This is a genomic window from Kocuria himachalensis, from assembly GCF_054784195.1.
Map to the genome: position 1 here is coordinate 7081 of NZ_BAAGPL010000006.1, position 56297 is coordinate 63377.

General features: G+C 70.8%; 52 protein-coding genes (1 of these 52 running past the window's edge). 26 read left to right on the top strand and 26 right to left on the bottom strand.

The annotated features are described in order from the left end of the window. Positions 1-696: manganese catalase family protein (locus ACYVM4_RS04475; protein WP_460667755.1), on the top strand; the 696-nt coding region annotated here is incomplete at its 5' end. A 56-nt stretch (positions 697-752) separates the two neighbouring features. Then, a complete protein-coding gene (locus ACYVM4_RS04480; RefSeq protein ID WP_460667756.1) occupies positions 753-1217 on the top strand; it encodes a DUF4383 domain-containing protein in 465 nt (154 codons plus the stop codon). A gap of 294 nt (positions 1218-1511) precedes the next feature. On the opposite strand, the gene ACYVM4_RS04485 is transcribed toward ACYVM4_RS04480, so the two are convergent. Continuing rightward, positions 1512-2621, bottom strand: coding sequence for a glycosyltransferase family 2 protein (locus ACYVM4_RS04485; protein ID WP_460667757.1), 1110 nt, complete (start codon positions 2619-2621; stop codon positions 1512-1514). 274 nt (positions 2622-2895) lie between these two features. On the opposite strand from ACYVM4_RS04485, the gene ACYVM4_RS04490 reads away from it, so the two are divergent. Beyond that, positions 2896-3273 (top strand): hypothetical protein, encoded by a 378-nt coding sequence (locus ACYVM4_RS04490; RefSeq protein ID WP_460667758.1) that lies wholly within the window; start codon positions 2896-2898, stop codon positions 3271-3273. Positions 3274-3450: 177 nt separating this feature from the next. Here the strand turns inward: ACYVM4_RS04490 and ACYVM4_RS04495 are convergent, their stop codons facing one another. The 4 genes from ACYVM4_RS04495 to ACYVM4_RS04510 form a co-directional block, all read right to left on the bottom strand. Next, positions 3451-4116 (bottom strand): phosphatase PAP2 family protein, encoded by a 666-nt coding sequence (locus ACYVM4_RS04495; RefSeq protein WP_460667759.1) that lies wholly within the window; start codon positions 4114-4116, stop codon positions 3451-3453. An 86-nt stretch (positions 4117-4202) separates the two neighbouring features. Then, a complete protein-coding gene (locus ACYVM4_RS04500; protein ID WP_460667760.1) occupies positions 4203-4970 on the bottom strand; it encodes a hemerythrin domain-containing protein in 768 nt (255 codons plus the stop codon). 134 nt (positions 4971-5104) lie between these two features. Then, positions 5105-6826: an aa3-type cytochrome oxidase subunit I gene (gene ctaD, locus ACYVM4_RS04505; RefSeq protein ID WP_460667761.1), complete on the bottom strand. Its 1722-nt coding sequence runs from the start codon at positions 6824-6826 to the stop codon at positions 5105-5107. A 214-nt stretch (positions 6827-7040) separates the two neighbouring features. Beyond that, a complete protein-coding gene (locus tag ACYVM4_RS04510) occupies positions 7041-7757 on the bottom strand; it encodes a hemerythrin domain-containing protein (protein WP_460667762.1) in 717 nt (238 codons plus the stop codon). Between the two features lie 358 nt (positions 7758-8115). On the opposite strand from ACYVM4_RS04510, the gene ACYVM4_RS04515 reads away from it, so the two are divergent. Together ACYVM4_RS04515 and ACYVM4_RS04520 are read left to right on the top strand one after the other, a co-directional pair. Continuing rightward, a complete protein-coding gene (locus ACYVM4_RS04515; RefSeq protein ID WP_460667763.1) occupies positions 8116-9291 on the top strand; it encodes a glutamate--cysteine ligase in 1176 nt (391 codons plus the stop codon). A gap of 217 nt (positions 9292-9508) precedes the next feature. Beyond that, complete coding sequence (locus ACYVM4_RS04520; protein ID WP_460667764.1) at positions 9509-11041, top strand: amino acid permease; 1533 nt, start codon at positions 9509-9511, stop codon at positions 11039-11041. Between the two features lie 799 nt (positions 11042-11840). Here ACYVM4_RS04520 and ACYVM4_RS04525 read toward each other — a convergent pair. The 3 genes from ACYVM4_RS04525 to ACYVM4_RS04535 all read right to left on the bottom strand — a co-directional run bounded on the left by ACYVM4_RS04525 (position 11841) and on the right by ACYVM4_RS04535 (position 14495). Next, positions 11841-13223, bottom strand: coding sequence for a glutamine synthetase family protein (locus tag ACYVM4_RS04525; RefSeq protein WP_460667765.1), 1383 nt, complete (start codon positions 13221-13223; stop codon positions 11841-11843). A gap of 95 nt (positions 13224-13318) precedes the next feature. Beyond that, complete coding sequence (locus tag ACYVM4_RS04530; protein WP_460667766.1) at positions 13319-14254, bottom strand: ADP-ribosylglycohydrolase family protein; 936 nt, start codon at positions 14252-14254, stop codon at positions 13319-13321. Positions 14255-14306: 52 nt separating this feature from the next. Further along, positions 14307-14495: a hypothetical protein gene (locus ACYVM4_RS04535; RefSeq protein WP_460667767.1), complete on the bottom strand. Its 189-nt coding sequence runs from the start codon at positions 14493-14495 to the stop codon at positions 14307-14309. Positions 14496-14814: 319 nt separating this feature from the next. Here ACYVM4_RS04535 and ACYVM4_RS04540 point away from each other — a divergent pair, with 319 nt between their 5' ends. The 8 genes from ACYVM4_RS04540 to ACYVM4_RS04575 all read left to right on the top strand — a co-directional run bounded on the left by ACYVM4_RS04540 (position 14815) and on the right by ACYVM4_RS04575 (position 21911). Continuing rightward, positions 14815-15399 carry a CBS domain-containing protein gene (locus ACYVM4_RS04540; RefSeq protein ID WP_460667768.1) on the top strand — a complete coding sequence of 195 codons (585 nt, stop codon included), beginning with the start codon at positions 14815-14817 and terminating at the stop codon, positions 15397-15399. 53 nt (positions 15400-15452) lie between these two features. Then, positions 15453-15815, top strand: a complete 363-nt coding sequence (locus ACYVM4_RS04545) for a hypothetical protein (protein WP_460667769.1) — start codon at positions 15453-15455, stop codon at positions 15813-15815. Beyond that, the gene (locus tag ACYVM4_RS04550) at positions 15805-17211 is read left to right on the top strand and encodes a M20/M25/M40 family metallo-hydrolase (protein ID WP_460667770.1); all 1407 of its coding nucleotides are present in this window, start codon (positions 15805-15807) and stop codon (positions 17209-17211) included. Before ACYVM4_RS04545 ends, ACYVM4_RS04550 begins: the two co-directional genes overlap by 11 nt. A gap of 42 nt (positions 17212-17253) precedes the next feature. After that, positions 17254-17538: a hypothetical protein gene (locus tag ACYVM4_RS04555; protein ID WP_460667771.1), complete on the top strand. Its 285-nt coding sequence runs from the start codon at positions 17254-17256 to the stop codon at positions 17536-17538. 441 nt (positions 17539-17979) lie between these two features. Next, positions 17980-18618 carry a hypothetical protein gene (locus ACYVM4_RS04560; protein WP_460667772.1) on the top strand — a complete coding sequence of 213 codons (639 nt, stop codon included), beginning with the start codon at positions 17980-17982 and terminating at the stop codon, positions 18616-18618. A gap of 109 nt (positions 18619-18727) precedes the next feature. Next, positions 18728-20206 (top strand): carboxylesterase family protein, encoded by a 1479-nt coding sequence (locus tag ACYVM4_RS04565; RefSeq protein ID WP_460667773.1) that lies wholly within the window; start codon positions 18728-18730, stop codon positions 20204-20206. Positions 20207-20340: 134 nt separating this feature from the next. After that, the gene (locus tag ACYVM4_RS04570) at positions 20341-21315 is read left to right on the top strand and encodes a WD40 repeat domain-containing protein (RefSeq protein ID WP_460667774.1); all 975 of its coding nucleotides are present in this window, start codon (positions 20341-20343) and stop codon (positions 21313-21315) included. Between the two features lie 275 nt (positions 21316-21590). Continuing rightward, positions 21591-21911: a hypothetical protein gene (locus tag ACYVM4_RS04575; RefSeq protein WP_460667775.1), complete on the top strand. Its 321-nt coding sequence runs from the start codon at positions 21591-21593 to the stop codon at positions 21909-21911. Between the two features lie 360 nt (positions 21912-22271). Here the strand turns inward: ACYVM4_RS04575 and ACYVM4_RS04580 are convergent, their stop codons facing one another. Then, positions 22272-22952 carry a YqjF family protein gene (locus tag ACYVM4_RS04580; RefSeq protein ID WP_460667829.1) on the bottom strand — a complete coding sequence of 227 codons (681 nt, stop codon included), beginning with the start codon at positions 22950-22952 and terminating at the stop codon, positions 22272-22274. 679 nt (positions 22953-23631) lie between these two features. On the opposite strand from ACYVM4_RS04580, the gene ACYVM4_RS04585 reads away from it, so the two are divergent. After that, positions 23632-24105 carry a DUF4383 domain-containing protein gene (locus ACYVM4_RS04585; RefSeq protein ID WP_460667830.1) on the top strand — a complete coding sequence of 158 codons (474 nt, stop codon included), beginning with the start codon at positions 23632-23634 and terminating at the stop codon, positions 24103-24105. 242 nt (positions 24106-24347) lie between these two features. On the opposite strand, the gene ACYVM4_RS04590 is transcribed toward ACYVM4_RS04585, so the two are convergent. The 3 genes from ACYVM4_RS04590 to ACYVM4_RS04600 all read right to left on the bottom strand — a co-directional run bounded on the left by ACYVM4_RS04590 (position 24348) and on the right by ACYVM4_RS04600 (position 27905). Next, positions 24348-25046 carry an alpha/beta hydrolase gene (locus ACYVM4_RS04590; protein WP_460667776.1) on the bottom strand — a complete coding sequence of 233 codons (699 nt, stop codon included), beginning with the start codon at positions 25044-25046 and terminating at the stop codon, positions 24348-24350. Positions 25047-25137: 91 nt separating this feature from the next. Further along, complete coding sequence (locus ACYVM4_RS04595; protein ID WP_460667777.1) at positions 25138-26157, bottom strand: SDR family oxidoreductase; 1020 nt, start codon at positions 26155-26157, stop codon at positions 25138-25140. Positions 26158-26714: 557 nt separating this feature from the next. Further along, the gene (locus tag ACYVM4_RS04600) at positions 26715-27905 is read right to left on the bottom strand and encodes a glycosyltransferase family 4 protein (protein WP_460667778.1); all 1191 of its coding nucleotides are present in this window, start codon (positions 27903-27905) and stop codon (positions 26715-26717) included. 541 nt (positions 27906-28446) lie between these two features. On the opposite strand from ACYVM4_RS04600, the gene ACYVM4_RS04605 reads away from it, so the two are divergent. Genes ACYVM4_RS04605 through ACYVM4_RS04615 form a run of 3 tightly spaced genes read left to right on the top strand, consistent with a single transcriptional unit; the run spans position 28447 to position 30694 of the window. Then, on the top strand, positions 28447-28626 hold the full coding sequence (locus tag ACYVM4_RS04605) for a hypothetical protein (protein ID WP_460667779.1): 180 nt from the start codon (positions 28447-28449) through the stop codon (positions 28624-28626). Next, the gene (locus tag ACYVM4_RS04610; protein ID WP_460667780.1) at positions 28623-29600 is read left to right on the top strand and encodes a Gfo/Idh/MocA family protein; all 978 of its coding nucleotides are present in this window, start codon (positions 28623-28625) and stop codon (positions 29598-29600) included. The genes ACYVM4_RS04605 and ACYVM4_RS04610 overlap by 4 nt, the downstream gene beginning before the upstream one ends. Continuing rightward, positions 29597-30694 (top strand): zinc-dependent alcohol dehydrogenase, encoded by a 1098-nt coding sequence (locus ACYVM4_RS04615; protein WP_460667781.1) that lies wholly within the window; start codon positions 29597-29599, stop codon positions 30692-30694. The genes ACYVM4_RS04610 and ACYVM4_RS04615 overlap by 4 nt, the downstream gene beginning before the upstream one ends. Before the next feature lie 28 nt (positions 30695-30722). Here the strand turns inward: ACYVM4_RS04615 and ACYVM4_RS04620 are convergent, their stop codons facing one another. Beyond that, positions 30723-31313, bottom strand: a complete 591-nt coding sequence (locus ACYVM4_RS04620; RefSeq protein ID WP_460667831.1) for a recombinase family protein — start codon at positions 31311-31313, stop codon at positions 30723-30725. Between the two features lie 500 nt (positions 31314-31813). On the opposite strand from ACYVM4_RS04620, the gene ACYVM4_RS04625 reads away from it, so the two are divergent. From ACYVM4_RS04625 to ACYVM4_RS04635, 3 genes are all read left to right on the top strand, one after another. Next, entirely contained in the window at positions 31814-32278 is a 465-nt protein-coding gene (locus tag ACYVM4_RS04625) for an OsmC family protein (RefSeq protein WP_368822436.1), read from the top strand. Between the two features lie 195 nt (positions 32279-32473). Then, positions 32474-33409: a polyphosphate kinase 2 gene (gene ppk2, locus ACYVM4_RS04630; protein ID WP_460667782.1), complete on the top strand. Its 936-nt coding sequence runs from the start codon at positions 32474-32476 to the stop codon at positions 33407-33409. Positions 33410-33419: 10 nt separating this feature from the next. Continuing rightward, positions 33420-33863: an anthrone oxygenase family protein gene (locus tag ACYVM4_RS04635; protein ID WP_460667783.1), complete on the top strand. Its 444-nt coding sequence runs from the start codon at positions 33420-33422 to the stop codon at positions 33861-33863. Positions 33864-33981: 118 nt separating this feature from the next. On the opposite strand, the gene ACYVM4_RS04640 is transcribed toward ACYVM4_RS04635, so the two are convergent. Together ACYVM4_RS04640 and ppc are read right to left on the bottom strand one after the other, a co-directional pair. Beyond that, entirely contained in the window at positions 33982-34434 is a 453-nt protein-coding gene (locus ACYVM4_RS04640) for an SRPBCC family protein (protein WP_460667784.1), read from the bottom strand. A 61-nt stretch (positions 34435-34495) separates the two neighbouring features. Continuing rightward, on the bottom strand, positions 34496-37312 hold the full coding sequence (gene ppc, locus ACYVM4_RS04645) for a phosphoenolpyruvate carboxylase (protein ID WP_460667785.1): 2817 nt from the start codon (positions 37310-37312) through the stop codon (positions 34496-34498). Between the two features lie 228 nt (positions 37313-37540). On the opposite strand from ppc, the gene ACYVM4_RS04650 reads away from it, so the two are divergent. Further along, positions 37541-38089: a hypothetical protein gene (locus ACYVM4_RS04650; protein ID WP_460667786.1), complete on the top strand. Its 549-nt coding sequence runs from the start codon at positions 37541-37543 to the stop codon at positions 38087-38089. A 39-nt stretch (positions 38090-38128) separates the two neighbouring features. Here the strand turns inward: ACYVM4_RS04650 and ACYVM4_RS04655 are convergent, their stop codons facing one another. Continuing rightward, positions 38129-38632, bottom strand: coding sequence for a phosphoribosyltransferase (locus ACYVM4_RS04655; protein WP_368822428.1), 504 nt, complete (start codon positions 38630-38632; stop codon positions 38129-38131). 122 nt (positions 38633-38754) lie between these two features. On the opposite strand from ACYVM4_RS04655, the gene ACYVM4_RS04660 reads away from it, so the two are divergent. Together ACYVM4_RS04660 and ACYVM4_RS04665 are read left to right on the top strand one after the other, a co-directional pair. Continuing rightward, positions 38755-39330, top strand: a complete 576-nt coding sequence (locus tag ACYVM4_RS04660; RefSeq protein ID WP_368822427.1) for a cysteine hydrolase family protein — start codon at positions 38755-38757, stop codon at positions 39328-39330. A 161-nt stretch (positions 39331-39491) separates the two neighbouring features. Further along, positions 39492-41444, top strand: a complete 1953-nt coding sequence (locus tag ACYVM4_RS04665) for a hypothetical protein (RefSeq protein WP_460667787.1) — start codon at positions 39492-39494, stop codon at positions 41442-41444. A gap of 101 nt (positions 41445-41545) precedes the next feature. Here ACYVM4_RS04665 and ACYVM4_RS04670 read toward each other — a convergent pair whose 3' ends face one another. The 6 genes from ACYVM4_RS04670 to ACYVM4_RS04695 all read right to left on the bottom strand — a co-directional run bounded on the left by ACYVM4_RS04670 (position 41546) and on the right by ACYVM4_RS04695 (position 47349). Then, positions 41546-42256 carry a cation transporter gene (locus ACYVM4_RS04670; protein WP_368822425.1) on the bottom strand — a complete coding sequence of 237 codons (711 nt, stop codon included), beginning with the start codon at positions 42254-42256 and terminating at the stop codon, positions 41546-41548. Further along, positions 42253-42585 (bottom strand): ArsR/SmtB family transcription factor, encoded by a 333-nt coding sequence (locus ACYVM4_RS04675; RefSeq protein ID WP_368822424.1) that lies wholly within the window; start codon positions 42583-42585, stop codon positions 42253-42255. Before ACYVM4_RS04675 ends, ACYVM4_RS04670 begins: the two co-directional genes overlap by 4 nt. Before the next feature lie 41 nt (positions 42586-42626). After that, entirely contained in the window at positions 42627-44270 is a 1644-nt protein-coding gene (locus tag ACYVM4_RS04680; protein WP_460667788.1) for a peroxidase family protein, read from the bottom strand. 112 nt (positions 44271-44382) lie between these two features. After that, entirely contained in the window at positions 44383-44874 is a 492-nt protein-coding gene (gene lepB / locus ACYVM4_RS04685) for a signal peptidase I (protein WP_460667789.1), read from the bottom strand. Then, positions 44871-46661, bottom strand: a complete 1791-nt coding sequence (locus ACYVM4_RS04690) for a multicopper oxidase family protein (protein ID WP_460667790.1) — start codon at positions 46659-46661, stop codon at positions 44871-44873. Before ACYVM4_RS04690 ends, lepB begins: the two co-directional genes overlap by 4 nt. Before the next feature lie 133 nt (positions 46662-46794). Continuing rightward, positions 46795-47349 (bottom strand): hypothetical protein, encoded by a 555-nt coding sequence (locus ACYVM4_RS04695; RefSeq protein ID WP_460667791.1) that lies wholly within the window; start codon positions 47347-47349, stop codon positions 46795-46797. A gap of 264 nt (positions 47350-47613) precedes the next feature. Here ACYVM4_RS04695 and ACYVM4_RS04700 point away from each other — a divergent pair, with 264 nt between their 5' ends. The 3 genes from ACYVM4_RS04700 (at position 47614) to ACYVM4_RS04710 (ending at position 50725) form a co-directional block, all read left to right on the top strand. Then, entirely contained in the window at positions 47614-48525 is a 912-nt protein-coding gene (locus ACYVM4_RS04700; RefSeq protein WP_460667792.1) for an AfsR/SARP family transcriptional regulator, read from the top strand. A gap of 155 nt (positions 48526-48680) precedes the next feature. Continuing rightward, the gene (locus tag ACYVM4_RS04705) at positions 48681-49340 is read left to right on the top strand and encodes a response regulator (RefSeq protein WP_460667793.1); all 660 of its coding nucleotides are present in this window, start codon (positions 48681-48683) and stop codon (positions 49338-49340) included. After that, positions 49337-50725 (top strand): sensor histidine kinase, encoded by a 1389-nt coding sequence (locus tag ACYVM4_RS04710; protein ID WP_460667794.1) that lies wholly within the window; start codon positions 49337-49339, stop codon positions 50723-50725. Before ACYVM4_RS04705 ends, ACYVM4_RS04710 begins: the two co-directional genes overlap by 4 nt. A 60-nt stretch (positions 50726-50785) precedes the next feature. Here ACYVM4_RS04710 and ACYVM4_RS04715 read toward each other — a convergent pair whose 3' ends face one another. The 4 genes from ACYVM4_RS04715 to ACYVM4_RS04730 all read right to left on the bottom strand — a co-directional run. Next, positions 50786-51838 carry an LLM class flavin-dependent oxidoreductase gene (locus ACYVM4_RS04715; protein WP_460667795.1) on the bottom strand — a complete coding sequence of 351 codons (1053 nt, stop codon included), beginning with the start codon at positions 51836-51838 and terminating at the stop codon, positions 50786-50788. Positions 51839-51932: 94 nt separating this feature from the next. Continuing rightward, positions 51933-52619 (bottom strand): hypothetical protein, encoded by a 687-nt coding sequence (locus tag ACYVM4_RS04720; protein WP_460667796.1) that lies wholly within the window; start codon positions 52617-52619, stop codon positions 51933-51935. Between the two features lie 130 nt (positions 52620-52749). Continuing rightward, a complete protein-coding gene (gene ggt / locus ACYVM4_RS04725) occupies positions 52750-54600 on the bottom strand; it encodes a gamma-glutamyltransferase (RefSeq protein WP_368822412.1) in 1851 nt (616 codons plus the stop codon). A 45-nt stretch (positions 54601-54645) separates the two neighbouring features. Next, on the bottom strand, positions 54646-56297 hold the 3' portion of the coding sequence (locus ACYVM4_RS04730) for a proline dehydrogenase family protein (RefSeq protein WP_460667797.1). Its footprint extends 1909 nt past the window's final position; only the last 1652 of its 3561 coding nucleotides appear in the window; its start codon lies beyond the right edge, outside the window; its stop codon occupies positions 54646-54648.

Here is a 56297-nt window from a genome sequence, read left to right on the forward strand (position 1 = left end):
GCCGCCGAGGAGTTCGGCCACATCGAGATGCTCGCCACGATGGTCGCCCAGCTGCTGGAGAAGGCCCCGGTGGGCATCACCGAGGACGCGATCCAGTCCGATCCGGCGGTGGCGGCCGTGATCGGCGGAACGGACCTGCAGCACGCGATCGTGGCCGGGGCCGGGGCGCGACCGGTGGACTCGATGGGCAACCCCTGGTCGGGGTCCTACGTGACCGCCTCCGGGAACCTGCTGGCGGACATGAGCTCGAACGTCAACGCGGAGATGCAGGGCCGGGTACAGGTCGCGAGGCTCTACCACATGACCGACGACAAGGGCATCCGGGACATGCTGTCCTTCCTGCTGGCCCGCGACACCATGCACCAGAACCAGTGGATGGCCGCGGTGAAGGAGCTGCAGGCCGACGGGCTGGAGCAGATGCCGGTGCCCTCCAACTTCCCGCAGGCTAAGGAGGCCACCGAGTTCTCCTACGACTACTACAACTTCTCCGACGGCACTACCGCCGCCGAGGGCTCCTGGGCGTCCGGGCCGACCCCGGACGGCAAGGGCGAGTTCGGGTACAAGGACGAGCCCATGGCCGGGGTGCCGATGCCCCCGCCCACCCACCCCGATGCCCGGTTCTACGGCACCACGGAGCAGCCGAACCTCGTGGAGAAGGCCGCCGGCACCATCCAGGACAAGCTCAAGAAGGAGTAATCCCCACCGGGGCCAGTTGCCCGGCTCCTACAGTGCGACCGATGAGAGGAACGACCATGACTGCTTCCACCAACCGGAGCGCATCTCGCCGCTCCCCCGTCCAGACCGCCGCCCTGCTCTACGGGGTCGTCTTCCTGCTCGTGGGTGCGGCCGGCTTCATCCCCGGGATCACCAGCAACTACGACACCCTGCAGTTCGCCGGCCACCACTCCCAGGCCATGCTCATGGGCCTCTTCCAGGTCTCCATTCTGCACAACCTCGTCCACCTGCTCTACGGCGCCGCCGGCATCGCCCTGGCCCGGACCGTCTCGGGGGCGCGGAACTACCTGCGCTGGGGCGGTGCCGTCTACCTGCTGCTGTGGCTCTACGGGCTGCTCATCAACAAGGAGTCCACCGCCAACTTCGTGCCCCTGAACACCGCCGACGACTGGCTGCACCTGCTCCTGGGCCTGACCATGGTCGGGCTGTCCTTCCTGGACCGGAACACCCACGACCGGACCACCGGCAGGGCCCGCACCTGAGGTCCGCGGCCGGGCACCTTTCGTGTCCGTGCTCCACGGGAAGCGGCTCCCCGCCTGCGGGGAGCCGCTTCCCGTGGGTCCCCGGGGACGGACTCCGCTCCCGGTGCCACGAGGGTGCTGTCAGGAGAAGGTGGGGTCGACGGTCATGCCCTCAGTACACGCCCTGGGTCTCCCGTCCGCCCTTCCCCTGCTCGAGAAGTCCACCCCGAGGCACCCCGGCCGAACCCAGGAGCGGACCCGACTCGTCGCCCATCGCCGGTGAGGTCGGCTCGGCCGCGGCGCCCTTCCCCATGCTCACCACCGGCCCCTCGCCTGCCCCGTGCCGGCGTCGAGCAGTAGCGGCGATCCCTTGCTCCGGTGACGCAGGCGCCGGCGCAAGACGGCCCGGGAATGCCCGGCGGTCCGCAGCCGGGACCCCGCGTAGGACACCCCGCCGCGCGCCCGGACGGCCACGGCCGCCCACACGCACACCGACCGCTCCAGCACCCACAGCGGAGCCCACAGCACCGTGCCGGCGGGAAAGACCTGGACGCCCCCGGCCCGGCGTCGACCCATCTCGGCCACCCCGCACACGGCGAGGGTCCCCGCGGCCAGGCCAACCGGGTGCCGCACAGCCCAGCACATCAGTGGCAGCAGGGACAGCTCGGCGAGCAGACGATGAGGCTGGGCGAAGTCGTCGTAGGCCTGACGGACGCGCTGGCCGAGGAAGTGGGACACGGTGGGCGGCACCCGGCCCACCAGCACGTCCAGGGCCACCTTTTCCCGCCCACCGGCCGCGCACACGGTACGGACGAGCTCGAGGTTCTCGAACAGGACGTCACCGTCGTAGCCGCCGGCGGTGAGCAGGACCGATCGGCGCACCCCGAGGGTGCCGGGCCAGTCCCCGCCCAGGGCACGGTTGAGCAGGGCACGCCCGGAGTCCCACCGGGCCTGCCAGGGCAGTTCCACGTAGTAGTTCTGCGGACGGACCACCTCGGCATCCTCCAGCAGCCCCACGATCCGTTCCAGGGTCGCCCGGGTGTGGCGCACGTCGTCGTCGGCCACCACGATCCGCTCCTCGGCCGCACGGCGCACGCCGGTCATCACCCCCGCCACCTTGCCGTTGGCGCCCGGCCACAGCTCCGGGCGGACGTGCTCGACCGACTCCGGCAGCGCCCTGCGATGGGCGGTGAAGAGTTCCGCGGCGGAGCCGTCGACGACCGTGACGGGCAACCACGTCACGACCTCGGCCAGGTAGCGGGCGAGCCCTGCCAGATCGGCGTCGTCGGCCCACTTCAGCGGCAGGACGTAACGGGCATCGGCCAGAAGACCGGAAGCGGGGGGATCCGGAACGGGGCGCCCGGGAGCCCCCTCGGCCGGGGCTTCATCCCGGCGGTCGGCCTTCACGAAGACGGTGTGGTCCACGAGAGCATCCTTTGTCGACAGCGACGCACTGCGGGCCGGCTGCTCGACCACTCCTCACCCTAACCACACTCGGGTTCCTGAAGCCAAGCATCCCGAGAAAGAACTCTCCTCCGACCGGCCGGAGCGGTGCCCGGGTGCGGTGGATGATCAGCGCCCACGTCGAACACCGAACGGCCTCGATGGGCTGGCAGTCCCCCTTGTCATCGATGTGGTGAGACCGCTGGCAGTACCGTCAGGGCCCCACTCTCGTTGACACCAGGTTCAGCCTGTGGCCATGACGTACTCGCATGCGATGAAGGATGCGTTCATGGACCATCAGCTCGCGGTACTGGTTCAGACCGATGTGGGCGGGGCCTGTGTCCGCCTGCTGGTGACAGAGTATTTGACCGAAGCCAGTCAGCAGGCCCTGTATCCGCTGATCCGCCGAGCCCGGATACTGTTTCCGCCGGTGGCTGTCACCGTTGACCTCACCGCTGCTGCGCAGGTGGAGGCGGCGGGGGTGGAGTTGTTGCGCCGAGTGGTGGACCGCGACGGGACCATAGGCGGGGTCGGCCCGGTGGACATCTTCCTGCCCGCCGAGCTGCCCGACCACCCTTCCGGACCGTACCGGATGACGCGTCATCGGCAGGGCCTGGGGTGGTCACCGGCATAAACCCGAGCAGACCTGTGTCGCGGCCGCCGTGGCCGATGGGTCTTGCGCCCCGGTCAGTGGGGACTTCTCATCGCCGGGCTTCCCAGAGAGTGATGGTCGTTCTAAGCGGCGGAGGCCGTGGTGCGGTTGTTGGTGGGCTACCCGCCACGCACCCACCAGGTGTCGTGGGCGCCGGGGTCAGACCGGAGCCGGGGGTAGGGCCTGTTGCAGCAGCCGGGCCAGGATGGGCAACCAGACCAGCTGTGTTGCGGTGGTGAGCAGGATGGAGCCTAGCGCGTCCCCGGGATAGTGCACCCCCAGATACACCCGGCTCCAGCCCGCCGCCACGGCCAAGGCCAGGGCCCCGACCAATCCGGCGGCCCGTATTACCGTCCCGTGGTGCCAGCAGAACACCAGTACCAGCGCCCACCCCATCCCCGCGGCCAGGGAGACGTGGGCGCTGGGGAAGCTGTGCGGGCCCACCTCGCTCAGCTGCCCGAACAGGGCCACACCGCCGGGTCGGGCCCGCTCCACGACCGGCTTCACCACAGCCGTGGCCAGCCAGCCCGGCACGGCCAGGGAGATGAACACCAGCGCCCGGACCGGGGCCCCGTCGTCCACCACCCACAGCACCAGCCCAACCAGGACCAGCCAGCCGACGCCCGCCGGCACCGACAGCCCGTATTGAAGCGCCAGGGCCGCCACGTCCAGGGCCGGTGAACGCCGCTCCTGCACGGCCGCGATCACCTCTGCACCGGTCCCGGCCACACCGAACTCTTTCAGCCACACCCCCAGCACGATCGAGGCCGCTGCGAGCAGGACCCCGACCGGCACGGCCCCCCACGCAAGCCGCGGCAGTTCCATGACGCACCCTGGCCGGGACGGGCCCGGCCATGGACGGCGCAGCACATGCCGGATCCTCCGTAGCATTTTCCCGCACCGGGGTCTGTTCAGCCCGGTTGACCGCGGGTGGGTGGGGTGTTGCGGGTCAGCCACCGGTGCACCTGCCACCGACCGGGCCGGGTGCGGGCCCGCTCACCGGCCTGCACCAGTCTGGAGCGCTCGATCACCCCGGCCACTCGGGCCAGAGCCCAGCTCGCGGCCTCGGCCCCGGACCGCACCCGGCCGCTGCGCACTCGGGCGGCACGGTCCAAACGGTCGCGGGAGCGGTCGAGCACACTCAACGGCAGCGCCGCGATCACGTTGCCCGGTGGGCGGCGTGAGACCGCCACGTGCGGGCGCGTCGGGGCGGTGTGGCGCACCACGGTCCAGGCCGCCCCCAGCCGTCGCAATCGCCGGTCGTCGGCGCCCTGACGCAACCGTGGGAGGAGGACGTCTTCCTCCTCGCGGATGTCCAGACGCAGCTCCGCAGCCAGCTCGGTGATCAGTTCCTCACGGCCGGGCTCGCCCGGGCCGGTACGCTCCAGTTCGGCGGTGAGCTCGCTGAGCTTCTGGTGGCCCTGCTCGATGTGCAAGGTCAACGCCTCCCCGTCGGCGGAGACCGCCCGGAGGGCCGGCCACACCACGGTCTCCTCCGCATAGGCGTGGGTGAACACCAACCGCCACAACCGGGTCAGCACCTCGTCCTGGGCCTCCCCCGAGGTGGACTCCACCCGCTGGAGCAAAGCTTCCTGCTCTGCGTGCTCCCGACGCATCCGCACCAGCACACTGGAGGCACCACCCAGCTCCTCCACGGTTTGATCCGCGATCGATGTCATAGTCGGCTCCTCGTCCGCTCCTGTTCATCCCGCCGTAGGTGGCCTCCGCGGCGGGTGGACGTGCTGCTCAGGGTTTGCTCTCACCGGAGTTCCGGTCCTTGTCTACCTGTCCCGGGGGTCTAGGGAACGGTGGTTCACGACTGGTCCTGGCGGGTGGCGATGGCACCGTCGTCGACCGGGGACTGCTGCGGGGACTCCGCCGCGAGCTCGGGGTGGTGCAGGTCGATGGCGGGGCGTTCGGATCGGATCCGGGGCAGGGCGGTGAAGTTGTGCCGCGGCGGCGGGCACGACGTCGCCCACTCCAAGGAGTTCCCGAAACCCCACGGGTCGTCCACCTCCACCTTGGTGCCGTGGCGCCAGGTCGCGTACACATTCCAGAAGAACGGGATCATCGACAGACCCAGCAGCATGGAACCCGCGGTGGAGATCTGGTGCATCCAGGTGAACCCGTCCTCGGGCAGATAGTCCGCGTAGCGGCGCGGCATCCCGTCCACACCCAGCCAGTGCTGGATCAGGAAGGTCATGTGGAAGCCCACGAACAGCAACCAGAAGTGGATCTTGCCGACCCGCTCGTTGAGCATCTTGCCCGTCCACTTCGGCCACCAGAAGTAGAACCCCGAGAACATCGCGAAGACGATGGTGCCGAAGAGCACGTAGTGGAAGTGGGCCACCACGAAATAGGAGTCGTGCACGTGGAAGTCCAACGGCGGGGACGCCAGGATCACCCCGGTCAGGCCGCCGAAGAGGAACGTGAACAAGAAGCCCAACGCCCACAGCATCGGGGTCTCGAAGGTGATCGAGCCCCGCCACATGGTGCCGATCCAGTTGAAGAACTTCACCCCGGTGGGTACCGCGATCATCATGGTCATGAACGCGAAGAAGGACAGCATCACCGCCCCGGTGGCATACATGTGGTGGGCCCAGACCGTCACCGACAGCGAGGCGATGGCGATCGTGGCGAACACGATCCCCTTGTACCCGAACAGCGGCTTGCGGGAGAACACCGGGAAGACCTCCGAGACGATGCCGAAGAACGGCAGCGCCAGCACGTAGACCTCGGGGTGGCCGAAGAACCAGAACAGGTGCTGCCACAGCACCGCTCCCCCGTTGGCCGGGTCGAAGATGTGCCCGCCCAGGGTGCGGTCCATGCCCAGCGCGAACAGTGCCGCGGCCAGGGGCGGGAACACCATGATCACCAGCAGCGAGGTGATCAGCGCGTTCCAGGTGAAGATCGGCATCCGCCACACCGTCATGCCCGGAGCGCGCATACACAAGATGGTGGTGATGAAGTTGACCGCCCCCATGATGGTGCCGAAGCCGGACAGGGCCAGGCCAAACACCCACAGATCACCGCCCACCCCTGGGGTGAACGAGGCGTTGGACAACGGGGCGTAGGCCGTCCAGCCGAAGGCGGCAGCGCCCTGCGGGGTGAGGAAGCCGGCGGTCGCGATCAGCGAGCCGAACAGGAAGAACCAGAACGCCAAGGCGTTCAGTCGCGGGAACGCCACATCCGGGGCACCGATCTGCAACGGCACCATCACGTTGGCGAAGCCGGCGAACAGCGGGGTACCGAACATCAGCAGCATCAGCGTGCCGTGCATGGTGAACATCTGGTTGTACTGCTCTTTGGTCTCCAGGACCTGCATCCCCGGGGCCCACAGCTCCGCCCGGATCAGCAGCGCCATGACCCCGGCGATGCAGAAGAACCCGAACGCCGAAATCAGATAGTGGTAACCGATGAGCTTGTGATCGGTCGTCGTCAACATCTTGACGATCAACCGCCCCGTGGTCTGCGGCGCCAGCACGGGCGCGGCCTCGGGGCGGCGCTGCTCAGCGGTGTACTCGTAGATGGCCATCACGGCACCCTTCAAAAGGCACAAGTACCCCGCTGCTGGAGCTTGTCAGCCAGCTTATGCATGCCGACCCACCCTGGGAAGAGACCCCACCCGAGCACGTACTCAACGACCGGGCCGGGGGCATCGCTCTGACCAGCTCAGTCCCCGGGTGAAACAATCCACCACGGTTAAGGCCGCAAAGCATCCCGTTCCTCGGTTACGTGCCGACTGGGAATCAGGCGCTTTGAGACTTTGTGGAAGGGTCTTCTCCTCGGCGCATCACCGGCAGGTACTCGATCCGGTGGGCCAGGCCGTCGAGGCCGGTGCTGACCGAGCGCAGAACCGGCGCCCCACGCCCGGGCTCGCGCAGGGCCGCGGCGTCCACGAGGTCCCGGAGCCGGTCCAGCACCGACAGCGGCACGGCCGCGACCACGTTGCCGGGCGGGCGCCGGGCCACCACCGGGTGGGCGCGGGTGGGCGCGGTCCGCCGGACCACCTCCCAGGCCAGGCCCAGACCGCGCAGCTGGGTGCGGTCCAGCTTCTCCTGCAGGCGTGGGAGCAGCGCGTCTTCCTCGTCGCGCACGTCCTCCCGCAGGACTTCCACCAACCGGGCCAGCACCGGCTCCCGCGCCGGGTCACCCTCCGCCAGGGTCTCGAGGGCGGTGACGAGCTCGTTGACCTCCTGGTGCTCACGCTCCACCTCCAGGGTCAGCTCGTGGCCGTCCGGCAGGACCCGGCGCATCACCGGCCACAACACGGACTCCTCGGCGAAGGCGTGCGGGAACACCAACCGGTAGATCCGCAGCAGCACCTGCCCTTGGGCCGGTCCGGTCGTACCCTCGAGGTCCTCCAGCAGGTCTTCCAGCTTGACGTGGTCACGCCGCTGCCGGGTCAGCACACTCAACCGCCCGCCGAGCTCGTCGACCTTCTGATCAGCGATGGATCGCATCATGATGTCCTTTCCGAAAAAGCCCATTCCAAGGCCGGCCTGCTGGTATGGGCGGGCGCACGCAGACGGTCACGTCGCACCATGGTGGGGTTCCGGCTGGTGACCTTCCCTCCAAAACATAGTAAGGATACTTAGGCAGATGTCAGCGTCCAGCGGCCGGTGTCCTGTGGACGGTGTCCGGTGGTCGGTGGCCAAGCGCCCTCCCGGCCCTGTCCGCACGGGGAGAGTCCCTGTTACAGCGCCTGCGGCAGAAATCTCCCGTGTTTGCGTTCTGGTGGTTTTCTCCTTCCGGCCTGCGGCTTCCGCCTATTCGTTGTGGGGCCCACGATGGTGGAAAGGCGGTCGACAAGGAGCGGATCTGGTGCGGACTTTCGGTGTGGAAGAGGAGCTGTTGCTCGTCGATGCGGTGACCCTGAGGCCGTTGGCCGCCGGCGAGGCGGTGGTCGACCACCACGAACAACACGCGGGTTCGGGGGCGCACCGTCCGGGGGCCGTGTTCCCGGCCGCGGAGCCCACCGACGTGTCCCCCGGTCATGACCTGACGGTGGAGTTCCAGCAGGAACAGATCGAGGTCGTCGGCCCACCCCGGCTCACCTTGACCGAACAGATCGCCGCCATCCGAACCGGCCGGGTCCTGGCCGATGAGGCCGCCCGCGCGGTAGGTGGGCGGGCAGTGGCCCTGGCGACCTCGGTGTCTGCCGATCTGCCGCACCTGGTGCCGGAGGCGCGGCACCGCCGGATCCAGCAGCACGTGGGATTGCTGGCCGCCGAACAGCTGACCTGCGGGTTCCACGTGCACGTCGGCATCGACTCCCGCGAGGAAGGGGTGGCGGTGCTGGACCGGATCCGGGTGTGGTTGCCGGTGCTGCTGGCGCTGAGCGCGAACTCCCCGTTCTGGTACGGCGTGGACACCGGTTTCGCCTCCTACCGATACCAGGCGTGGACACGGTGGCCCACAGCCGGGGCCAGCGAGGTCTTCACCACGGTGTCCGAGTACGACCGGCAGATGCGCCTCCTGCTGGAGTCCGGGGTGCCGCTTGATGACGGGATGGTTTACTTCGACGCCCGGCTCTCGACCCGTTTCCCCACCGTGGAAGTGCGGGTGGCCGATGTCTGTCTGGACCCCGTCCACGCGGCGGTGATCGCCGCGCTGGTGCGCGCCCTGGTGGAGACCGCCGCCCGCGCCTGGCGCGCCGGGGAGGGCCCAGCCCCGGTGGGAGTCGCCCAGTTGCGGGCCTGGTCCTGGCGGGCCGCCCGCTCAGGGGTCGAGGGACAGCTGGTGAGCCCGACCACGGGTGTTCCGGTCGCGGCCGGGGAGGTGGTGGCCGAGCTGCTGGAGCTGCTGCACCCGGTGCTGGCCGAGGCCGGGGAGGACGAGCAGGTCCAGGCCGTGGTCGCGACCATGCTGCGCGAGGGGACGGGTGCCCGGGCCCAACGCGATGCCTACGCGACCCGGCACGACCTCCACGACGTGGTCGCCGCCGCCCTGCACATCGGCGGGCCCACCACAGCAGCACCGCAGTCCGAGCCGATGTGAGCGTGCACCACCGGCCACGCGATGGCCGGACCCCTGACCCTGCCCGCACCCGGTGCTCCGAGGCGGGCACCGATTATCCGCGCACCCTGGTCAGCGCGATGCCGGGTGCCTAGGCCCCAGCGCAGCAGCTACACCGCTGGCCTTTTCCACACCAATCCCTTGCAGTTCATCAACTGGCCATCGCATGCTTGAGAAGCGTCCCACAGTAAGGGTTCCTATGGATAAGCGCCCCGCACCCTCACACGCGGCCGACAGCGGCACCGCGGCTGTCGCGGAGTACGGCTACAAGCAGGAGCTGGAACGCGGCACCGGCCGGTTCGCCTCCTTCGCTGTGGCCTTCGCATTCGTCTCCATCGCCACTGGCATCTTCACCACCTACGGGTCGGTGCTCAACAGCTCCGGGGCTGCTGGCATCTGGACGTGGCCGATCGTGATCGTCGGTCAGCTCATGGTGGCGTTCGTCTTCGGTTCCCTGGCCGCTCGGATCCCGGTGACCGGCTACTCCTACCAGTGGATGTCGCGGCTGGCCAACCCGGTGCTCGGGTGGATCATGGGGTGGATCTCCTTCACCTTCTTGGCCATCGTCGTGGTGGCCGTGGACTACACCATCGCCTCGACCGTCCTGCCGGTGCTGTTGAACTATGAGGGCTCTTCAACCAACGCCTGGGTGATCACCTCGCTGGTCCTGGCCGTCCAGGCCCTGCTGGTGGGCTTCTCCACCCGCTGGACCGAAAAGGTCAACAACTTCGCAGTCACCGTCGAGCTGATCGGCATGGTCCTGCTCGTGATCCTCCTGCTGGTGGTCGGGGCCGTGGCGCGTGAGCTGAACGTGGGTAACCTCTTCGACACCGGAGCGGTGGGTGGAGAGGGTTACGTCGGCTTCGGCACCCTCTCCGAGACCGGCCCGTGGATGATGGGCACGCTGCTGGGGGCCTTCACGATCGTGGGCTTCGAATCCGCGGCCAACCTCGCTGAGGAGACCAAGGACCCCGCCCGTGTGGTGCCCCGCGCCATGTGGCAAGCGGTTCTGGCCTCGGGCGCCCTGGGCTTCATCTTCCTGATTGCCATCACCCTGCTGGCCGGTGACCCGGCGCAGCTGGCGGCCTCCCCCACCCCGGTTGCCGATGTGATCTCCCGGGTCCTGGGCCCCGTCGTGGGCACCGGGCTGCTGGTGCTGGTCGTCATCGCGATGTTCGCCTGCGGCATGGTCGTCCTCATGACCGGGGTGCGGCTGGTGTGGGCAATGTCGCGCGACGAGCGGTTCCCCGGCCACCAGGCCTGGTCAAGGATTTCCCCGCGGTTCGGCACCCCGCTGGCGGCCACCGGTTTCATGTTCGTGATCGCCCAGCTGATCCTGGCGATCTTCGCCTTGCGCCCCGATGCGCTCTTCGGTCTGTTCGCCGCGGCCACCTTGCTGCCGGCGATCATCTACGCCGCCACCGTGGCGCTCTACATCGTCCAGCGCAAGAAGCTGCCGGCCTCCCACGGCTTCACCCTGGGGAAGTTCGAGATCCCAGTGCTGGTGCTGGCCTCGGTGTGGCTGGTGTTTGAACTGTCCATCTTCCGCGATGCCTCCTTCTTCGCCTCCTGGACCTATGTGGCTCTGATGGTCGTCATCGGGGCGGTGTATTTGATCTGGCTGCTCGTGCGCCGCGGCGGTCCTGCCGGGCTGGCCATGCCGGACATGCACTCCGTCGACGCCGCTCTCGAGCACACCACCGCGCAGAACAGCATGGAACGCTACAAGTGACCGCCGTCCTGAGGTTCCCTCATCGGGCTCCGCGTTCGAGGGTGGTGAGAATCAGGGCGGCGGCTACGATGGCGCCGATCCGCGACAGTGAGACAGTCATGTGGCGCAGCGCTGGGTCAGCAGCGCGCTATAGCCGCGATGGTCGACTCCGAGATGGTCACTCTTGATGAGGGTGGGCACCGGCGACGCCGGCGCCCTGATAACCCTTGTCCGCCAGGGGGCAACCCGGCCGCGGCGGTCGGGTACAGGGCACCCAAGCAGAGGGTTCTAGCGGCGGTGATGCCGTGGGTCGAGCCAAAGTTTTACCGGGAAGACCCCGAGAAGAAAGCCGGTGGTCGACATGTCCCCGGGATGTTGCCTCCGAGTCTTTTGTGCTTGCCTAAGTACCAGACATGATTTCCTTTTTCGGTGCGTGCGGCCAGGCGACTGATGGGGATCAGCCTCCCGTCCAGACTCACCCGCCGGGCTGGGCAGATACTGCTGCGCCTACCAACCGGGCCGCAGCTGCTGGCCACCATGCTGCCCGCACTCCAGTAGCAACTCCGTCAACGACGGTCGAGAAGTGAGCAGTAGCGTCGCATCTGCCCAGTATTCGCCCGTCGTCGACACCGCCCCGGCTGAGCGAGTACTTGAGAACCTGTCCCACCGAGCAGCAAAGCCCCGAGGCGTGGTCGGAGCCTCCGCCCCACCACCCGAGAGCTGGCGCCCCCTTCTGCCCCCCCCCACGGGGGCTGGCCTTCCCCGACCAGGCCCGCTCCGCGAATCCGCCCCGCCACAAACCCCTGCTCGCGGATCTGGGTCAGAGACGTTCGAAGCCACGGCGTAGCTCCCAGTCGGTCACGGCGGCCTCGAAGGCCTCCAGCTCCACGTCGGCGTAGTTCACGTAATGCTCAACGACGTCCACCCCGAATATCTCCCGGGCCAGTTCGGAACCGGCCAGCAGATCCCGGGCCTCGCGCATGGTCGAGGGCACCACCGGGGCGTCGGACTCGTAGGCGTTGCCCTGCGTCACAGGCTCCAGCTCCAATCGGTGCTCGATGCCGTGCAGACCCGAGCCGAGCATCGCCGACAGCGCCAGGTAGGGATTGACGTCACCGCCGGGGAGCCGATTCTCCATGCGCGCGCTGGCCCCGCTGCCAACCACGCGCACGGCGCAGGTGCGGTTGTCGATGCCCCAGGCGACCGCGGTGGGGGCGAAGCTGCCCTTTGCGAAACGCTTGTAGGAGTTGATGTTCGGCGCGTAGAAGAGAGTGAGCTCGCGCATGCCCTGGAGCACCCCGGCGATGAAGTGGTCGTAGACGGGGCTGCGGGTTCCCCGTTCCCGGTCCCAGAAGACCAGTTCGCCGTCGGGCCCGCGCAAAGACATGTGGATGTGGCAAGAGTTGCCTTCACGCTGGTTGGGCTTGGCCATGAAGGTGATGGACTTGCCCTGACGGTGGGCGATCTGCTTGGAGGACAGTTTGTAGACGGCATGGTTGTCCGCGGTGACCATACCGTCGTCGTAGCGGAAGGCGATCTCGTGCTGGCCGAGGTTGGACTCGCCCTTGGTGGACTCCACAGTCATCCCGGCCGCGTACATCGCGTTGCGGATCTCCCGCAGCAGCGGCTCGACCCGCTGGGAGCCCAGCACGGAATAGTCCACGTTGTACTGGTTGGCTGGGACCAGGTGCTGGTAATTGGCCGCCCAGGCGTCCTCGTAGCTGGTGTTGTAGACGCAGAACTCCAGTTCGGTTCCGGTGAGCATTCGGTAGCCCCTGTCCTGGGCCCGGTCGAGCTGGCGGCGGAGCATGGAGCGCGGAGACATCGGGATCAGCTGGCCGTCGTGAGTGGTGAGGTCGCACTGGATCATGGCCTGGCCGGGGTTGTGCGGCATGAGACGGACGGTGTCGAGGTCCAGGGCAAACGCCATGTCCCCGTAACCGGACTCCCAGCTGGTGATGGCGTAGCCCCCCACGGTGTTCATCTCGGTGTCCACGGCCAGCAGATAGTTGCACCCTTCGGCACCCTCCTCCAGCACGGAATCCAGGAAGAACCGGCCGTGGACGAGCTTGCCCTGCAACCGTCCCTGCATGTCGGTAAAGGCCAGCACGACCGTGTCGATCTGCCCGTCGGTGATTTTCTGCCGCAGTTGCTCGACGGTCAGCATCCGGTCGTTGCGAGGATGCTTCGGTGATGTCGTCATGGGTCGGTTCCTTATGCCGTGGGACAGTGCGCGGGCGGAGGAGTTAGCGGGGAGAGTATCGCCCAGATGAGTGATTCCAAAGGGTAGGGGCCACTTCAGGTGCCGGCCGGAGCGGACACCAGGCGGGTGGCCACCTGTTCGATCTGCTCGGCGGCTTCCAGGCGAGTGGTCCAGGAGGTGGGCAGCCTGCTGTAGCCGTGCCGGGCCCCGATCAGCGCCCCGGTCATCGCCGCGATCGTGTCGGTGTCCCCGCCGCCGCCGATCGCGAAACGGAAGGCCGCCTCCGGCGCCTCGGCGCGGACCAGGAAGGCGTACACGGCCAGGGGGACTGATCCCAGGGCGCTGATGTCATTGCCCAGTGCCGCGGCCGCCTCCACGGCCGGGGCCTGCCGGGCCAGCAGGGCGCGGATCTCCAGCAGTTTCTCCTGCCAGACCACGGACTGGACCACGGGGCACAACTGGTCCAGGAAGGCCGCGGTGTCCAGCGGGACGGACGGGTCGCTGCGCAACGCCAGATGGGCGGCGGCGGCCTGCAGGGCCGCTCCGTGCAGGCCGTGCTCGTGGGCGTGGGTGATCTCCGCACTGATCCGCCCCAGCTGCGCCGCCTCCAGGGGGCTGGCGCTCACGGCCGCGACGGGGGCGACTCGCATGGCTGCTCCGTTACCCCAGGACCCACCGGGGAACACCGACACCGCGGCTTCGCGCCAGGAGACCCCGCCGAGCACGGCCGCCAGCACCCGGGCGGCGCCGACCCCGTAGCCGCGCAACGGATCATGCTGCCAGGCCACGGCGAAATCCGAGGCCAATACCGCCTGGTTGATACCCCTTTGGTGGCTGAGATGCTCGGCCAGCACCAAGGTCATCACGGTGTCATCGGTGTGACGGAGGGCCTGGGAGGAGAACGCCCACTGGGTCAGGGCCGTGGCCGGCACCACGGGTTGCCCCTCGAAGGGTGCACCGAGCCCGTCGCCGACCGCAGTCCCGGCCAGCAGACCCCCAACGCGGTCATGGAATGTTGGTGAGGACGTCATCACTGCCTCCTCGCGGCGAAGCACCAGATACGCGACGCCGACAAGTGGGCGCTCACGCCGCCTCGACCACCCGGGACTGCCGCTGCCGTAGCGTCTTGATGAGCCGGTCGGCCTGACGCAGGCCTTCGTCCAGCTTATCCCGCTGCTGGTCGGCCGGGGCGGTGTGCTCAAACCGTTTCTGGATCAGGGCACATCGGCGGGCCGGGGTCTGCGGGGCCTCGAGTGCGGTGAGGGTGGGCAACACCGCGGTTATCTGCTCCAGGGACCCACAGGGTCTTCATCCCCTGAATGCTCTGCAACAGCCGGTGGTCGTCCCCGGTGTAGAGACAGAATCCCCATCGGAGCGCCCCAAGTACGGCAGCACCCCGATGCAGTCGCAGTGACGTGGGCTCCGCAAAGACACTCCCGCCCGCTCGCCCAGCTTCAGCATGGTGCCGCAGGTTCTCTTACTCATGTGAACCCCTCCTCAAGCCGACCCCCCAAATCTACCCTCACGTTAGGGTAGATTTGGGGGTGGGTTACGCCGGCCGTCCTGGCCACCGGTGGGGACCCCCCGCACGGTGAAGGTCGGGGAGCTGGCCCAGGGCAACCCGGTGACCACCGGGGCCGACAACAGCGTGGACGAGGCGATCAGGACGATGACCGACCACCAGGTTCGCCACCTGCCCGCCATTGACGGCCACGACCTGGTCGGCATGATCAGCCAGGCCGACACCACCCGCTCCATGCCCGGAGGCCGTGTCGGAGAGAAGGCCCAGCTGGTGAATCCCGCTACCGGGACGCCGTGCTCGGCCGTGGATGTGGTCGCCCACCTGGTGCAGGTGGTGCGCCCGGTGCTGGCCGAGCAACAGGAGAAAGCGGCGGTGGAGGCGGTGGTCGCCGAGATCCTGTGCCACGACTCTGGGGCCCGGCACCAACCAGAGGCCTACGCGGCCCGTCACGATCCGGCCGATGTGGTGGCCGCCGCCCTGGTTGATACCCACCGCCCGGCCCCCGGCCCCGAGGGGTGGCAGGTGATCCCTGCTGTTCGACAGTGCCACCGGACCAGACCCCCGCCCGGATCGCCTCCGGCGATGACGGCGCTGGTCCCGCCGCGATCGGGTCGGTGGCCTCTGGTCAGGCCCGGGTGCGGGACCGTAGCCTGAGAAGGAGGTCCAGCAGCGGGCCGTGGCCCTCTCGTGGCGAAGGAGCCACCGTCATGGAACTGCAGCTGCACGTGCGCACCGAGAACGACCCGGCCGGCTCCCGGGCGCGCCTGGTCGTCACCGGGCAGCTCACCGAGTTCAACTATCAGATGCTGTACCAGGTGATCTGTCGGGCGCGCGCCCTGACCCCCGGCACACAGACTCTAGTGGACCTCACCGGTGCCGAACCGGTAGAGACGGCTGCGGTGGACCTGCTGGCGTGGGAGATCGACCACCACGACCCCGACGGGCCCCTCTCTCCGGTGGGGTTCGTGGTTCCGGGACCACCCGTATCCTCCTCCCGGACCGGTGCCGCCCTGGGGCCCCGCACCGTGTGGACCGGACAGGACATGGGAGGACCCGGCCATGTCCGCTGATGAGGCCATCAAGGACTACCTGGGGGCCCACGTCGATCAGCTGCTGGCCGGGTTGGTGGAGTGGGTGCGGATCCCCTCGGTGGCCGGGGTCCCGGAACGGGCCCACCACCTGGTGCGGTCGGCCCACTGGTTGGCCGGACAGCTGCGCGAGATCGGGTTCCCCACCACAGAGATCTGGGACGGGGTGCAGGGCCCGGCCGTCTACGGGTCCTGGTGCGCCTCCCCCGGGGCGCCGACCGTGCTGGTCTACAGCCACCACGACGTGCGCGCGGTCAAGGAGCAGAACTGGGACCAGACCTCCCCCTTCGACCCGGTGACCCGTGACGGGCGGCTCTACGGCCGCGGGACCTCGGACGCCAAGGGCCAGGTCACCGCCCACCTGTGGGGGGTGCGGGCGCATCTGGTGACCACCGGGCGCGAGGTCCCGGCGGTGAACCTCAAGGTCCTCATCGAAGGCGAGGAGGAGGCCGGCTCCCCCGGCCTGGCCCGGCCGATCCAGGACCACGCCCAGGAGCTGGCCGCGGACGTGGTGGTCTTCTCCGACACCCTGCTGTGGCGCGCCGACCACCCGGGACTGTGCACCGGGGTGCGCGGGATGCTCGGGGCGCACCTGGAGGTGCACGGCCCCTACACCGATATCCACAGCGGGGCCGTCTCCGGGGTCGCCCCCAACCCGGCCCTGGAGCTGGCCCGGTTGCTGGCCCAGCTCCATGACGCCCAGGGGAGGATCACCCTGCCCGGCTTCTACGACACCGTCGCCGAGATCACCGCCGCCCGCCGGGCGGAGCTGGCCGCGCTGCCCTTCGACGAGGCCGACTGGCTGGCCCGTTCCCACACCCGCAGCATCGGTGGGGAAGCCGGCTACACCGTGCTGGAGAGGCTGTGGGAACGCCCCGCTCTGGAAGTCATCGCACTGGTCGCCGGGGACCCGGTCGGGGTCTCGCGGGCGGCGATTCCCTCGATGGCGGCCATGGACCTGAGCATCCGCACCGTGGTCGGGCAGAAGGTGCACGAGGTGGCCGAGCAATTGCGCCGCTGGGTGGGCGAGCGGGTCGGGGACGGCTACGGGTACGAGTTGTCGATCTCGGTCGAGACCGCCCAGGAGGCCTACCGCACCCCCGACACCCCGGTCCTCGGGGCCCTGGAGCGGGCCATGGCCGCCGGCTTCGGCGTGGGTCAGGTCGGGCGGATGGGCAACGCCGGGGGCGGGCCGGCCGAGCTGCTGGCCACCACGTTGGAGGCGCCGGTGGTGTTCTTCGGCACCGGGCTGGTCGAGGACAACTGGCACGACAGCGACGAGAGCGTGCGCACCGACCTGCTGAGCGCCGGGGCCGCCACCCTGGCCCACCTGTGGGAGGACCTGGGACACCACGGCACCGGACACACCACCCGGTAAGACCCAGCACAGAAGCTCGAGCCGACATCGAGGGAGGAGCAGATGGACGACACCACCGCCGGGTCCACCCAGGCCTGGCTGCTGATCGAGGCCATGGATCGTGAGCGGTTCACCCTGGAAGCCCTGTGGTCGGGTTACCGCGGGCAGGGCGGGAGCGTGGAACAGTTCGAGATCGAGGCCTACCTGCATCAGTGCCTGCACCTACCGGCCTTCCAACGCGACATCCTCATCCACGCCGCCAACCACCTGCTCGAGACCCACCACCAGCCCCTGCTGCCCTACACCCGGGACCTGCTCCACGGCGCCGACACCGGCCCCGAAGAATAACCTCCCGGGAAGGCCCAGGACCAAGGCGCCACCTGAACCGGCTACTTCCCACCGCGACATTGGCATCCACCTGGGGACGGCGAGGGGTCGCGCAGCACCATCAACGGCGCCGTGGGGAAATGGTGCGGACCCCTGCCGACCCGAGACCGGATTCGTTCCCCCGCTTCCGGCGCCAGCGGTGCAAACCATGCAAATCCCTGGTCAGGACTCCTCTACGCCTCTAATCTGGGGTGAGGTCCAGCAGCCGGCCACGTCGATCCTCGTGGTAAGGAGCTGCCCCATGCACCGTGTACCTTCCGTGCCGGCCGGGCCCAACCTGGATGCCGGTGCAGCCTCGGCGCGGCCCGTCGCATGAGCCGGCTCACAAAGACGCCCATCGGCACATCAGCCCGCCCGCGGTCGGCTCCGTTGCCGCCGGCCCGGAAGATTTCGAGCACGTATTTGGCCCCGGCCGACCCGTTTCCCTCCGCCCTGGCGGAGCTGGAGCTGGTCGAGCTGCTCGTGCTGCATTCCAGGATCACGCGTCAGCTCGACCGCGAGTACCGCACCGACCCCGCCGGGGCCCATCCCATGACCTTGGACCGGGCCCAGGAGCTGGCCGCCGAGCTCGACACTTGCCAGGCGCTCCTGGCCCCCACCGGTCCCGCGCCCCGGGTCGAGCCTCGGCCCAACGCATCATGTGCGTACCGGGGAGCTGCCACGGCCGGCTGGCCAGCGACGACGCCGCTGATGCCGGAGCCAGGTGATCGCGCCGACACCGCCCGGACCGGACAATCCGCGGCAACCACACCCCGCCAGGCCGGGAAACCCAGTGACGGCCCGTCCCGCGCCAGGAAGAACGCCCTGAACGGCCACGCCCTCCGTGAGGCCGAGACCCCCATCCAGGACCTGGACCGGTTGCGACCCGGGGAGCAGATCGAGGTCTGGCACCACGGGCAGAGGCAGTGCGTGGGCACCGTGGACGAAACGGCCCCCTCCCTGGGTGTGGTGTGGATCCGTGAAGCCCTGGACGGCTATCGCCGCATGGTCCCCACCCAGGACACCGAGCTGCGATATCACCTGCCCGGCCCTCCTCAATGACGCCCGAGGGCGAGTACTCTGCTCGCCAGTGGTGTCCCCGGGTGCGACGGCCAGGCTCCGCCTTCTGCAGCCTTTACTTCCCCTACCCCGCCCATTAAGAACAGGAACCATGACAACCACGCTCATATTTGCTCCGCCCTGCGGCCCGGTGCACGGCTGGGCCGACGGTGAGGTGATCCGGGCGACCGGGATCCCCTATGCCACGGCCGGCCGATTCACCGCCCCCGCCCCAGCAACCGACTGGACGGAGCCTCTCGACGCCACGGCCCCGGCCCCGGCCTGCCCGCAGGTCCGGTCCCCCTTCCTCGAGGAGGTCCTCGGCGGGGCCATGGGGGCCCTGCCGCGCGACGAGCACTGCCAGCGGCTGTCGGTGACCCTGCCCCACGATCTGGCCCCCGGGGAGAAGCTACCGGTGATGGTCTGGATCCACGGCGGCTCCTACACCACCGGCGCCGGAGACGCACCCATCATGGACCCGGCCCGGCTCGTCGCCGAACAACGCGTGGTAGTCGTGACCGTCACCTACCGACTCGGGCTGTTCGGCTACCTCGGCTCAGGCCACCACCGCCCGGCCAACCTCGGGCTGCTCGACCAGATCGAGGCCTTCCGCTGGGTGCAGCGCAACATCACCGCCTTCGGCGGCGACCCGAACAACGTCACCGCATTCGGCCAATCCGCCGGGGCCGATGCGGTAGCCCACCTCATGGCCACCCCCGAAGCCGCCTCGCTGTTCCGCCGCGCCATTCTCCAGAGCCCCCCACTGGGGATCACCCGCGGGCGGGCGAAGATGAACGAAGTCATGGTGGCCGCGGCCGAAGTCGTCACCGCCGAGACACCGGCCGAAGAGGTCGTGGCCCTCCAAGCCGAGGTCGCCGCCCACGCCGCGCCCTTCGGGCTGATGGGCGCGATGGCCTTCGGCACCCAGTACGGCCACCACCCCCTGCCGGAGGAGGAGGAGATCGAGGCGGCCTGGGACCGGGTGGCCCCGCACATCGACGTCCTCATCGGTCACACCACCGAAGAAGCACGACTGCACGTCCCGGCAGCTCCCCGCCTGCAACGGTGGGTCCGCCTGCCGGTGCTCGGGCCGCTGATCCGTCGTGCTGTGGTGTCGCACGTGACCGCAGCCGTGTACTCCACCGCGATCCGCCGCTTCGCCACCCGCCACACCCGCGCCGGAGGCACCGCCCACACCTACCAGATCTCCTGGGCCGCTGCGGGCAATCCGTACGGGGCGGCCCACGCCATCGACCTTCCGCTGCTGTTCGGTCATGAGCACACCTGGGCCGGCACCGGGCTCGTCGCCGGTGCTGCGTGGGAGGAGATCGAGGCCCACGGCCGCCAAATCCGCCTGTTGTGGGCCGACTTCGCCCGTGGCACCCCGCTGGGAGCCAAGGGCGGGGTGCCGGGGGCGCTACGCTACCGGCGCGCCCAGGACCTACCCTGGGTCCCGGTGACCAGGCGGACCAGCGCAGCCCGGGGCGGCGAGACTCCGGTGCCGCCCGCCCGTGAACTCGTGACAGCCGACTACCCCAGCCTCTCGCCCCACCCGGACCTCGTCCCTGATCCCCTAGGCGCCACCCCATGACCGCCCTGCCTCAGGCCCGCCCCTCCGGGGAGACCTTGCGCGGGGCCGATACGCCCGCCGCTCGTGTCCTGGCTCGTGCGGCTGAGCACAGGGTGGTGATGCAAGCCCCCAGGACTGTAGTTGCCTGGGGCCTGATGTGCGGAGCACGGACCCTACTGGCACCGGCCGACGGTGCCTGGCTGGCCACCACCGGGTACACCGACGGCACCGTGACGGTGAGGGACCCGGCCACTGGCACTCCGGCCTGTGTCCTTCCCGGTCACGCGGAGTGGGTGAGCGCGGTGGCGGCCCCGGTCGACGGTGCCTGGCTGGCCACCACCGGGTACATCGACGGCACCGTGACGGTCTGGGACCCTTCTACCGGCACCCCGACCCATGCTTTCTCCGCCCACACCCAGTGGGTCAGCGCCATGGTGACCCCGGCCGGCGGCGCCTGGCTGGCCACCACCGGCAACAGCGACCGCACCGTGACACTGTGGGACCCGGCCACCGGCGCCCCGACCCGCACCCTGTCCGTCCCGGCCCACCGGGTGACTGCCATGGTCACTCCGGCCACGGGCACGTGGCTGGCTGCCGGTCACATCAACGGCGCCCTCACGATCTGCCACCCGGCCACCAGCACCGTGATCCGCGCCGCTTCCACCAGCCGTCTGACCACCATGGTGGCTCCCGACAACGGTGCCTGGCTGGCCACCAGCCATGTCGACGGCACCCTCACCATCTGGGACCCTGTCACGGGCACCGTCACCCACACTGTCCCCACCGGGCAGGTGAGCGCGATGGTGGCCCCCAGTGACGGCGCCTGGCTGGTTACCAGCCACCTCGACGGCACCGTGAGAGTCTGGGACCCAGCCACCGGCACCGTCATCCACACCCTCCCCGGCGACCCGTACGAGGTGACCGCGATGGCCGTCTCCCCCGGCGGTACCTGGCTGGCCACCAGTCACCTCGACGGCACCGTGAGGATCTGGGATCCCGGCAGCATGAGCACCGTGGCTGCCCTGACATTGGGAACAGCGCTGTCGCACCTGTCCATCACCGAACACGCACTGACGGCGGTAGGAGAAGGACAGCTCTTCCTGGTGCCCCTCCCGCAGCAACCTTCCTGATGGTTGTCATCCCGGGGCCTGGACGAGATGCGCCAAGCACACCATGGTGCGCACCTCCAGGGGTGAAAAACAGTGTTCCAAATGCTCCACACCACGTGCTGACAGGACAGCCCATCGACCAGTGCTCCTATCCGTGGCTCCTCCATCATGGATGATGTCTGCCCCGCCCCTTCGGTAGATGAAGCGGCTGGGCGCCTGGTCAGCCGCAGGTCAGCCGTCTAGCCTAGGAGAAGGTCCAGCAGTCGGCCACGAACCTTCCGAGGCTCAGGAGCCCTGTGGTGAAGCTGGAGCTTTCCGTGCGCTTTGACGTCACCCCGGACGAACAACAGGTCCGCCTGGTGACCACCGGGCGTCTGACCGAGAGCAACCAACAGATGCTGTATCCCTCGATCCACCGGGCCTACACCCTCGCCACCGCGACTGAGGTTGTCATCGATCTGAGCGCGGTCGAGCATCTCGAGATCGCAGCGCTGGATCTGTTGTGCTGGGAGGTCGAGCACTACCAGCCGATCCATCTCACCCATCCGGTGCGTTTCGTTCTGCCCGAGCCCCCACCGGCCAGCGGTCCTCCCTCCGCCCCCGGAAGCAGGACGTGACTCCTACAGCAGCGGGGCAAGTCAGCAGTCAACCGCCGTCCCAGCGCCCCTGTCGCTGGCGCACCTGGGACAGCAGCACCGATAGGTGACGGAGGGCTGCAGGTTCCCTTGACGCCGGCTGCCGCAGGGCGAGATCCGGATCGATTCACCATCTCCGGTTCTGCTCTGTCTGCTCTGTTGAGCACCTCCGATGATGGTGCGATGAGCAGGTCTTCTCCTGTGCCGGCGGCCCGTCCCGGCGGCGTTCGTTCACACCTATCGCGAAGCCAGCCCTTCTGTCCGCCTACGGACAGGCAAAAAGGCCTAACGACGTTCCGGTGACCCTCCCCTTACCCGTCGCCTGATCCGGGCTAGGGCGGTTTAGGGTGCTGGCACGATCCGGGGTCTGCCGAACAGTGTCTGCACACCGGGTGAGAACAGCACCGACTCTGGGAGACCGGTCACATCCAGGCCGGCCGCGCCGAGCAGCCTGTCGTCGAGATGGGTCAGCTCGCCCGGGTGCAACGGCCACGGCCGATGGGATACGGGCAGGAGAACGGTCCGGCCGGCGAAGCGGGTGTGCATCCAGTGACGGACGGTGAGTTCCGACGACAGCTCGTCATCGGCCTGCAGGCTGCGGTCCGGGCGGACGGCGAACGAGGACCCCGCCTGCCGGTGGCAGCGTTCGACGTCGTACCCGTAGACCGGGGCCGAGCCGCCCGTGACGGTGGTCCGGCATCGCGACCACACGTAGGGAATGCTGGCCGCGCGGGCCGCCAGGACCACGGGGAGCCGTGGGGCGTCCAGGGACAGGAACACCACCCCGCGCGAGCCGTCCACTGCACGGGAGTACAGGCGCACGTTGACCTCGGTGAAGGTCCCGAGGTAGGGCACCGGCAGGGCCGCCCCGAGATGCGTTTCGCTCATCCGGAAACCGATCAATCCCACCCAGGTGGACCCGTCGAACACGTCGGGCTCCACACCGGAGGGCATGTACGGTGCCGCCACGGAGGCGGGGATGCGCCAGTGCAGGATGACCGCATCAGACCACGACTGCTCCATAAGGTAAGGCGTGGGCAGCACCGGCCCGGCCGGCCACGGATCGGCGCCCTGGGAGCGGTGCCGTTGCATGGGGCCAACCTAGCAATCACCACCGAGCGCCTTCCACACCGGCTCCCTCGCCGACCCACCGGGAAGCGAGACCGTCGGACACCTGGTCAGCACCCGAGGAGCGGCCTAGCCTGGTAGGAGGTCCAGCAGTCGGCCACGATCCTCTCGTGGCCCAGGAGCCCGCGTCGTGGAACCTCAACTGTCCGTTCTCGTCGAGATCGACCCGGATGAACGACGGGTGCGTCTGATGACCGCCGGGCACCTCACCGAGACGAATCAACGGGCCCTGTACCCGTTGATCCGTCGCGTGCGGAGGCTCACCTGTGACACCGAGGTCGTCATCGACCTCACCTCGATCAAGCACTTCAAGGGCCCCGCACTGGACCTGCTGTTCTGGGAGGTCGAGCACGACGAGCCGGGGCACCCCGCCCGGCCGGTGCATTTCGCCCTGACCCAGCCACGACCGACCAGCGAACTTCCCTCCCCCCACGGGCCCCAGGCGCATCGGACCGGTTCCACCGCCTGGACGCCACCCGGCTCGAACACGGTCCTGGCCCACCGATTCTTCAGGAGGATTCGCCCCGCGGGGTGTGCCGTTTCGACCCATGCGCAACCGAGGAAAGGAACGACCATGCCCACTCCAGTCGCTCGACCCGAGGAAAGCACGACCCGCCGCTCTCTCGTTCGGACAGCGTGCCTGCTCTACGGGGTCGTCTTCCTGCTCGTGGGGGTCGCCGGTTTCATCCCCGGCATCACCAGCAACTACGACACGATGCAGTTCGCCGGCCACCACTCCGAGGCCATGCTGATGGGCGTCTTCCAGGTCTCGATCCTGCACAACCTCGTGCACCTGCTCTACGGAGCCGCCGGGATCGCGCTGGCCCGGAGCGTCTCGGGGGCGCGGAACTTCCTGCGCTGGGGTGGGGCGGTGTACCTGCTGCTGTGGCTCTACGGGTTGCTCATCGACAAGGAGTCCGGGGCGAACTTCGTTCCGGTGAACACCGCCGACGACGGGTTGCACCTGCTCCTGGGCGTGACCATGGTGGCCCTGTCCTTCCTGGACCGCCGAGCCCGCGCCCGGACCGCCGACCGGACCCGCGCCTGATACCGGGCCGGTGACCTCAGGCGTCACGCTGAGTGAGAGGTCACGGTGAACGGCTCCCCGCGGCTGCCCGCGGGGAGCCGTTCACTGTGGGGGTCGCTGTCAGCGCTCCGCCACCGCAGCTCCACCTCGCCGTGCGGCGAACGTCGGTGGACGCCGGGGTGGAAGGCGGCCACGCGGACACCACTGCCGCACGGCGGGAACGAGAGACTGGCCAAGCCCGGCCGTCCGCGCCCCACCGATGGTCATCCGGGAAGAAGGTTGCTCCAGCCCAGCCATTCCGCAGCCTGAAGCGCAATGTCGAGAGGAACAGTGTGGGCTCCGTCGAACTCGAGATAGGTGACGTCGTACCCATCCTGCTGCAATGTCGGCACGATGTGTCTGCTGGTGCGGTCGATGGGCAGGATCCGATCTGTCACGCCGTGGGAGATGAAGATCCGAGGACGTCCCACTCGGGCGGCGGAAGGCACGAAACCCGGGGAGAAGGCGATGACGTGACTGAACAGGTCACCGTTGGCCAATCCCAGCCCCAGGGCGTAGGAGGCACCGTCGGAGAATCCGGCGATGCCGATCCGTGCCTGATCTATCAGGACCACTTCGAACGCGCGGCGCAACGAGCGGTCGATGACCTCGACGTCCGGGCCGTAGCCGTTGCGGATCCCGTCCCAGGTCGATCCCCGCGACACCGGGGCCAGGACGACGACGGCGTACTGATCGGCGACTGCCTGTAGGACGGATAAAGTCCCCTCGGGAAGGCCGCCCGCCCCGTGCAGCGCTACCAGCAGCGGTGCCGGCTGGCCTGCCCGGGGCGAAGAGGGCACACAGAGCACAGAGTCCCGTTGTTCGTCCACCTCGAGGCTGTGCATCCCTGCAACGGCCGGGGCGGCGACCAACGCATCGTCAGGACGCGCCGACAGCGCAGCACGGTTGTGTTGATGACCCATCAGTTTCCTCCGTATCCGCGTAACTGGACACGCTCTCCCCCGGCATCACTCCGGGCGACCTCGAGGAGGACATGTCGAGCCGGGGGGGCGGTCAGCGATTCGACCCGGTGCCGTCCCGGCGAGAGAGTGCGGCGGCGACAGTGGCCAGCGCGCCAACGGCCAGCAATGACTTGGCCCGCGGATGGGTCTGTAGCCAGGTGTAGGTGCTGAAGCTGCGGGCGCGGGCGCTGAAGTCGCCCTCGGTGCGGTTGTCCTCGGTCCGTGGGGCGTAGAGCGTTCCGGGGGCACCGCCCGGGGCGGGGATGGTGGTGGCCTCCAGGGGAACGGCCCTGGCCAGCAGGGTGTCCATCAGACGTGGGGAGAGCATCTGCGTGCAGGCCATCATGCGCCCGCCCCCACCGGCGTAGAGATCCCGCACCGGGTGCTCGGCGGCGTAGAGCACGCACTCGGCCACCACCGAGGGCTGGTAGATCGGCGGTGGACCCGTGGGTTCGACGTCCATCGTGTGGGCCGCGCTGGTGAAGAACGGGGTGTTGATGGTCCCCGGTTTGATGCTGGTCACCGAGATCGGTGCTCCCTCGGCCATCAGGTCCCGGCGCAGCCCGTCGATCATCCCTTCCACCGCGTGCTTGGAGGCACTGTAGGCGCTGTGCCGCGGCAGGGCCACTGTCGACTCCACCGAGGAGATGGCGATCAGCGCCCCACCTCCGGCCTGGCGCAAGTGCGGCAAGGCGACCAGGGCCCCATGCACCTGCCCCAGATAGTTGATCTCCATCAGGCGGCGGAACTCCTCGGGCAGGGTCTGCTCGAAAGGAGCATGGACGAGCACGGCGGCGACGCTGACCCAGGTGTCGATGCGCCCGAAGGTCGCCACAGCGGTCTCGGCGACGGCCCGGACCTGGTCGTGGTCGGCGACGTCGCACACGACATAGGCGCCCTGCCCACCGCGCTCGGTGATCTCCTCCACCAATGACTGCAGACCGGCTTCACTGCGGGCGGCCACGACGAGCTTCGCACCCTTCTCGGCCAGGCGCAGCGCGGACTCCCTCCCGATGCCGCTGGAGGCTCCCAGTACGACGACGACCTGCTCGGCGATGGGCTTGAGCTTCATGATCAACACTCCTGTCCCGGTGGCCTCCCGCCAACCCCGGGCGCGGGCCGAAGGGATGCGCTGAGAACGCCTGTCCTCACCGTAGACAGGCACCGACCCGACAGCAAGGACACTGATGGGTGCGGGCACGGACGCAACACCCCCTGCGGTGCATCATCAAAGACGAACCTCTGCTGCAACGCGGCGGATCCTACAGTTACCTCAGGTCCCAGCAGTCCTGTCGGCCGTGCAGATACACTCTGATCCTTCTGTGCAGGGCACCTTCATCTCCTCAACGCATCATGCATGGGCGCGGCTCTGAGATACGACTCATCCCACGGGCGTCGATTCTCGGAGACGACTGCCACATTGCGTTGCGAGGTCGGGGTTACATGGGGTCTGGTCCTTGGTGCTCATCGGTGGATCACGGTAGGAGGCCTCGGCGACAGTTACCGGCGATCTTCATCAGAGTCGGCACGGTTTTCCGCGCCCTGCTCGGGGCGCCTCGTAGTAGCGGCCCAGCCAGCGGCACAGCCCGTCGAGGCCGGGGAAGAGCACGCGCTCGTTCCTGTTCGCCTTCACCGCACCATGGAGGCCGCGTCGTAGACGGCCCGTGTGCGGGTCACCATGCAGTCGACGGTGAACTCGTCCAGGTATCGTCGGCGCCCGGCTTGACCGTACTGGGCGCGCTTTTGGCCGTCGTCCAGCAGCTGTGCCAGTGCCGCGGCCAGTCGCTGGGCGTTCTCGGTGGGCACGAGAAGCCCGGTTTGGTCATGGGCCACGACCTCGGTCGAGCCGATCACCCGGGTGGCCACTACCGGCAGGCCGGCCTCCATCGCCTCGATCAAGGCCAGCGGCATTCCCTCCGCGCGTGAGGGCAGGACGAACACGTCGGCGGCGTTCAGGAGCAAGCGGGCGTCGGCTCGGTGGCCCGGGAGGTGCACCGTGCCGGTCAGGTCGCGTTCGACCACCAAGGCCTCGAGCTCCCGGCGCAGATCGCCCTCCCCTAGGATCACCACCTGCAGCTTCGGATAGTTCGGTTTAAGCACAGCAGTGGCTTCGATCAGGTATCGCTGCCCTTTCATGAGCGTGAGCCGGCCGGTCGACAGCACGACGAGATGCTCCGGTTGCAGCTGCAGCGCTGCTCTGGCCGTGGCCCGCCCCGGGGCGTCCCGGCGAGGTCGGATCCCGTTGAGCACCGTCACGAAGTGCTCCTCGCTCACCCCTCGTGCGGTGTAGGTGTCCCGGAGCCCCTGGGACACGGCGATCCGCCAATGGGCGAACGACGTGTTCTTGACCAGTTGCTCGGCCTTGGCGCGACTGTGAATGAGAAAGGGCTGGTGGTGGGTGATGATCACCGCCGGCACTCCGGCGGCCCTCGCCAGACGCAGCCCGTCCGGGTCCTCCCAGCCCCAGCCGGCGTGGCAGTGGAAGATGTCCATCGGATGAGCCGACAGGAAGTTGCTGATCACCTCCGGGTAGGTGGGATCGTGCGGACTGGGCAGCGCCACCGTGCGGGCTCCGCGGGCGGCGGCCTCCTCGAACAGCCAGCGGGCGCGGTCACTGGTGCGGCACAGCACCCACACGTCCATCTGCCCGGCCAGTCCTTCGATGAGGTCGAGCATGTGCATGCCCATCCCGGAAGGGTTCGCCGAGCGGGTGTACAAGCAGATGGACTGACGGACCCCACCGGCGTCCTTCCCCAGGACACTGGCGCCCGGGGAAGCGCGTGGTCCCGAAAACGGCCCCCTCGCCGCGGCGTCCAACATGTGACTCACCGTACCGTCGACCCTCGGTCAACACACCTGCACCGAAGGAAGCGCGGTAGGAATGTCGTGGTATTCCTAGGCGGCCGTGACACATACTTCCTCGGGGTTGGAACCGCCGGTAGTGTCCGGTGGGAATCCACGATGGTGCACCCGTGGGCAGCCGGCTCGGCGGGAAGAGGGACCGATGCGCGAGGACGTCCACAAGCGGTTGGCCGCCCGCAACGACAACGCACCCCTGGGCTCGCCGGAGTGGCTGGTGCGCCATGAACAGCACCGCACGCTGAGCCTGGTCCTGCCGGCCCGCCCCGAAACTGCCACCGTTGGTCACATCGTCGCGGCATTGCGAGCCGGTCCCCTGGACTGCGTGCCACTCATCGCCGGTCTGGTCCTCATCGGTTTCCGCTCCACCGACGGCACCGCCGCGCCAGCTGGCTCGGGGTCCGGGTGTTCCGTCAGGGCACGATCCTCCCCACATACGGCAACGTCCCCGGTAACAAGGCCCTCTCCGATCCGGTGCCCGGGAGGGGCGTGTTGCCCTTCCTTGTCCGACCATGGGCGGACCGGCTTCCTGGCCGCCGCCGACGGGTTCATGGGCTCCCTGAGCAGATCGGACGGCTTCGGCCCGCCGGCGTGCCGGGAGGCCGCCGAGCAGTGGACGCCGGCCGGCATGGCGCGGCAGCACCTGGACCTGCACACCCGACTGAAGGAGAACCTCTCATGACGCTGCGCATTGCCGTCGTTGGCGCCGGCCTGATGGGCCGGCGCCACGCCGAGGCCCTGCACCGCATCGGCGGGGCCCGCGTCGTGAGTGTCACCGACGCGCACGAACCCGCCGCCGCGACCCTGGCCGCCGAGCTGGGCGCGGCCTCCTTCACGGACCCCGACGAGGCCCTCGACGCGGTGGAGGTGGACGCCGTCTACGTCTGCGTGCCCCCGTTCGCCCACGGCCCCGCGGAGCTGGCAACGCTCAGACGAGAGATACCGCTGTTCGTGGAGAAGCCCGTGGGCCTGGGACTGGAGATCGCCGAGCAGATCGGGGCGCTGGTGGAGGACGCCGGCGTCGTGACGGGCACGGGCTATCACTGGCGGTCCCTGGACACGACCGACCGCGCCAGGGAGCTGCTCGCGGACGCGCCCCCGCTGCTGGCCAACGGGTACTGGCTGGACAAGCGCCCACCCGCTCCGTGGTGGGCGCGCACCGACCGGTCCGGTGGCCAGGTCGTTGAACAGCTCACCCACGTGCTGGACACCGCCCGTTTCCTCCTCGGGGAAGCCGTCGAGGTCTACGCCGCCGGGGTGCGCAAGGCTCCCGACGGTGCCCCGCAGGACCACGGCGACATCGACGACGCCACCGCCGCTACCGTGCGTTTCGCCTCCGGGGCGATCGCCACACTCGCCGCCACCTCGGTGCTCGCGGCCAAGCACCGGGCGGCCCTGCACACGGTCAGCCGGGGCCTGTACCTGGAGCTGTCCGAGGACGGGCTCACGGCGTTCGAAGGCGCGGCGCGCACTGACCACAGCCCTGCTGAGAGCCCACGGATCGCCGTGAACCGGGAGTTCCTCGAGGCGGTGCGCGGCGAACGGGAGTCGACGCGGGCGCCCTACGCCGAGGCCCTGCGCACCCACCGGCTGGGCTGCGCGATCGCCGAGTCGGCCCGCACGCGCTCCCCCGTGCGGCTGGAGCCGTCGCCGTGACCCCGCGCCGCAACCTCGTGGTCCCGGCCCGCGGGCGGATCGAGATTGTCGACGAGGAGCTCCCGGACGTCCCCGACGGCGGCCTGCTGCTGGAGACGCTCGCTACGGGGCTGTCGGCGGGCACGGAGCTGGCCTTCGTCAAGGGCGACCACCCCGGGCTGCACTCCCGGCACGACACCGAGCTCGGCCTCTTCCACCCGGGCGTGCCCGAGCAGGGCTACCCGGTGCGCCGGCTGGGCTATATGGAGGTCGCCCGGGTCGCCGAGACCCGCACGCCCGCCTTCCGGGCCGGGGACGTCCTGGCCACCGCCTACGGCCACGCCACCGCCCACGTGGCGGACCCGCTGATCGAGCACCTGGTGCCGCTGCCGGAAGACCTCGACCCTCTCCTGGGCGTCTTCGTAGCCCAGTTCGGCCCCATCTGCGCCAACGGCCTGCTGCACGCGGCAGCGGACACCGGGCCGGTGACTTCGCTGGGGGACGGCGTGGCCGGCCGGCTGGTCCTCGTCACCGGCGCCGGGCCCGTCGGGCTCGTCACCGCGCTGTTCGCCCGCTTCCTGGGCGCGCGGGAGGTCGCCGTGGCCGACGCCGACCCCCGCCGACGTGCACTGGCAGAGCGGCTCGGCTTCTTCTCGCTGAACCTCGACGACGACCCCGGCCGGACCCTGAAGACCCGCTGGCGGCATGGGCCGGGGGACCACGGCGCCGACGTCGTGTTCCAGTGCCGGGCCAAGCCCGGGGCCCTGCACGCGGCCCTGCGCGCCGTGCGCCCGCAAGGATCGGTGATCGATCTCGCTTTCTACACGGAGGGCGCGGACGCCGTGCGCCTGGGCGAGGAGTTCCACCACAACGGGCTCAGCCTGCGCTGCGCGCAGATCGGGCGCGTGCCGCGCGGACTAGGCCACGAGTGGGACCGGCACCGGCTCTCGGCGGAGACCGTGCGACTACTCACGGCCCACGCGGACGATGTGCGGGAGCACCTGATCACCGACGTCGAGGCGTTCGAGGACGCCCCGGCCCTCATGCGCGACGTTGCCACCCGGCGCCGCCATGTGCTCACAGCCGTGTTCACCATGGATAGACCCCGTCGGTGAACACCACAACCGCCCGCGCCCGCCACCCTCAGACTGTCGGCATGGGCAGTTCCCGGATGCGTCGGTAGAGGGTGGCCCGCGACATCCCCAGGTCCCGTGCCACCTGGGTGGCCGGCTCCCCGGAATCGATCAGCCGCAGCGCGTTGCGGATCTGGGAGTCGGTGAAGGTCTGCCTGCGCCCGCCGAGGTCCTTGCCGGCGGCCCGCCGCTTGGCCACCGAGTCGGTGATCCGCTCCCGCTTGATCTCCAGCTCCATCTGCGCCAGAGCGGCCATCACGGTGAACACCATCGAGCCCATCGGGGTGGCGGTGTCCACGTCTCCCCCACCAAGATTCAGCACCCGCAACCCGGCACCTCTCTCCCGCAGTGCTTCGGCGAAGGCAAGCATGTTCTGCGTCGACCGCCCCAGACGGTCCAGCGTGGTGATGACCAGCGTGTCGCCCGGCTCGAGCGCGGCCACGGCCTTGTCGAACTGCGGACGGGACGCGCGACCTCCGGACACTCCACTGTCCACGTAGATGTCATCGCGCCGCACGCCGGCGCTCAGCAAGTCATGCACTTGACGGTCTGCGTCTTGCTGCCGCGTCGACACCCTCGCGTACCCGATCAACTTCCCCACGTTCACCCCATCTGTCTCGCAACACAGGTTGAGTATCTGATTCTAGGGGCACGCATAAAGCACAAGGATGCGAGACAGGCCGAACCCCGGAAACACGCGCGCGCAAATTTGCCCGACGAGACGTCTCGCATCCCATCGGATGCCCGACGCGAGCACAACCAGCCGCGGTGCGGTGCTGCCGGACCGGCTCGTGGTGGACCGCCGGGCGTTCCGCCACCGCCTCGGGACGCCGCGATGACCGGTGCCGCCGCCCGGCTGTTCCGCACCGACCCAGTCAGCGGTTGCCTGCCGGGCACCCTCGCGGCACCTCGGGGCCGCGGCGGCACGGAAGCCCTTCCGCACGACCTGGCCGCCACGCCAGTCTTCCCCGGTCTCCTGGCAGCAACCCCGGGCTGGGCCCGTGCCCCCGCCGTGGCGGGAAGCCCCGATCAGGTGGCCCGCCGCGCGGATCGCTCTCGGCATCCGTCCGCCCGCGGGAGCGTGGTTGGCATCATGGGGTCATGAGTGAGATCAACGACCCCACACCACGCTCCGTCGAGCTGACCCGCACCGCCACCGGCCACTACACCGCCCGCAACTCCGAGGGGGCCGAGATCGCCTTCGGCCGGGGCGAGGGCCTGCTGTCTCCCGTGGAGCTCCTGCTGGCCGCCATCGCCGGGTGCTCGTCCGTCGACGTGGACATCGCGACCTCCCGCAGCGCGGAACCCTCGGAGTTCCGGGTCGAGGCCACGGGACAGAAGATCTTCGAGGAGAACGGCGCGAACCGCCTCGAGGACCTGCACCTCTCGTTCCACCTCTCCTTCCCCGACGACGCGCCCGGTCGCAAGGCGGCCGGCATGGTCGAGCGCCTCGTCACCCTCTCCCACGACAAGTACTGCACGGTCTCGCGGACGGTGGAGCACGGAACGGCCGTCAGCCATGACGTCAGCGTCGGCATCGACGGCCCCGCGGACGAGGCCCTGTAGACGCCCCCACGGGCGGCTCCGCCCGGGAGCGCTCGCCGTGCCCTGCTCCTGTCCCGCCGCGGGAACACGGACCGGCGGGGCGACCGGACCGACCTCCTGGTGTTCACCGGGAGGTCATGAGCCCGCCGCCCGAGCAGGTCAGGATGACCACGCCTACACTGCGCTGAAGAGACCCTGACCGGAGAGGAACGGCCGATGCCCGACGGAAAACGGCAGTGGATGCCCACCGATCAGTGGTCGGTGCGGGAGAACCTGCGGGAGTTCATCGACCACCTCACGCAGATGGGCTACACCGTGCCCCACGGGCACGAGGAGGACCCCGCGCTGATCGACCCCGGCGGCTCGGCGGTGGAGACCTGGCGGGAGGACCACCCCTACGACGAGCTGATGAGCCGGGAGGAGTACGAGCTCGAGAAGTACCAGCTCCAGATCGAGCTGCTGAAGTTCCAGTACTGGGGCCAGGACCACGACCTCCAGCACGTCATCGTGTTCGAGGGCCGGGACGCCGCCGGCAAGGGCGGGACCATCAAGCGGTTCACCGAGTACCTCAACCCGCGCGCCGCCCGGGTGGTGGCTCTGACCAAGCCCTCGGACCGCGAGGCCGGGCAGTGGTACTTCCAGCGCTACATCCGCCACCTGCCCACCGCCGGGGAGATGGTGCTCTTCGACCGCTCCTGGTACAACCGCGCGGTGGTGGAACCCGTGATGGGCTTCTGCACCCCGCAGGACTACGCCTGGTTCATGGACCAGGCCCCGGTGTTCGAGAAGATGCTCGTGGACTCGGGCATCCACCTCACCAAGCTCTGGTTCTCCGTGACCCAGCAGGAGCAGCGCACCCGGTTCGCGATCCGTCAGATCGATCCGGTGCGCCGGTGGAAGCTCTCCCCGCAGGACCTGGCCTCCCTGGACCGGTGGGAGGACTACACCGAGGCGAAGGAGGAGATGTTCCTGCGCACGGACACCGACCACGCCCCGTGGACCACCGTGAAGTCCAACGACAAGAAGCGGGCGAGGATCAACGCGCTGCGCTTCTTCCTGGACCAGTTCGACTACGAGGACAAGGACCCGTCGGTGGTCCATCCGGCGGACCCGCTGATCGTGCGCCGCGGCCGTGACGCCATCGGCGACTGATACTCGGATCGTGGAAGCGTGGCTGGTGCTCGCCGCCGGAGTCGGCTCGGGCCTCGTCGGCGGGTTCTACCTGGCGTTCTCCCTGGTAGTGATGCCGGCGCTGCGGCGCCGCCCCGCCGGGGAGGCGGCCTCTGCGATGATCGCCGTCAACCGGGCTGCGGGCGGGGCGCCGTTCCTGGTGCTGTTCTTCGGCACCGCCCTCGCCTGTCTCGCCGTGGTCGGCGCCGGTGTGTCCGAGCCCGGTGCGCCGGTCCGCGTGCTGGGCGGCCTGGCCTCCCTCGCGGGCTGGGTCCTGACCATGGCGGTCAACGTCCCGCTGAACACCAGGTTCGCACGCACCGATCACCGGACCGCGGCGTGGTCCGGGTACGCGCGGCCGTGGACGCGGGCCAACCACCTCCGGGCGGGCCTGTCCGTGCTGGGGGCCCTCGCCCTGCTCCTCCCCGTCCCCTGAGCGCTCGGGACCCCGGCTGCCGGGACGCGGAGCAGCGGTGTCCCGGCAGCCGGGGTCCCGGGCCGTGGTGGTCGTCGAGGGCTCCCGCAGCCGAGTGGCCGCCACCACCCGGAAGGGACTAGGAGCCGGGCCCGAGGTGTCCCCGCAGCCTGTCGAAGCTGTCCGTCCAGCCGCGGCGGTGCAGTTCCAGCCGCTCCGCGGTCGCGAAGGGCCCCTGGGTCGGGGAGACCTCCGTCGCACGGCCTCGGGCGTCCAGGGACAGGCGGACGATCGTCTCCTGGTCGTCCGCCGTGGGCTCTTCCCAGCGGAAGGTGTAGGCCAGGCGCGCCGGCGGGTCGATCTCGAGGAACTCGCCCGAGAGGTGGAACAGGTCCCCTTCGGGCGGTTGCATGGAGAGGCGGTAACCACCTCCCACCCGAAGGTCGAGTTCGGCCCCGGGCATCGTGAACCCGTGGGGCCCCCACCACCTCGCCAGGTCGCCCGGATCGGTCAACGCACGGAAGACCCGGTCACGCGGCGCCACCAGCGTGCTGCTGAGCGTCAGGAGCAGGCCGCGGTCGTGCTTCCTCATGCCGCCACTGTGGCACCCCGCGGAGACCCAGGGAAGACCGCGCGGACTGCCTCCCGGCCGGTCAGCCGGTGTTGCGCAGGCCGGCGGCCACCCCGTTGATGGTGATGAGCAGGGCGCGTTGCAGGCCCTCGTCGACCTCCTGGCCCTCGGCGTCCTGCTCCCGGATCCGGCGGAGCAGCTCGACCTGCAGGTAGGAGATGGGGTCGAGGTACTGGTCCCGCACCTCGAGGGTCTGCTTCAGGGTGGGGTTGCCGTCCAGCAGCTCCGCCTGCCCGGTGAGCCGGGCGAGCTCGTCGAGGGTGAGCTCGTACTCGCGGCGGATCGCCTCGAACACGTGCTGGAGCCGCTCGGGCACGAGCGCCCGGACGTAGTGGGCGGCGATCTCCAGGTCGGTCTTCGCCACGGTCATCTCCACGTTGGAGATCACGGAGCGGAAGAAGTGCCAGCGCTCCAGCATGGTGCGCAGGTCCTCCTCCATCCCCGCCTCGCGGGCGGCCCGCAGGCCCGAGCCCACCCCGAACCAGCCCGGCACGATCTGGCGGGACTGCGTCCAGCCGAAGACCCACGGGATGGCCCGCAGCCCGGACAGGCCCTTGTCCGACGACGGGCGCTTGGCCGGGCGGGAGCCGATGTTCAGCGCACCCAGCTGCTCCACCGGGGTGGCGGACAGGAAGTACTCCGGCAGGTCGGGGTCCTCCACCAGGCCCGTGTAGGCGGCGAAGGCGGCGTCGCTGACCACGTCCATGACCTCCCCCCACCGGTCCAGCTCCTCCTCGGTGGAGCGCGGGTCCTGGTGCAGCGCCGTGGCGCGCAGCACGGCGGCCAGGGACAGCTCCAGGTTCTCGCGGGCCAGGGCGGGGAGGGAGAACTTGTCGCTGATCACCTCGCCCTGCTCGGTGAACTTGATCTCGCCGGCCAGCACACCGCTGGGCTGGGCGAGGATCGCGTCGTGGGTCGGCCCGCCGCCGCGGCCCACGGACCCGCCGCGGCCGTGGAAGAGCCTCAGCCGCACGCCGTGCCGGGCGGCGACGTCGCGCAGCAGGCGCTCGGTCCGGTGGATCTCCCACCGGCTGGTCATCACCCCGGACTCCTTGTTGGAGTCGGAGTAGCCGAGCATGACCTCCTGGACGTTCCCGCGCGCGGCGACCACCCGGCGGTAGGCCGGGTCGGAGAGTAGCTCGTCGATGACCTCCGCGGAGCGGCGCAGCTCCTGGACGGTCTCCAGCAGCGGTGCGAAGCCGAGGGTGGCGCGGTCCTGCGCGCCGGTGAGGTCCACCAGCCCGGCCTCGCGGGCGAGGATCACGGGGGCCAGGATGTCGTCCGCGTCGCGGGTCATGGACACGATGTAGGTCTCGACGATCTCCTCGCCGTAGGTCTCCTGGGCCCGGGCGATCTCCCGGAAGACGGCGAACGTCCGGTCCGCGTCACCCTCGAGCTGCACGGCACCCGTGGACAGCCCCGGCGGGGCGAGCGGACGACGACCGGCGAGCTCCCCGGCGAGCACCGCGGCGCGCGCGGCGCGGTCCATGTCCGCGTAGGGCTGATCCAGCTCCCCCAGCCGGTCGAGCAGCTGCCCCACGGCCTCGTGGTGGGCGTCGGCGTGCTCGCGGACGTCCAGGGTGGCCAGGCCCAGGCCGAAGCCGGCGATGGTGCGGGTCGCCGCGGCGAGCGAGCCGTCGGCGGCGAGCGCGCCCGCGTGGTGCCGCAGCGAGCGGGCCACCACGTCGAGGTCCGCCACGAGCTCGGCGGTGGTCCGGTAGTCCCGGCCCGGTTCGTGGACGGTCTCCTCCGCGAACCGGCGGCGGGTGTTGATCAGTTTGGCCTTGATGCAGGTGAGCTTGAGCCGGTACGGCTCCTGCGCGTTGAGCTCCAGGACCCGCGGGTCCAGTCCGGGCAGGTGTGCCACGTCCCGCTCCACGGACTCCCGGAGCTCGGGGTCCACCTCGACGATCGCGGTGGAGGGGGACAGCCGGGAGACCAGCACGTCCAGGAAGCTCAGGGCGATGTCGACGGCCGCCTGCCCCTGCAGCTGGAGGACCCGGCGGGTCATCTCGGGGGTGACGTTGGGATTGCCGTCCCGGTCCCCGCCGATCCAGGACCCGAAGCGCAGCGGCGGGGGGCCGGCCGGCAGGTGCACGTCGTGCTGCGAGAGCTGGTCCTCGAGGTCCGCGAGCAGCACGGGCATGGTCTCGATGAGGACCTCCCGCAGGTAGTACAGGGCGTTGCGGGCCTCGTCGAGCGGGGTGGGCCGGTTCTGGCGCAGCTCGTCGGTCTGCCACAGGAGCTCGATCAGCTCGGCGAGGCGCCGGTCCTGGCTGCGGCGCGCGGCGGAGCCCTCGGGCGTCTCGCGGGCCAGGATGTCGGAGAGGTGCCGGATCTTGGTCAGCACGGAGCGCCGGGAGGCCTCGGTGGGGTGGGCGGTGAACACCGGCCGGACGTCCAGGCTGCCCACGGCCTCCCGCAGGGCGTCGGGACCGGCCTCGGCGACGACGTCGGTGACGGCCGCGGCGAGCCACCCCTCGTCCTCCGAGCGGCGGCCGAGCACGCGCACGCGGTGCACCTGCTCGGCCGCGTTGGCCAGGTGGAAGTAGTGGGCGAAGGCCCGCACCAGGTCCGTCGCCCGGTCGAGGGGCAGGGAGCCGAGCAGGTCGCGGACCTGGCCCGCGGCGTCGTCGGCCCCGGAGGCCTTGGCGTCCTTCGCGTCCTTGGTGAGCCGGCGGACCTGCTCGACCAGCTCCAGCAGCTCCTCGCCGCGCTGGCGGGCCAGGGTCTCCCCCAGCAGGGTGGTGATGCGGCGGACGTCCGCACGCAGCGGCGCGTCGATCACCTCGGCGCGGTGACGGTCGGGGGCGGCGGTGCGGTCGTGCTGAGTCGTCATGTCGCGGCTGCTCCTGGCTGGTCGGTCGTCGCGGTGGCGCGCACGACCGACGAGCGGTCGCGCCGTCGGTGCCTACCGTGCCACCCTACCCCGGGTGATCCACGTCGCAGGAGACGCCCCCGCAGAAGGCGCTCGTGGAAGGCCTCCGTGGAAACCCGTGCCGGGCGGACCCCGGGGGCGGTAGGTTCGGCGGTGAGCACACCCCGCACGCGCCAGGAGGCACCGGCCATGAGCCAGCACCCGCACGGTCCCGGCGGCCCGCACCGTCCGGGCGGCGGGCCGCCCCCGCAGTTCCCCGGCGGACCGGGAGTGCCGAACGTGCCAGGCCCCGGGATGGTCCCGCCCCGGCCGCCGATGACCGCCCAGCTGCGAATGCTGCTGCGGCTGACGCTGCTCTCGCTCGGGGTGAGCGTGGCGGACACGTTCGTGCAGGTCGTCGCGGGCCCCAGCACGCTCCTGCCCGGCATGGAGGATCTGGTGCGGGTCCCGGGGCTGCCCGGAGGCGGTCTGGCCGCCGTGCTCGCGCTCTTCGGCGTGGTGCTGACGACGGCGCTCTACGCGCTCGTCTGGTTCCCGCTGCGGGAGCAGCTGCAGTGGGGCTGGATCCTCGGCCTCGTCTTCTGCTCACTGGCCGTGCTCGGCGACCTCTTCGACCTGGCGGTGTTCCTCCTGGGCGGGCACCTGCTGCCCGGGCTGAGCACCACCGCCCTGGTGGCGGTCAACATCGTGTGGCTCGTCGCGGCGAGCCGACCCGGCGTGCGCGCGGCGCTGCGCTGACCGAGCGCGTCCCCGGCGAGAGGCGCGGCCCGGACGAGGTCAGGACCCGGCGGTGACCGGTGGGGCGGCCGACCACGGGAAGACGATCCAGTCGTCGGTGGCCTTCCACAGGTAGTCGGGGCGGATCACGGAGCGGGGCTTGCCGTAGATGACGGCGGAGCGTGCCTCGGCGCCCAGGCCGCGCAGCAGCTCCAGCACCAGGGCGAGGGTCCGCCCGGAGTCGGCCACGTCGTCGACGACGAGCAGCTTCCGGCCCGCGATGGACTCGGTGTCCAGCATCGGGGCGAGCAGCACGGGGTCCGGCAGGGTCTGGTGGACGTCCGTGTAGAACTCCACGTTGATGGCGTCGGAGAGCTTGACCCCCATCGCGTAGGACAGCGCCCCGGCCGGGAGCAGGCCCCCGCGGGCCACGGCGATGATGATGTCCGGCAGGAAGCCGCTGTCCACGACGCTCTGGGCGAGCTCCTGGGTCGCCTCACCGAAGCGCTCCCAGGTGAGGATCTCCTTGCCCTCGAGCTCGAGGGCGTCCGCGTGATAAGCCATGCGCTTCAGGCTACCGGAGCCCCGGACGGGTGGAACCGCGACCCCATTGGTAGTAAGTTCACTGATCAGATCGTTGCCCACGGGAGCTCCTCTCGGGATCTCCCCGCACCGGAGAGGACGCCATGACCCAGAACTCGGGGCAGGGCCGCACCGCCCTGCTCGTCATCGACATGCAGAACTCGTACTTCGACTTCCCCGAGCTCGAGGAGCAGCGGGAGTCCGTGACGGAGAAGGTCAACGAGCTGATCGCGGCGGCCCGCGAAGGCGGCTGCCCGATCCTGCTGATCCGCACCCAGCACGAGCGGGACCGCTCGACGTGGACCGTCAACATGCACGACGACGGGCAGGGCTTCGCGTTCCCCGGCACGGAGCAGTCCGAATACGTGGCCGGCCTCGACACCGAGGGCGGGACGGGGCTCGTCAAGACCCGGGACAGCGCGTTCTTCGACACCGACCTCGCGGCCCGGCTGCGCAACCTGGGCGCCACCCATTTGATGCTGTGCGGGATCTCCACGCACAGCTGCGTGTCCCAGACCGCGGTGGACGCGTTCGCCCACAACTTCCGGGCCGCGGTGGCCAGGGACGCCGTGGCCTCCGAGAACACGGACCTGTCCCGGGCGCTGCTGGCGTTCCTCGAGGACGAGATGCGCCAGGACATCCTGGACCAGGACGAGGCGCTGAACCGGCTGCGGGGCTGAGCACCGCGGTCCTCCTCCGGGCCCGTCATGACGCCGTGCGTCAGGCCCGCTCCCCTCCCGTTGCGCGGAGACACCGCGCCCGGGTCCGGCGCCACAGGCTTTTCTCAAGTGTGACTTTGCATATTCGCGACATCAGCACCGTCGCTACTTGAGGAGACATCATGAGCACCTCCACCAATCCCCGCGAACTGCTGCGGGACCCGCCACAACACCCCCGTGGCCGCCGCACGGTCGCCGCCGCCGCGGCGCTCCTGCTCGGTGTCACCGGCATCAGCGCCTCGACGGCCGCCACCCAGGTGGTCCAGCGCAACCCGGGCGGCCTGACCGCCGTGGGGCCGGTGAACACCGAGCACGGATTCCCCGCCTGGTACGAGGACAGCAGCAAGGTCCGCACGGAACTGTGCCTGGACGCCGACAACCCGCTGTGCGCCTTCCCGCCCGGGGACGTCCCGGATCCGCTGAAGCCCATCTCCTTCCCGGACAACTTCCCCGGCGAGGCCTTCTACATGCTCGCCGGGTCCGAGGTCGCCGTGCCCGGCGGCGGGGACGCTGTCCTCACCCTCGCCCTCGAGGCCGCGTTCGCCAACGAGAACCCGGTCCCCGGGGACCAGGTCGTCTTCGCCCGCCAGCGCATCGACGTGGACGACGCGGCGCCCAACACCACCCTGACCTTCCAGCACCCCTACGGCACCGTGACGGTCGACACCGACGAGCGGGGCCGCGGGCGCCTGGTGGAGGACGTCTCCCCCGCCATCGGCAACTTCAAGACGCCGCTCAAGGGCGACCTCGGACCGTTCCTGAAGTGGGACACCGGGGCGCCCGAGGGCTACCTGGGCAACCCCGACGTGGAGCACACCGTGACGGGCAGCCCGCTCGGCACGAACTTCTTCGAGGTGAAGACCTCGGACGGCGCCACCGCCCGCAACGACCAGTTCTCCGTGATGGGCAAGCTCTCCACCAACACGGGCGTGCAGGCCGACCGGGCCGTCGTCGGCGGAGGCCACATCGACGTCTTCGCCACCAGCCGCGGAGACCAGCTCGAGGTGGTCGGCCAGGACGGGGTCTTCGCGACCACGCCCATGGAGAAGGACGAGGGCGACTCCGAGCGTGCCTACGCCCGCATCGCGTACACGGGCGCCGCACCGGCGAGCGTGACGGTCCGGAACCTCGGGGACAAGCCCGTCAGCAGCGCCGAGGTCGCCGTCACCGACGTCTCGGTCGCCACGGCCGCGACCTACGACGGCACCGCGCTGACCGTCGAGGCGACGTCTTCCTCCGGGACCGCCCCGGAGGTCACCGGCTTCGGGAAGCTCACCGCCACCGGCACCGCGAACGTCTTCAAGGGCTCGTTCCCGACGGCCGCTCCCCCGGTCGAGGCCACGGTCTCCACCTCCGGGACGAGCCGGACCACCGTGCCCGTGGTCGTCACCGGCGGGGACGCCACCCCGGTCGGCGAGGCCCCGATCGATCCCGCCCCGGACCCCGGTCCCGTCACGGAGGGCACCACCCCGGACAATCCCGACGTCGTGCAGCCCGCGGCCACCGCGGCCGTCGCGGCCCGGACCGGCTCGGCGGCCCGGGGGATGGCCACGGAGCTGGACGGCAGCGGGTCCACGAACGCGGCCTCCTACGAGTGGACGCAGCTGAGCGGGCCCCAGGTGACGTTCAGCGACCGGACCGTGGCCAAGCCGAAGGTGGTGGTGCCGTTCTTCACCACGGTTGCCGCCACGGCGCCCGCGGCCGCGGACCAGGACCCGGTCCTCCAGCTGGTGGTCAAGAACGCCGCCGGGGTCGCGAGCGCCCCCGCGACGATCACCCTGAAGAGCGACGACGTGGTGACCGTCGCGGCGGCCTCCCGGCACAAGGTCGGCAAGGAGCTGCGGATCACGGGCACGGCCCTCGTCCCGGGTGCGCCCTCCCTGCTGAACCCCGCGACGTCGGTGAACATCTACAACACGACGTCGGGCAGGCCCGTCAAGATCGGCTCCGCGCCGGTGGACTCGCTCGGCAACTGGGAGTACCGGGCCAAGCCCGGCCCGGGCCAGCGGATCTCGGGCGTGCTCGTGCAGTCCACGCGCGGCGGAGAGGCGAGGGGGGTGGTGGGCACCGGATGAGCATCTGAGACAGCGCTCCCTCCAGCCGGCCCGTGCTCCGACCCCCTCGGAGCGCGGGCCGGCCCCTGTCGGTGCACTCCCGCCCGGACAGGGGCCGAGGGTCAGTGGGTGCAGCAGGAGCAGCCGGGGCCGCACGCGTCGGCGCAGTCCTCCGCGTCCTCGTCCAGCAGCACGGCCACCGGGGAGCAGCAGGCGTCCCCCCGCCAGGCCTCCAGACCCTCCCGCACCGCCACCGCGGCGATCACCAGGGCGGCGACCGGGTCGGCCCAGGTCCAGCCCAGCGTGCTGTTGAGGACCAGGCCCGCCAGCAGCACAGCCGAGAGGTAGGTGCACAGCAGGGTCTGGTGGGAGTCGGCCACCGCGGTGGCCGAGCCCAGCTCCCGGCCGGTGCGCCGCTCGAACCAGGACAGGAAGGGCATGACCACCAGGCTCACCGCCGCCAGCCCGATCCCGATCGGGGAGTGCTCAGGCTCGGCGGCCCCGAGCAGGGCGCGGATCGCATCGACGGTGACGAAGGCGGCCAGTCCGAGGAAGGAGAACGCGATCACCCGCATCGCCGCCTTCTCGCGGCGGTGCGGGTCGGGAGCGGCGAACTGCCAGGCCACCGCCGCGGCCGAGAGGACCTCGACGATCGAGTCCAGGCCGAAGCCGATCAGCGCCGAGGAGGACGCCAGGGCGCCCGCGGCCAGGGCGACGACGGCCTCGAGGACGTTGTAGGTGATGGTGCCGGCCACGATCAGGCGCACCCGCCGGTGCAGGACCGCCCGGCGCGCCGAGGTGAGGAAGCCCGGCCCCAGCGTGCGGGAGCTCATGCGCAGGCGCATCCGGCCGGGGAGCAGCAGGTGGGGTCCACGGTCACCACCAGCTCCAACAGCTCCCCCAGCGCCGTGCCGAGGCGGGGATCGGCCAGCCGGTACCAGGTGCTGCGCCCCTCCGCGGAGGCCGTCACCAGCCCGCATCCGCGCAGGCAGGCGAGCTGGTTGGACATCACCTGCTTGGACACGCCGAGGGCCCGCGCCAGCTCCGAGGGGCGGCCCGGGGCACCGCGCAGGGCCAGCAGGATGCCCGTGCGCGTCTCGTCGGAGAGGGCGGCGCCCAGCCGGGACAGCGCCGAGGCATGAGTGGGGGCGACGGAGGACATGCCCTCACGGTACACGTTCCCGTGTACTCAGGGCGTGCGGGTCAGGCGTCCCCGGTGAGCTCGTCCCCCGGCAGCTCGACCTCCGGCACCTCTCCGTCCTGCTCCTCGGCCTCGTCCCCCGCGGGCATGTTCTCGAGCGCCCCGGCCATCCGCAGGAAGTCGCCGCAGGCGAAGGGGGTCGTGGCCGGTGTCCAGGGCGTGGCGGCGTTGAGGAACGAGGAGCGGTCCAGGGAGAGGATGCCCAGGATCACCTCGGCGACGATCCGCCCGCCCACGGGCCCCAGCGTGCGCCCGCCCAGCAGCTCCGCCTCCTTCAGCACGTAGAACCACAGCGGGGCCCTGCCGTTCCAGCCGCGCTCCGTCAGCCCCAGGCGGTCGTTCGGGATCGGCGTCAGCCCCATGGCCCTGGCGACGTCCTGACCGGACGGCAGGCCGAGCCGCTTGCCGCGCAGCAGGTTGCGCTGGGCCAGGTCGAGGATCGCTCCGTCGACGTGCTGCACCACGGTGGGCGGGAGCTCCGACAGCGGCAGGGCGAGCTTCGTGTCGATCAGCCGGGTCATGTTGCGGTCGTCCGGCGCATCGACGCCGGGGAGGTCGAAGAAGTAGTTCCAGTCGGCCCGGGCGCGGGCGGGGATCGGCCGGGAGCCGCGGAGGTCGTGGCCCGGAGATCCGAAGAACGGGATGGTGACCTCGTCGTTCATCTCGTACTCCGCGCGGACCATGCTGTGGCCGAACCGGTAGGCGCCCACGGAGTACTCGATGGGCATCATCGGGCGAGCAGGGTTGCCCGGTCTGTAGAAGCGGCGGGCCACGGCCACCGGGCCCTTCCGTCCGACCGTCAGCATGCTCTGCACGAGGGGACGGCCCACCACGTGGGGCAGGAAGTCGTGCACGATCAGCCACTGGAAGTGCCAGCGCGTCAGGCGCCGCGCCTCCTCGAAGGACGCCCCGGAGTCGACGAACCGGTTGTGCGCCTGCAGGAAGGCGAGGTGGAACTGGGCGATGACCAGGTTCTCGTCGTTGCGGTGGTCGCCGAGGACCGCCGTCCCGTCCGCCCGGCGCGGCAGGTCCGGCAGTCCGTCCGGGGTCGCGCCGAGGCGCATCCGCCGCGGGTCCGCCGGGTCGTAGAGCTGGGGGTCCACCGCGGGGCCCCCGCCGTACACGGAGCCGAGGTCGAAGAACGGGGTGTCGAAGTTGACGAGGGCCTTCGGGTCCTGCTGCTGCACCGGCATCGGCGTGCTGTCCAGGGTCATGTCGTGGTCGATGAACTGCCCCAGGTAGGCGAACCCGGCCGGAATGCCGGGGTTGTCGAAGCCGTCGTTGCTCAGGGACACGTCGGCCAGGGGCGGCGTCCGGTCGATCATCCGCCCGGCCAGGCCGATCAGCAGCGCGTCGTCGGGCGCGAAGGCCGGCAGCTGCGGGAACATCACGCCGAAACGGCCCTCGGTCCGCCGGCCGGCCGTGACCGCGATCTGGGAGCCTCGGAGCTCACCGGCCCCGTGCCCCGTCCCACGGGACAGGACACCGGCTGCGGGTGCCGGTGTCGGCTTGCGCGGCGCGGCGCGGGCCACCGGGGCGGGCAGCGCGACGAGCCCGGCGGCCAGACCGGTGAGGACACCGCGGCGCGAGACACCGGGGCGGCCCGTCGTCGGGTCCTCGGTGCGCACGGGGTGCGGAGATTCCATGGTGCTTCCTTCCGGCACGGCCCGCCGCGGCGGGCACGTTGTTTGCTCCAGTGAATCCAGGGGTTCTTGGAAAAGTCTTGGACCGTGGCGGGCGCCGGGGCCCCCGTGCCGGTCACGGGCTCCGGGGCAGCAGGACCGTCGCCTCGACCGCGGAGGCGGGGATGCTCCCGTAGTCGCGGGAGTCCACGGACGGATACCGGTTGTCGCCCATCACGAAGAGGTGCCCCGGCGGGACCGTGACAGGGCCGAACCAGGTGGCGTCGATCCTGCTGTGGTCCACGAACGGCTCCGGGACCGCTTCGCCGTCGACGACCAGCACGGCGTCCTCGATCGCCACCGTCTGCCCTCCGCCGGCCACGACCCGCTTCACGGTGCTGCCGCCGTCCTGCGGGTCCGCGAAGACCACGAGGGAGCCCGGCGCGGCCCGCCGGTCCGGCGCCCCCGCCTTGAGCAGGAGCACCACCGTCCCCTCCGGCAGCGTCGGCTCCATGCTGTCGGAGCCGACGGCGAGGGGTTCGAGCAGCCACAGCCGGCAGGCGAGCACCGCCGCGGTGCCGAGCAGCACCGCGGCGGTCGTCCTGCGACCGGCCGGCGGGACGGTCACTTGCGGACCGGTTTTCCTCCGCTGCCCTTGCCCTTGCCCGAATTGGCCGGCGTGGGCGTGGGCGTCGGGGTCGGAGTCGGCGAGGGTGCCGGTGCGGAGGTCGCGGACGGCGACGGGGTGGGCGTCGCGGACGGGCTCGGCGTGGGGCTGGGCGCGGGAGCCGGGGAGGTCGCCGGGGCGCTGCCGTCGTCCCACTTCGCCGGCGCGGCCGTCATCGGGTCGGCGGGGTCCGGGTCGTCCTCCTTGAGCCCCACCCTGAACTGGACCATCATGTCGTGGTCCTCGTGGGAGAGGTTGTGGCAGTGGATCATGTAGCGGCCCTTGTGGGGCCCGAACTTCATGAGCAGCCGGACGGTCTCGCCCTCGCCCACGTAGACGACGTCCTTGGGCCCGCGCTCGTAGTTGAACGCTGACCGCCCGTTGCGGCTGAGGATCTGGAAGTCGACGAGGTGGATGTGCAGCGGGTGGTACCACCCGCCGGAGTTGTTCTCGAACTCCCAGACCTCCACCGCGTCGACGGCCACCTCGGCCGCGACCTTCTTGTAGCCGCTGGCGACGACCTCCTGCCAGGTGACGTCGTTGACCGTCCACATCCCGTTGGTGCGGTCCAGCTCGAACCGACGGGTCCGGGTGGACTGGGCCGGCTTCAGCGCCATCACCTCGTTGTGCACGGCCAGCTGCGCGGGGATCCGGTTCCACGTGGGGTCGGAGGTGTCCACCGGCTCGTCGACGACGTCGAACGCCATGATCTGGTGGGTGTAGTCGTAGTCCACGTTGTTGTCGTTCGAGAGGTTGCGCAGCTCGACGCGCTGCCCGGTCCGGTACTTGCGGAAGTCGATGAGCAGCTCGTAGCGCTCCGCACCGGCGTGCCGGTAGTTGTTGACGTACTGGGGCGTCGGCACCAGCCCGCCGTCCGTGCCGACGACGACGATCGGGTCGCCCGTGCTCAGGGTGGGGCGCAGGGACCGGGAGATGGAGGCGTTGAGCACCCGGAACCGGTAGACCCGCTTCTGGACCTTCATGACCGGCCACGGCCGCCCGTTGACCAGGATGACGTCACCCCACAGCCCGGAGTGACTGTTGTCGTCGTAGCCGAGCGATCCGTCCTCCGCGAACATCGCGTCGGAGATCGTGACGGCGACGTCGAAACGGCCCTGGGGCAGGAGCGCCCGCTCCAGGGGATCGTGCATGTGGTACTGCGCCGCGAGACCGGAGTAGGCGTTGAGCGCCGTGTAGTGCACGCCGTGGTCGTGGTACCAGAGGGTCCGCGCCGGCTGGAAGTTCGGGTAGTGGTAGTCCTTGTAGAAGCCCGGGTTCGTCACGTCGTTGGCGTACCCGTCGTACTGCGGGAGGGACGCCGACCCGTGCAGGTGCGTGGAGGTGGACAGGATGTGCCCGTCCAGGGGGTGCACGGAGGGCAGCTGGTTGCGCACGCGCAGCACCGCCTTGGTCCCCTGGTCGAGGCTGATCGTGGGCCCGGGGAAGATCCCGTTGTAGCCCAGGATCGGCGTGGTGAGGCCCGCTCGGGGCAGGATCTGGGCCCGCGCCGCACGCTCGGTGACCACGTAGTGGTGGACCGGCAGCCCGTCGGCGGGGTCGACGGACCGGGCGTGGGGCTGCAGCACCGGTGCCTGGACGAAGGGCGTCCGGAAGGGCCGGGGCATGTCGGCGTCGCGGAGCTCGCTGGCAGACTTCGCCTCCACGGAACGGGTGGGCACGGCGAGCGCCCCGGCCCCCAGCACTCCCAGTCCGCCGACCAGCAGGACGCTTCTTCTCGAGACGGTCATGGCTTTTCTCCTTCGAGCTGACAGGACGACGACGGGCCGGGTGCGCGCCCCGCACGGCGGGGCTCCGCAGCAGTGACGGCCGGCCGGGTCACCGAGATCGATGCAGTGGTCGTCGCAGGGGTCGTCGCGGTGGTCATCGGGGGCCACCACCGCGGTGGTGGTCCGTCCCGAGCGACAGCCGCGCGCTGCGCGGTCCCTCGAGGGTCAGCTCGAGTGCTCGGTCGGGGACCTCGAAGAGCAGCTCGGTCCGCAGGACCCCGCCCTGGAGGACCGTCTGCTCCTGGACGGTGGCGTGCACGGCGCGGGATGCTCCGCCGCCGAGGCGCTGCACCTCCCAGTCCGCGGCGTCGAAGTCGACGCCCCCGGCCTCGAGCGCGGTGAGCTCGAGCAGGACGCGCACCCGGTGGGAGTCGTCCTCGACGGAGGCGTCCCCGGCGGGCCCGTCCCCGGCCGACACGCCCCCGCCCGCGTCCTCCGGCAGGACGCCGTTGACGCGGGCGAGACCCCCGGGCACCGGGGCCACCGCGCCCAGCGGGGCGCCCGGCTCCTCGCCCTGTCCCAGCACGGCGCCGCCGAGGACCCCGAGGACGGCCAGGAGGAAGAGGGCGGGAAGCAGCCAGCGTCTGGTGCCCCGGCTCTCGGAGCGGGCCGGGGCACCGGCGGTCGGAAGCGTGGCGGAAGCGGTCATGCCAGCACGATGGGGAGCCGACCTTGGAGAAAAGTTGCCGACCGGCAGAGACGTCCGCCAGGACACCGCCGGCGGGGACACGGGGCGTCATCCGCCTCCGCTCCCGTGATCCGCCGGAGCCCCGGGACCCCCCGTTTTGGGGGGCGCCCCACCCCTCACCCGGGGCTGGCCCGGCGGCCGGCCCCGCCCCACACTGGGATTCACTTTCGGGAAGGGGGACCCGTGAAAACGACAGGTGCTGGTGGTGGAACGAGCGGATCGGACGTGCAGCTGTCCGTCCGCGTTCTGGGGCCGCTGGAGGTGCGCCGGGGGGACCGCGTGCTGACGGCCCGGGAGCTCGGCGGACCCAAGCAGCGGCAGATCCTGGAGATCCTGTTGCTGCAGCTGGGCACACCGGTGTCCAAGGACCGGCTGGTCGAGCTCCTCTGGGGGGACCGGCCGCCGACCGCCGCGCTGCAGAACCTGGAGAGCTACGTCAGCGTCCTGCGCCGCGGCCTGCAGCCGGGAGCGGGGCGGAGCGGACCGCTGCGCACCGCCAACGGCGGGTACGTCATGGACGGCGCGGCCGTGGACCTGGACCTCCGGCGGTTCGAGCTGGCCGTGGAGCACGCCGGTCGCCGCCGCCCGGAGCAGGCCTACGCGCTGTGGTGCGAGGCGCTCGAGCGGGCGGACGCGCCGCTGCTGGAGAACGAGCTGTGCTGCGAGTGGGCGGAGCTCCAGCGCGAGCTGCACGCCGCCCGCGTGCTCGAGGCCCGCGTCTCGGCCGCCGAGTGCGCTTTCGAGCTCGGGCTCCACGCCGAGGCCGTGCGGCACGCCCGCGCCGCTCTCGTCGAGGACCTGCTGCAGGAGCGGGCATGGACGGTCCTGGTCCTGGGGCTCGAGGGCTCCGGCCGTCCGGTCGAAGGGCTGCAGGCCTACGAGCAGTGCCGGCGGGCCCTGGACCACGAACTGGGGTGCGCTCCGTCCGTGGCGCTGCAGGCGTCCTACGCCCGCATGCTCCGGGCCACGGCGGCGACCGGCGACGAGCTGGGCCAGGTCCTGACGGCCCTGCTGGTGCTCCACGGCCGGCTCGGCGACCCGGATTGGATGCCCGGCCCCCGCGCTCCGCTCGCCCGGCAGGAGGCGGCCTCCGTGCTCCAGGCCTTCCTGGGCCGCTCCCTGAGCACCGCCGCGTAGAGGACTCGGCCATGCGACCCCACGAACCACGGCGCCATAGGCCATACCCCCTTGTCAACCACCGAAGTGGGTACAGAGGCCGACTTGCTCCGCAGGATTTGCGATCGCCATACTACCGACAGGTAGTACGGAGGGCGCCGGGGGGCTGGGCCGAGATGGACACTGACATTGCAGAGGGATGCGCCGCGCGCACCTCGATCCTGGTGGTCGACGACCACACCACGTTCGCGGAGCTGCTGACCGGCGCGCTGAGCCAGGAGCCGGACCTGCGCAGCGTCGGCGTGGCCGACGACGTCGAGTCGAGCGTCCGACTGTGCGCGGCGCTGCGGCCCGACGTGGTGGTCATGGACTACCACCTCTCCGGCGGCAACGGCGTGACGGCCTCCGCCCGGATCCTCCGGGAGCGGCCGGGAACGCGGATCGTCATGCTGACCGGGGACCCCACGCAGCACGTCCTCGAGGCCGCGGCGAGCACGGGGATCTGCGCCTTCCTGCCGAAGGACGGCTCGCTCGCGACCCTGCTCGAGACCATCCGCAACGCCCGCTGCGGCACGATGGCGGTCCACCCGTCACTGCTGGCCGCACCGGCCCGCCGCCCGGCCGCCGAGGTGCCGGCCCTCACCCAGCGCGAGCTGCAGGTCCTGCGCCTCATGGCCGAGGGGCACGGCGTGGGCGCGAACGCCCGGCTGCTGAACATCACCCCGAACACCTGCCGCGGCTACGTGAAGACGATCCTCGCCAAGCTGGGCGCCCACTCCCAGCTGGAGGCGGTCGCCGCCGCCTCCAGGCTCGGTCTGCTGACGGCCCGGTCATGAGGCGCCTGCTCTCACGCGTGGAGCGCACCACTCCTGCGGCCGAGGTCCTGCTCGAGGACTGGCCGGTGCCACCACCGCCGACGACCGACCGGTCCGAGGTGCGGGCCGCCGTGCGCAGGTTCCTGCTCACCGGGCTCGTGGTGCTGCTCGTCGCGGCCGTGCCGGCGACCTGGTGGATCCGGGCCGTCGCCGAGGAGCACGCCGTGCAGCACGTCCTGCGCATCACCCAGCGGCTGGCCAACTACGCCGTGGCTCCCCTGATCACCGACGACCTGCTGGCCGGCGGCCCGGCGGCCACGGCCCAGCTGGACGTCCGGCTCCAGCCGTGGCTGGACGACGGGGCCATCCGGCGGATCAAGATCTGGGACGAGGAGGGGACCATCGTGTACTCCGACGAGCACGAGCTCATCGGGCAGAACTACGGCCCCCCCTCCTGGGACGACGACCTCGTGGCCCGGGGGGAGGGAGCCGCCACCCTCGAGCACCAGCAGGACGTGGAGAACTCCCACGAGTCCGGCGCCGGGCAGCTGGTCGAGGTCTACGTGGGCTTCGTCCCCGCCGGCGGTGAGCAGCTGGTCTTCGAGGCCTACTACGACGACTCGATGGTGCGCGACGAGCAGCGCTCCGTGCTCATGGGCATGGCACCGGCGTTCCTCCTGACGCTGGCGCTGTTCCAGCTGGCCCAGCTCGCCCCTGCGGTCGGCCTCGCCCGCCGGATCCAGGACCACCGCACGGCGCGCGCGCAGCTGCTCCAGCACGCCGTGGACGCCGCCGAGCTGGAACGGGTTCGGGTCGCCCGGGACCTGCACGACGACGTCATCCAGGACCTGGCCGGTCTCTCCTACTCGCTGGAGGCCCAGGAGATGACGGCGGCGGCGCCCGAACAGCGCAGCGCGCTGGGCCGGTCCCGGACGATCCTGCAGGGCAGCCTGCGCACCCTGCGCGGGATCACCACCGCCCTGTACTCCCCGGACCTGCTGACCCTCGGGCTGCCCAAGGCCCTGGCCCGGCTCGCGGACCCGCTGGCCCAGCGGGGGATCGACACGTCCGTGCGGATCAGCCCCGCGGTGTTCCTCACCCCCGAGCAGGAGGGCATGTTCCTCAAGGTGGCGCGGGAGGCGTTCGCGAACATCTCGAAGCACGCCCACGCGTCCACGGTCAGCCTGCGGCTCGACGTGGAGCACGGCGTCACGGTGATGTCGATCAGCGACGACGGCACCGGTTTCGACGACTCCGGGGGCTCTCCGGAGGGCCACCTGGGGCTGCGCATCATGCGGGACATCGCCGACGCCTCGGGAGCCGCTCTGGAGATCCGCTCGCAGCCGGGCGTGGGGACCACGGTGCTCGCCACCCTGCCCCGCGACGCGGTCACGCGCCGGTTCTGAGCGGCCCGGCCTGCGCCTCGGTCCGGGGGTCGAGGCGCAGGCCGGGAGCACGGGGCGGGGCTACGCGGTGGCGCCCTCGGTCAGGTCGGCGGTCATGTCCTCGACGTAGCGGCGCACCTCGGTGCCGAACAGCTCGATGCTGCGGCGCATCCGGGCGTGGTCCAGGGTGCCCACCGCGTACTTGAGGTCGAAGCGGGAGGCGCCGAGCGCCGCCGAGGAGCGCACGATCTTGCGGGCGACCGTCTCCGGTGAACCCACGAAGTAGGCGCCCTCCGGTCCGCACATCGCGTCGAACTCCGCGCGGGTCAGCGGGCCCCAGCCCCGCTCCTTGCCGATCCGGGAGTGCGTGTAGGCCTGGTGCGGGAAGAACTCCTCGCGGGCCTGCTCGTCGGTCTCCGCCACGTAGCCCGGGGAGTGGAAGGCCACCGGCTGCGGCTCCTTGCCGAAGTGCTCGAGGGCCTGGCGGTAGTAGTCGGCGAAGGGCGCGAAGGCCGAAGGGCTGCCGCCGATGATCGCGAAGATGACGGGCAGCCCGTAGTGGGCGGCGCGGACCACCGAGTTGGGCGAGCCGCCCACGGCGATCCACGTGCGCAGCGCGCCGGCCTCGGTCTTGGGGTACACCTCCAGGCCCTGGATCGGCGCGCGCAGCCGGCCCTGCCATTCGATCCGGCCCTCGGCGCGGAGCCGGTCGAACAGCTGCAGCTTCTCCTCGAACAGCGCCTCGTACTCGTCCAGCGGGTAGCCGAACAGCGGGAAGGACTCGGTGAAGGAGCCGCGGCCCAGGATGACGTCGGCGCGGCCGGAGGAGAGGGCGTCCACGGTGGCGAAGCGCTGGTAGACGCGCACCGGGTCGTCGGAGCTGAGCACCGTCACCGCGGAGCCCAGGCGGATCCGCTCCGTGACCGTGGCGATGCCGGCAAGCACCGTCTCGGGCGAGGAGACCGCGAAGTCCTCCCGGTGGTGCTCGCCGATGCCGAAGAAGTCCAGGCCCACCTGGTCGGCCAGCACCGCCTCGGCCACGATGTTGCGGATCACCTGCGCCCCGCTGAGCATCCGCCCGTCCGGCCCGGGGTAGAGGTCGCCGAAGGTGTTGAGGCCGAGCTGGATGGTCATGCGGAGCTCCTCGTCACGAATTTTGTGGATACATCCATAAAAGTCGTCGTCGTGCGCGCTTATTCCGGCAGCGCCGCCGCGGCCGGAGTCCGGCTCAGCGGGTGAGCCACTCCCAGGCGGTGTGCTTCTCGGGACCGGGGACGCCGCTGACGATCCACGCGATGTCGTCGGTGGAGAGCGGGAACGGCGGCTCCCCCTCCTGGTCAGCGGGCTCGAGCTCGTCCACGTGCTCGAGGCTCCACAGCTCGGCGAAAACCTGGGTGGGACCGCGCCGGTCCACCAGCCGCTCACGGACCTCCTCGGCGAGCTCGTCCAGGTGGTCCTGCAGGAAGCCGGCGAGCTCCGCCGCGAACCCGTCAGCCCCCTCCTCCGCCGGGTCGATGTCCCACGTCTGCCGCACCACCGCCAGGACCTCGTCGTTGTCCAGGGGGGCGCCGTCCCGCCGGGGGTCGGGCGCCTCGGCCGGGGCCGGCTCACCGGCGGCGACGGCCAGGAAGCGCTCCTGGAGGACGAACAGCGCGGCGACGGTCATCAGGTCGCGCACCCGCCGGCCGAGGGCGTCGTCGTCCTCCGGTCCGGCGCCCGCGCCGGCGAGACCCTCCCAGGCGTGGCGCACCCAGGCACGGACGCGATCGGGCTCGCCCGAGCGGACCGACGATGGGCGGATCGAGGACGGGCGCCACCCGGCCGTCGCCGCCCGCCACCGGTCGTCCAGGGCGGGGTCCCCCGGCACGACGGGCTCGGAGGGGCCGGGGCGGTCGGTGGGCGGGTGGCTGAACACGGTGCGGCTCCTGGGTCGGACGAACGGGGCGCGGGGCGCGCGGTCCGGACCCAGCGTAGGACCTGCCCAGGCAGGGCCGCGGGCCCCGTCCGCGGCGGACGGGGCCCGCGGCGTCACCGGCGGAGCGGGGTCACCGCTCGGGGTGCACCACCATGGCGGAGCCGCCGTAGCCGCGCTCGGTCTCGGCCGCCGCCTCGAAGCGGTCGTCACCGAGGATCCGGATGGCGGAGGCGTTGCCGATCCACCGGCGCGGGGGCGGGACCAGCTGGTGGCCCAGCCCGCTGAGCTGCCGTCCGACCTCGGATTCGGCCAGGCCGAGGTCGACCTCCTCCGGCCCGTTGCGGGAGCTCAGCCGGGGCGCGGCCACGGCGTCGACGAGGGCGAGGTCCCGGTCGATGTGCCCGGTGAGGATCTGCGCCACCGTGGTGATGATCGTGGCGCCGCCGGGCGTGCCCACCGACATCCACGGCTCCCCGTCCCGGAGCACGATCGTGGGGCTCATCGACGAGCGGGGCCGCTTGCCCGGGCCGGGCAGGTTCGGGTCCGGCACGCCCTCGGTGACGGGCGCGAAGTTGAAGTCGGTCAGCTCGTTGTTGAGCAGGAACCCGTGGTCCGGGACCGTGATCCCGGAACCGCCGGTCTGCTCGATGGTCAGGGTGTAGGAGACCACGTTGCCCCACCGGTCGGCCACGTTGAGGTGGGTGGTCGAGACCCCGCCGACGGGCTCGGGCTGACGGGCCTGCGGCGTCCCGCACGCGGCGTAGTCCCCGTCGGGCTCCCCGAAGGCGATCGGACGCTCCTGGGCCGCCGCGGGGTCGAAGAGGCAGGCGCGCTCGTCGGCGAACTCCTGGCTCGTGAGCTCCTCCACGGGCACACCCTCGACGTCCCCGATCCACCGGTTGCGGTCGGCGAAGGCGGTCGCAGTGGCCTCCGAGAAGCGGTGCAGGTACTGGGTCTCGGAGACCTCGGCAAGACCGGCCCCGGTGCGCTCGTCGTAGGCCTCGAGCAGGTTGAGGGTCTCGGCCACCGCCATGCCGCCGGAGCTGGGCAGGCCCATGCCGTAGACCTCCAGTCCGCGGTACTCGGTGGAGACCGGGTCCTTGAGCAGGGCCTCGTAGGACGCCAGGTCCTCGGGGGTCAGCTCCCCGGGGAGCACCTCCACGCCCTCGGCGGTGGCCGGTTCACGGCTCGCGTCGACGATCGCCGCTCCGATCGCCCCGTCGTAGAAGGCGCCGGTGCCCTCGTGCCGGATCGTGCGGTAGGTGCGGGCGAGGTCGGGGTTGCGGAACACGGTCCCCACCGCGGGCGCCTCGCCGTCGCGCAGGAAGAGCTCGGCCGTCTCGGGGAACTTCCCGAAGCGCTCGGCGTTCTGGGACGTCTGCTCCTGGAAGTTCTCGTCCACCACGAAGCCGCGGGCGGCGATCCGTTCCGCGGGGCGCAGCAGCCGGTGCAGGTCCATGGTGCCGAACTCCTCGGCGGCGGTCTCCCACGTGGCCACGGTGCCGGGCACGCCCACGGACGCCCCGGAGCTGACCACGGTGGCGAAGTCGAGGGGCTCGCCGTCCTCGCCCAGGAACTCGTCCTCGGTGTAGGTCGCGGGGGCGGTCTCGCGCCCGTCGATCGTGCGGACCTCGCCGGTCTCCGCGCTGTAGTGGACGAAGAACCCGCCGCCGCCGATGCCCGCGGAGTACGGCTCGGTGACGCCCAGGGCGGCGGCCGCGGCCACGGCGGCGTCCGCGGCGTTGCCTCCCCGCTCCAGCACGTCGATGCCGACCTGGCTCGCGAGGGGGTCCACGGAGGAGACCGCGCCGCCGCCGCCGGTCATGGCGGGGACCTTGGGCAGCTCGGCGGTGACGGGCGAGCCCCGGCCTCCGTGCTGCCCATCGTCGTGCGCGACGGCCGCGGAGCCGCCGAGAACGGTGCCGGAGACGCCGAGCGCTCCGGCCAGACCCAGTGCGAGGTACCTCAGGGATGCGCGCATGGGTTCAGCCTGGCACCGGGGCCGCGCCCCCACCAGGGGCGACGCCTACATTTCGGCTACCGGCGCCGGCGTGCCCAGGCCCGGCGAAGACGCGATCAGCCGGTGCACCACCGTCTCGGCGTCCGTCGAGGGGTTGCCGAACCGGTGCATCGTGACGGACACGGCCTGCTCCGCCAGGAACGGGAGCATCTCCACGCGCGAGGCGCCGACCACCGGGTCGGCGAGCAGCGCGACCTCGGGCCGCTCCGCGAGCGCCTCGGCGAGGCCGGGCGCAGTGCCCACCACCCGGATCCGTCCGGCCCCGCTCGGGTCGGACCAGTCCGCGGCGACCCGGGCGAACGCCTCGTCGCCGCAGGGGTCCAGCACGGAGCGGAACAGTCCCTGCACCTCCGCGGGCATCTCCTCGGCGGGGGCGAGGACCGCGCGCGCGCCGGAGCGCACCGCGGCGAGCCCCACCCGGATCACGTCCGTGAGCGGGGCGTCCTCGGCGGCGCGCACGACGACGTCGCGCGGGCGGTAGCGGAACAGGTTGGCCTCGGACTGCAGGCCGGTGGGGTCGTGGGCGCGGCCGAACTCCCGGTCCCACCAGACCTGGTCCTGCTCGGCGCAGGCCGTCAGCCAGGCGGCGTCCGGCGCGGGCACGAGGGGACGGAGCTCGGCGAGGTGGTGGGCGACGGACTCGGAGGGCTCGGCGCCGGTCTCCTCGGAGGAGTCCCCCTCGGACGGGGCCTCCTCGGACGGGGTCTCCTCGAACGGGGCCTTCTGCCACGAGCCGAGCTGGACCAGGTAGTTCGGGCCGCCGGCCTTGGCGCCCAGGCCCACCGAGGACCGCTTCCAGCCACCGAAGGGCTGGCGCTGGACGATCGCCCCGGTGATGCCGCGGTTGACGTAGAGGTTGCCGGCCGCGACGAGCTCCAGCCACGTGCTGACCTCGTCGGGGTCCAGGGAGTGCAGCCCGGCGGTGAGACCGTACTCGACCGCGTTCTGCAGCTCGATCGCCTCCTGCAGGTCCGTGGCCTCCATCAGCCCCAGGACGGGGCCGAAGCACTCGGTGCGGTGGAAGAAGGAGCCCGGGGCCACCCCCGTCCTGATCCCGGGCCGCCACAGCCGCCCGGTGTCGTCGAGCTGCCGCGGCTCGAGCAGCCACTGCTCCCCCGGGTCGAGGCGGGTCAGGGCCCGGTGCAGCTTCTCGCCGGGTTCGGAGATGACCGGGCCCACCGAGGCCTGCAGGTTCTGCGGCCAGTCCACGACCATCGAGGACGCGGCGTCGAGCAGCTGCCGGCGGAACCGCCCGGATCCCGCCACGCTGCCCACCAGGATGCCGAGGGACGCCGCCGAGCACTTCTGCCCGGCGTGGCCGAACGCGCTGGTCACGAGGTCCCACACGGCCCGGTCCCGGTCCGCGCTGGGGGTGATGACCAGGGCGTTCTTGCCCGAGGTCTCCGCGGTCATCGGCCGGCCCGCCCGCCAGGACTGGAAGAGCCGGGCCGTCTCGTAGGCGCCGGTGAGGACGATCCGGTCCACCCCGGGGTGGGAGACGAGGGCCTGCCCCACCTCCCCCTCGACGGAGTCGACGAGCTGGAGCACGTCCTGCGGCACGCCGGCCTCCCACAGGGCCTCGACCACGGCGGTCGAGCAGCGCCGGACCTCCGGGGCGGGCTTGTGCAGCACGGCGGCGCCGGCGGCCAGGGCCGCGA

What these genes read in the sequence shown, in the direction of transcription:
- ACYVM4_RS04480 (WP_460667756.1), top strand. Translation starts at nt 753, where the DNA reads ATGACTGCTTCCACCAACCGGAGCGCATCTCGCCGCTCCCCCGTCCAG.
- ACYVM4_RS04490 (WP_460667758.1), top strand. Translation starts at nt 2,896, where the DNA reads ATGACGTACTCGCATGCGATGAAGGATGCGTTCATGGACCATCAGCTC.
- ACYVM4_RS04495 (WP_460667759.1), bottom strand. Translation starts at nt 4,116, where the DNA reads ATGGAACTGCCGCGGCTTGCGTGGGGGGCCGTGCCGGTCGGGGTCCTG.
- ACYVM4_RS04500 (WP_460667760.1), bottom strand. Translation starts at nt 4,970, where the DNA reads ATGACATCGATCGCGGATCAAACCGTGGAGGAGCTGGGTGGTGCCTCC.
- ctaD (WP_460667761.1), bottom strand. Translation starts at nt 6,826, where the DNA reads ATGGCCATCTACGAGTACACCGCTGAGCAGCGCCGCCCCGAGGCCGCG.
- ACYVM4_RS04510 (WP_460667762.1), bottom strand. Translation starts at nt 7,757, where the DNA reads ATGATGCGATCCATCGCTGATCAGAAGGTCGACGAGCTCGGCGGGCGG.
- ACYVM4_RS04520 (WP_460667764.1), top strand. Translation starts at nt 9,509, where the DNA reads ATGGATAAGCGCCCCGCACCCTCACACGCGGCCGACAGCGGCACCGCG.
- ACYVM4_RS04525 (WP_460667765.1), bottom strand. Translation starts at nt 13,223, where the DNA reads ATGACGACATCACCGAAGCATCCTCGCAACGACCGGATGCTGACCGTC.
- ACYVM4_RS04530 (WP_460667766.1), bottom strand. Translation starts at nt 14,254, where the DNA reads ATGACGTCCTCACCAACATTCCATGACCGCGTTGGGGGTCTGCTGGCC.
- ACYVM4_RS04545 (WP_460667769.1), top strand. Translation starts at nt 15,453, where the DNA reads ATGGAACTGCAGCTGCACGTGCGCACCGAGAACGACCCGGCCGGCTCC.
- ACYVM4_RS04550 (WP_460667770.1), top strand. Translation starts at nt 15,805, where the DNA reads ATGTCCGCTGATGAGGCCATCAAGGACTACCTGGGGGCCCACGTCGAT.
- ACYVM4_RS04555 (WP_460667771.1), top strand. Translation starts at nt 17,254, where the DNA reads ATGGACGACACCACCGCCGGGTCCACCCAGGCCTGGCTGCTGATCGAG.
- ACYVM4_RS04565 (WP_460667773.1), top strand. Translation starts at nt 18,728, where the DNA reads ATGACAACCACGCTCATATTTGCTCCGCCCTGCGGCCCGGTGCACGGC.
- ACYVM4_RS04570 (WP_460667774.1), top strand. Translation starts at nt 20,341, where the DNA reads ATGTGCGGAGCACGGACCCTACTGGCACCGGCCGACGGTGCCTGGCTG.
- ACYVM4_RS04580 (WP_460667829.1), bottom strand. Translation starts at nt 22,952, where the DNA reads ATGGAGCAGTCGTGGTCTGATGCGGTCATCCTGCACTGGCGCATCCCC.
- ACYVM4_RS04585 (WP_460667830.1), top strand. Translation starts at nt 23,632, where the DNA reads ATGCCCACTCCAGTCGCTCGACCCGAGGAAAGCACGACCCGCCGCTCT.
- ACYVM4_RS04590 (WP_460667776.1), bottom strand. Translation starts at nt 25,046, where the DNA reads ATGGGTCATCAACACAACCGTGCTGCGCTGTCGGCGCGTCCTGACGAT.
- ACYVM4_RS04595 (WP_460667777.1), bottom strand. Translation starts at nt 26,157, where the DNA reads ATGAAGCTCAAGCCCATCGCCGAGCAGGTCGTCGTCGTACTGGGAGCC.
- ACYVM4_RS04600 (WP_460667778.1), bottom strand. Translation starts at nt 27,905, where the DNA reads ATGTTGGACGCCGCGGCGAGGGGGCCGTTTTCGGGACCACGCGCTTCC.
- ACYVM4_RS04610 (WP_460667780.1), top strand. Translation starts at nt 28,623, where the DNA reads ATGACGCTGCGCATTGCCGTCGTTGGCGCCGGCCTGATGGGCCGGCGC.
- ACYVM4_RS04625 (WP_368822436.1), top strand. Translation starts at nt 31,814, where the DNA reads ATGAGTGAGATCAACGACCCCACACCACGCTCCGTCGAGCTGACCCGC.
- ppk2 (WP_460667782.1), top strand. Translation starts at nt 32,474, where the DNA reads ATGCCCGACGGAAAACGGCAGTGGATGCCCACCGATCAGTGGTCGGTG.
- ACYVM4_RS04640 (WP_460667784.1), bottom strand. Translation starts at nt 34,434, where the DNA reads ATGAGGAAGCACGACCGCGGCCTGCTCCTGACGCTCAGCAGCACGCTG.
- ppc (WP_460667785.1), bottom strand. Translation starts at nt 37,312, where the DNA reads ATGACGACTCAGCACGACCGCACCGCCGCCCCCGACCGTCACCGCGCC.
- ACYVM4_RS04650 (WP_460667786.1), top strand. Translation starts at nt 37,541, where the DNA reads ATGAGCCAGCACCCGCACGGTCCCGGCGGCCCGCACCGTCCGGGCGGC.
- ACYVM4_RS04655 (WP_368822428.1), bottom strand. Translation starts at nt 38,632, where the DNA reads ATGGCTTATCACGCGGACGCCCTCGAGCTCGAGGGCAAGGAGATCCTC.
- ACYVM4_RS04660 (WP_368822427.1), top strand. Translation starts at nt 38,755, where the DNA reads ATGACCCAGAACTCGGGGCAGGGCCGCACCGCCCTGCTCGTCATCGAC.
- ACYVM4_RS04665 (WP_460667787.1), top strand. Translation starts at nt 39,492, where the DNA reads ATGAGCACCTCCACCAATCCCCGCGAACTGCTGCGGGACCCGCCACAA.
- ACYVM4_RS04670 (WP_368822425.1), bottom strand. Translation starts at nt 42,256, where the DNA reads ATGAGCTCCCGCACGCTGGGGCCGGGCTTCCTCACCTCGGCGCGCCGG.
- ACYVM4_RS04675 (WP_368822424.1), bottom strand. Translation starts at nt 42,585, where the DNA reads ATGTCCTCCGTCGCCCCCACTCATGCCTCGGCGCTGTCCCGGCTGGGC.
- ACYVM4_RS04680 (WP_460667788.1), bottom strand. Translation starts at nt 44,270, where the DNA reads ATGGAATCTCCGCACCCCGTGCGCACCGAGGACCCGACGACGGGCCGC.
- ACYVM4_RS04690 (WP_460667790.1), bottom strand. Translation starts at nt 46,661, where the DNA reads ATGACCGTCTCGAGAAGAAGCGTCCTGCTGGTCGGCGGACTGGGAGTG.
- ACYVM4_RS04695 (WP_460667791.1), bottom strand. Translation starts at nt 47,349, where the DNA reads ATGACCGCTTCCGCCACGCTTCCGACCGCCGGTGCCCCGGCCCGCTCC.
- ACYVM4_RS04705 (WP_460667793.1), top strand. Translation starts at nt 48,681, where the DNA reads ATGGACACTGACATTGCAGAGGGATGCGCCGCGCGCACCTCGATCCTG.
- ACYVM4_RS04710 (WP_460667794.1), top strand. Translation starts at nt 49,337, where the DNA reads ATGAGGCGCCTGCTCTCACGCGTGGAGCGCACCACTCCTGCGGCCGAG.
- ACYVM4_RS04715 (WP_460667795.1), bottom strand. Translation starts at nt 51,838, where the DNA reads ATGACCATCCAGCTCGGCCTCAACACCTTCGGCGACCTCTACCCCGGG.
- ggt (WP_368822412.1), bottom strand. Translation starts at nt 54,600, where the DNA reads ATGCGCGCATCCCTGAGGTACCTCGCACTGGGTCTGGCCGGAGCGCTC.